Annotated in this window: 54 protein-coding genes and 1 tRNA gene (1 of these 55 only partly in view); 27 read left to right on the top strand and 28 right to left on the bottom strand. The window is 62.6% G+C overall.

What is annotated here, in order from left to right; translation table 11 throughout:
• Window positions 1–285 precede the first annotated feature (285 nt).
• Entirely contained in the window at window positions 286–1,539 is a 1,254-nt protein-coding gene (locus AC2FMN_RS11070; RefSeq protein ID WP_496688188.1) for a DNA polymerase IV, read from the top strand.
• On the opposite strand, the gene AC2FMN_RS11065 is transcribed toward AC2FMN_RS11070, so the two are convergent.
• Window positions 1,540–2,400 (bottom strand): N-formylglutamate amidohydrolase, encoded by an 861-nt coding sequence (locus AC2FMN_RS11065; protein ID WP_496684297.1) that lies wholly within the window; start codon window positions 2,398–2,400, stop codon window positions 1,540–1,542.
• A 148-nt stretch (window positions 2,401–2,548) separates the two neighbouring features.
• On the opposite strand from AC2FMN_RS11065, the gene AC2FMN_RS11060 reads away from it, so the two are divergent.
• Window positions 2,549–2,623, top strand: a tRNA-Val gene (locus AC2FMN_RS11060).
• An 81-nt stretch (window positions 2,624–2,704) separates the two neighbouring features.
• Entirely contained in the window at window positions 2,705–2,830 is a 126-nt protein-coding gene (ykgO, locus tag AC2FMN_RS11055) for a type B 50S ribosomal protein L36 (RefSeq protein ID WP_005648635.1), read from the top strand.
• Window positions 2,831–2,848: 18 nt separating this feature from the next.
• On the opposite strand, the gene AC2FMN_RS11050 is transcribed toward ykgO, so the two are convergent.
• On the bottom strand, window positions 2,849–3,115 hold the full coding sequence (locus AC2FMN_RS11050; RefSeq protein WP_496688186.1) for a hypothetical protein: 267 nt from the start codon (window positions 3,113–3,115) through the stop codon (window positions 2,849–2,851).
• Between the two features lie 434 nt (window positions 3,116–3,549).
• On the opposite strand from AC2FMN_RS11050, the gene AC2FMN_RS11045 reads away from it, so the two are divergent.
• The 3 genes from AC2FMN_RS11045 (at window position 3,550) to AC2FMN_RS11035 (ending at window position 5,741) form a co-directional block, all read left to right on the top strand.
• Window positions 3,550–4,563: a Fe(3+) ABC transporter substrate-binding protein gene (locus AC2FMN_RS11045; protein WP_496688184.1), complete on the top strand. Its 1,014-nt coding sequence runs from the start codon at window positions 3,550–3,552 to the stop codon at window positions 4,561–4,563.
• 108 nt (window positions 4,564–4,671) lie between these two features.
• Window positions 4,672–5,226 carry a helix-turn-helix domain-containing protein gene (locus AC2FMN_RS11040; RefSeq protein ID WP_496688182.1) on the top strand — a complete coding sequence of 185 codons (555 nt, stop codon included), beginning with the start codon at window positions 4,672–4,674 and terminating at the stop codon, window positions 5,224–5,226.
• Window positions 5,223–5,741: a GNAT family N-acetyltransferase gene (locus AC2FMN_RS11035; RefSeq protein WP_496688180.1), complete on the top strand. Its 519-nt coding sequence runs from the start codon at window positions 5,223–5,225 to the stop codon at window positions 5,739–5,741. Before AC2FMN_RS11040 ends, AC2FMN_RS11035 begins: the two co-directional genes overlap by 4 nt.
• Here AC2FMN_RS11035 and AC2FMN_RS11030 read toward each other — a convergent pair.
• From AC2FMN_RS11030 to AC2FMN_RS11015, 4 genes are all read right to left on the bottom strand, one after another.
• Entirely contained in the window at window positions 5,738–6,376 is a 639-nt protein-coding gene (locus AC2FMN_RS11030) for an AAA family ATPase (protein ID WP_496688178.1), read from the bottom strand. The genes AC2FMN_RS11035 and AC2FMN_RS11030 overlap by 4 nt on opposite strands.
• Complete coding sequence (locus AC2FMN_RS11025; RefSeq protein WP_496681957.1) at window positions 6,373–7,149, bottom strand: ATP-binding cassette domain-containing protein; 777 nt, start codon at window positions 7,147–7,149, stop codon at window positions 6,373–6,375. The genes AC2FMN_RS11030 and AC2FMN_RS11025 overlap by 4 nt, the downstream gene beginning before the upstream one ends.
• A complete protein-coding gene (locus AC2FMN_RS11020; protein ID WP_496681955.1) occupies window positions 7,149–8,222 on the bottom strand; it encodes an ABC transporter permease in 1,074 nt (357 codons plus the stop codon). The genes AC2FMN_RS11025 and AC2FMN_RS11020 overlap by 1 nt, the downstream gene beginning before the upstream one ends.
• A gap of 114 nt (window positions 8,223–8,336) precedes the next feature.
• Window positions 8,337–9,305, bottom strand: a complete 969-nt coding sequence (locus tag AC2FMN_RS11015; protein ID WP_496681953.1) for a sugar ABC transporter substrate-binding protein — start codon at window positions 9,303–9,305, stop codon at window positions 8,337–8,339.
• Between the two features lie 305 nt (window positions 9,306–9,610).
• Between AC2FMN_RS11015 and AC2FMN_RS11010 the strand changes: the two genes are divergently transcribed.
• On the top strand, window positions 9,611–10,735 hold the full coding sequence (locus AC2FMN_RS11010; protein WP_496688194.1) for an ROK family transcriptional regulator: 1,125 nt from the start codon (window positions 9,611–9,613) through the stop codon (window positions 10,733–10,735).
• A gap of 51 nt (window positions 10,736–10,786) precedes the next feature.
• Here the strand turns inward: AC2FMN_RS11010 and AC2FMN_RS11005 are convergent, their stop codons facing one another.
• Window positions 10,787–11,263, bottom strand: coding sequence for a GNAT family N-acetyltransferase (locus AC2FMN_RS11005; protein ID WP_496681951.1), 477 nt, complete (start codon window positions 11,261–11,263; stop codon window positions 10,787–10,789).
• A complete protein-coding gene (locus tag AC2FMN_RS11000; RefSeq protein WP_149777332.1) occupies window positions 11,264–11,575 on the bottom strand; it encodes an ETC complex I subunit in 312 nt (103 codons plus the stop codon). It lies immediately after the preceding gene.
• Between the two features lie 160 nt (window positions 11,576–11,735).
• Between AC2FMN_RS11000 and uvrB the strand changes: the two genes are divergently transcribed.
• Window positions 11,736–13,922, top strand: coding sequence for an excinuclease ABC subunit UvrB (gene uvrB, locus AC2FMN_RS10995; protein ID WP_496688176.1), 2,187 nt, complete (start codon window positions 11,736–11,738; stop codon window positions 13,920–13,922).
• Window positions 13,923–13,955: 33 nt separating this feature from the next.
• Here the strand turns inward: uvrB and AC2FMN_RS10990 are convergent, their stop codons facing one another.
• Window positions 13,956–14,573 (bottom strand): hypothetical protein, encoded by a 618-nt coding sequence (locus AC2FMN_RS10990; RefSeq protein WP_496688175.1) that lies wholly within the window; start codon window positions 14,571–14,573, stop codon window positions 13,956–13,958.
• A gap of 222 nt (window positions 14,574–14,795) precedes the next feature.
• Between AC2FMN_RS10990 and AC2FMN_RS10985 the strand changes: the two genes are divergently transcribed.
• Window positions 14,796–15,503, top strand: coding sequence for an ORF6N domain-containing protein (locus tag AC2FMN_RS10985; protein ID WP_496681943.1), 708 nt, complete (start codon window positions 14,796–14,798; stop codon window positions 15,501–15,503).
• Here AC2FMN_RS10985 and AC2FMN_RS10980 read toward each other — a convergent pair.
• The 5 genes from AC2FMN_RS10980 to AC2FMN_RS10960 form a co-directional block, all read right to left on the bottom strand.
• On the bottom strand, window positions 15,500–15,853 hold the full coding sequence (locus AC2FMN_RS10980; RefSeq protein WP_496688173.1) for an MmcQ/YjbR family DNA-binding protein: 354 nt from the start codon (window positions 15,851–15,853) through the stop codon (window positions 15,500–15,502). The genes AC2FMN_RS10985 and AC2FMN_RS10980 overlap by 4 nt on opposite strands.
• Before the next feature lie 64 nt (window positions 15,854–15,917).
• The gene (locus AC2FMN_RS10975) at window positions 15,918–16,145 is read right to left on the bottom strand and encodes a hypothetical protein (RefSeq protein WP_496681939.1); all 228 of its coding nucleotides are present in this window, start codon (window positions 16,143–16,145) and stop codon (window positions 15,918–15,920) included.
• A gap of 177 nt (window positions 16,146–16,322) precedes the next feature.
• Window positions 16,323–16,778: an excalibur calcium-binding domain-containing protein gene (locus AC2FMN_RS10970; RefSeq protein ID WP_496681937.1), complete on the bottom strand. Its 456-nt coding sequence runs from the start codon at window positions 16,776–16,778 to the stop codon at window positions 16,323–16,325.
• Window positions 16,779–16,841: 63 nt separating this feature from the next.
• Window positions 16,842–17,249, bottom strand: coding sequence for a universal stress protein (locus AC2FMN_RS10965; RefSeq protein ID WP_496688171.1), 408 nt, complete (start codon window positions 17,247–17,249; stop codon window positions 16,842–16,844).
• 72 nt (window positions 17,250–17,321) lie between these two features.
• The gene (locus tag AC2FMN_RS10960) at window positions 17,322–17,642 is read right to left on the bottom strand and encodes an antibiotic biosynthesis monooxygenase family protein (protein ID WP_149777133.1); all 321 of its coding nucleotides are present in this window, start codon (window positions 17,640–17,642) and stop codon (window positions 17,322–17,324) included.
• 152 nt (window positions 17,643–17,794) lie between these two features.
• On the opposite strand from AC2FMN_RS10960, the gene AC2FMN_RS10955 reads away from it, so the two are divergent.
• Window positions 17,795–18,460, top strand: coding sequence for a hypothetical protein (locus AC2FMN_RS10955; RefSeq protein WP_496681930.1), 666 nt, complete (start codon window positions 17,795–17,797; stop codon window positions 18,458–18,460).
• 43 nt (window positions 18,461–18,503) lie between these two features.
• Here AC2FMN_RS10955 and AC2FMN_RS10950 read toward each other — a convergent pair whose 3' ends face one another.
• The 3 genes from AC2FMN_RS10950 to AC2FMN_RS10940 all read right to left on the bottom strand — a co-directional run bounded on the left by AC2FMN_RS10950 (window position 18,504) and on the right by AC2FMN_RS10940 (window position 22,954).
• On the bottom strand, window positions 18,504–20,789 hold the full coding sequence (locus AC2FMN_RS10950; protein ID WP_496688169.1) for a glycosyl hydrolase family 28-related protein: 2,286 nt from the start codon (window positions 20,787–20,789) through the stop codon (window positions 18,504–18,506).
• Window positions 20,790–20,928: 139 nt separating this feature from the next.
• Complete coding sequence (locus AC2FMN_RS10945) at window positions 20,929–21,330, bottom strand: DUF4864 domain-containing protein (protein WP_496688168.1); 402 nt, start codon at window positions 21,328–21,330, stop codon at window positions 20,929–20,931.
• 49 nt (window positions 21,331–21,379) lie between these two features.
• Window positions 21,380–22,954, bottom strand: coding sequence for a lysine--tRNA ligase (locus tag AC2FMN_RS10940; RefSeq protein ID WP_496688166.1), 1,575 nt, complete (start codon window positions 22,952–22,954; stop codon window positions 21,380–21,382).
• Between the two features lie 258 nt (window positions 22,955–23,212).
• Between AC2FMN_RS10940 and AC2FMN_RS10935 the strand changes: the two genes are divergently transcribed.
• Complete coding sequence (locus AC2FMN_RS10935) at window positions 23,213–23,635, top strand: tellurite resistance TerB family protein (RefSeq protein ID WP_040633393.1); 423 nt, start codon at window positions 23,213–23,215, stop codon at window positions 23,633–23,635.
• A gap of 11 nt (window positions 23,636–23,646) precedes the next feature.
• On the opposite strand, the gene dacB is transcribed toward AC2FMN_RS10935, so the two are convergent.
• Both dacB and AC2FMN_RS10925 read right to left on the bottom strand, forming a co-directional pair.
• Window positions 23,647–25,125 carry a D-alanyl-D-alanine carboxypeptidase/D-alanyl-D-alanine endopeptidase gene (gene dacB / locus AC2FMN_RS10930; protein WP_496688165.1) on the bottom strand — a complete coding sequence of 493 codons (1,479 nt, stop codon included), beginning with the start codon at window positions 25,123–25,125 and terminating at the stop codon, window positions 23,647–23,649.
• Between the two features lie 81 nt (window positions 25,126–25,206).
• Complete coding sequence (locus tag AC2FMN_RS10925) at window positions 25,207–25,812, bottom strand: nicotinate-nucleotide adenylyltransferase (protein WP_496688163.1); 606 nt, start codon at window positions 25,810–25,812, stop codon at window positions 25,207–25,209.
• A gap of 150 nt (window positions 25,813–25,962) precedes the next feature.
• Between AC2FMN_RS10925 and ettA the strand changes: the two genes are divergently transcribed.
• The 4 genes from ettA to AC2FMN_RS10905 all read left to right on the top strand — a co-directional run bounded on the left by ettA (window position 25,963) and on the right by AC2FMN_RS10905 (window position 29,984).
• Window positions 25,963–27,630 (top strand): energy-dependent translational throttle protein EttA, encoded by a 1,668-nt coding sequence (gene ettA, locus AC2FMN_RS10920; protein WP_496688161.1) that lies wholly within the window; start codon window positions 25,963–25,965, stop codon window positions 27,628–27,630.
• Between the two features lie 95 nt (window positions 27,631–27,725).
• On the top strand, window positions 27,726–28,547 hold the full coding sequence (locus AC2FMN_RS10915) for a sulfotransferase family 2 domain-containing protein (RefSeq protein WP_496688160.1): 822 nt from the start codon (window positions 27,726–27,728) through the stop codon (window positions 28,545–28,547).
• Window positions 28,548–28,701: 154 nt separating this feature from the next.
• Entirely contained in the window at window positions 28,702–29,586 is an 885-nt protein-coding gene (locus AC2FMN_RS10910) for a sulfotransferase domain-containing protein (protein WP_496688158.1), read from the top strand.
• A gap of 191 nt (window positions 29,587–29,777) precedes the next feature.
• Window positions 29,778–29,984: a cold-shock protein gene (locus AC2FMN_RS10905; protein WP_149777124.1), complete on the top strand. Its 207-nt coding sequence runs from the start codon at window positions 29,778–29,780 to the stop codon at window positions 29,982–29,984.
• Window positions 29,985–30,013: 29 nt separating this feature from the next.
• Here AC2FMN_RS10905 and trxC read toward each other — a convergent pair whose 3' ends face one another.
• Both trxC and AC2FMN_RS10895 read right to left on the bottom strand, forming a co-directional pair.
• Entirely contained in the window at window positions 30,014–30,439 is a 426-nt protein-coding gene (trxC, locus tag AC2FMN_RS10900) for a thioredoxin TrxC (RefSeq protein ID WP_496688156.1), read from the bottom strand.
• 156 nt (window positions 30,440–30,595) lie between these two features.
• The gene (locus AC2FMN_RS10895) at window positions 30,596–31,246 is read right to left on the bottom strand and encodes an arylesterase (protein ID WP_496688155.1); all 651 of its coding nucleotides are present in this window, start codon (window positions 31,244–31,246) and stop codon (window positions 30,596–30,598) included.
• A 41-nt stretch (window positions 31,247–31,287) separates the two neighbouring features.
• On the opposite strand from AC2FMN_RS10895, the gene AC2FMN_RS10890 reads away from it, so the two are divergent.
• Both AC2FMN_RS10890 and AC2FMN_RS10885 read left to right on the top strand, forming a co-directional pair.
• Entirely contained in the window at window positions 31,288–31,983 is a 696-nt protein-coding gene (locus tag AC2FMN_RS10890) for an ABC transporter ATP-binding protein (RefSeq protein ID WP_496688153.1), read from the top strand.
• On the top strand, window positions 31,980–34,508 hold the full coding sequence (locus tag AC2FMN_RS10885; RefSeq protein ID WP_496688151.1) for an ABC transporter permease: 2,529 nt from the start codon (window positions 31,980–31,982) through the stop codon (window positions 34,506–34,508). The genes AC2FMN_RS10890 and AC2FMN_RS10885 overlap by 4 nt, the downstream gene beginning before the upstream one ends.
• Before the next feature lie 3 nt (window positions 34,509–34,511).
• On the opposite strand, the gene AC2FMN_RS10880 is transcribed toward AC2FMN_RS10885, so the two are convergent.
• On the bottom strand, window positions 34,512–34,958 hold the full coding sequence (locus AC2FMN_RS10880; RefSeq protein ID WP_496688149.1) for an RrF2 family transcriptional regulator: 447 nt from the start codon (window positions 34,956–34,958) through the stop codon (window positions 34,512–34,514).
• Between the two features lie 96 nt (window positions 34,959–35,054).
• On the opposite strand from AC2FMN_RS10880, the gene AC2FMN_RS10875 reads away from it, so the two are divergent.
• The gene (locus tag AC2FMN_RS10875) at window positions 35,055–35,624 is read left to right on the top strand and encodes a gamma-glutamylcyclotransferase family protein (RefSeq protein WP_496688147.1); all 570 of its coding nucleotides are present in this window, start codon (window positions 35,055–35,057) and stop codon (window positions 35,622–35,624) included.
• Window positions 35,625–35,693: 69 nt separating this feature from the next.
• Here the strand turns inward: AC2FMN_RS10875 and gltX are convergent, their stop codons facing one another.
• Complete coding sequence (gene gltX, locus AC2FMN_RS10870; protein WP_496688145.1) at window positions 35,694–37,019, bottom strand: glutamate--tRNA ligase; 1,326 nt, start codon at window positions 37,017–37,019, stop codon at window positions 35,694–35,696.
• A gap of 140 nt (window positions 37,020–37,159) precedes the next feature.
• On the opposite strand from gltX, the gene AC2FMN_RS10865 reads away from it, so the two are divergent.
• Window positions 37,160–38,092 (top strand): MBL fold metallo-hydrolase, encoded by a 933-nt coding sequence (locus AC2FMN_RS10865; protein WP_496688144.1) that lies wholly within the window; start codon window positions 37,160–37,162, stop codon window positions 38,090–38,092.
• 128 nt (window positions 38,093–38,220) lie between these two features.
• On the opposite strand, the gene AC2FMN_RS10860 is transcribed toward AC2FMN_RS10865, so the two are convergent.
• Together AC2FMN_RS10860 and AC2FMN_RS10855 are read right to left on the bottom strand one after the other, a co-directional pair.
• Window positions 38,221–38,502: a hypothetical protein gene (locus AC2FMN_RS10860; RefSeq protein WP_496688142.1), complete on the bottom strand. Its 282-nt coding sequence runs from the start codon at window positions 38,500–38,502 to the stop codon at window positions 38,221–38,223.
• Between the two features lie 255 nt (window positions 38,503–38,757).
• A complete protein-coding gene (locus AC2FMN_RS10855; RefSeq protein ID WP_496688140.1) occupies window positions 38,758–40,416 on the bottom strand; it encodes an NAD+ synthase in 1,659 nt (552 codons plus the stop codon).
• A gap of 155 nt (window positions 40,417–40,571) precedes the next feature.
• Here AC2FMN_RS10855 and AC2FMN_RS10850 point away from each other — a divergent pair, with 155 nt between their 5' ends.
• The gene (locus AC2FMN_RS10850; protein ID WP_496688138.1) at window positions 40,572–42,041 is read left to right on the top strand and encodes a 2-isopropylmalate synthase; all 1,470 of its coding nucleotides are present in this window, start codon (window positions 40,572–40,574) and stop codon (window positions 42,039–42,041) included.
• Window positions 42,042–42,045: 4 nt separating this feature from the next.
• Here AC2FMN_RS10850 and AC2FMN_RS10845 read toward each other — a convergent pair whose 3' ends face one another.
• Complete coding sequence (locus tag AC2FMN_RS10845) at window positions 42,046–42,711, bottom strand: SDR family NAD(P)-dependent oxidoreductase (protein ID WP_260064203.1); 666 nt, start codon at window positions 42,709–42,711, stop codon at window positions 42,046–42,048.
• 287 nt (window positions 42,712–42,998) lie between these two features.
• Here AC2FMN_RS10845 and AC2FMN_RS10840 point away from each other — a divergent pair, with 287 nt between their 5' ends.
• Window positions 42,999–44,570 (top strand): 2-isopropylmalate synthase, encoded by a 1,572-nt coding sequence (locus AC2FMN_RS10840; protein ID WP_260064196.1) that lies wholly within the window; start codon window positions 42,999–43,001, stop codon window positions 44,568–44,570.
• Between the two features lie 169 nt (window positions 44,571–44,739).
• Here AC2FMN_RS10840 and AC2FMN_RS10835 read toward each other — a convergent pair whose 3' ends face one another.
• Complete coding sequence (locus tag AC2FMN_RS10835; protein WP_496681888.1) at window positions 44,740–45,525, bottom strand: 23S rRNA (adenine(2030)-N(6))-methyltransferase RlmJ; 786 nt, start codon at window positions 45,523–45,525, stop codon at window positions 44,740–44,742.
• Between the two features lie 156 nt (window positions 45,526–45,681).
• On the opposite strand from AC2FMN_RS10835, the gene AC2FMN_RS10830 reads away from it, so the two are divergent.
• The 6 genes from AC2FMN_RS10830 (at window position 45,682) to AC2FMN_RS10805 (ending at window position 52,245) form a co-directional block, all read left to right on the top strand.
• Window positions 45,682–46,728, top strand: coding sequence for a rod shape-determining protein (locus AC2FMN_RS10830; RefSeq protein ID WP_093963423.1), 1,047 nt, complete (start codon window positions 45,682–45,684; stop codon window positions 46,726–46,728).
• 61 nt (window positions 46,729–46,789) lie between these two features.
• Complete coding sequence (gene mreC, locus AC2FMN_RS10825) at window positions 46,790–47,695, top strand: rod shape-determining protein MreC (protein ID WP_496688136.1); 906 nt, start codon at window positions 46,790–46,792, stop codon at window positions 47,693–47,695.
• Window positions 47,688–48,224 (top strand): rod shape-determining protein MreD, encoded by a 537-nt coding sequence (locus tag AC2FMN_RS10820; RefSeq protein ID WP_496688134.1) that lies wholly within the window; start codon window positions 47,688–47,690, stop codon window positions 48,222–48,224. Before mreC ends, AC2FMN_RS10820 begins: the two co-directional genes overlap by 8 nt.
• Window positions 48,221–50,167 (top strand): penicillin-binding protein 2, encoded by a 1,947-nt coding sequence (gene mrdA / locus AC2FMN_RS10815; protein WP_496688133.1) that lies wholly within the window; start codon window positions 48,221–48,223, stop codon window positions 50,165–50,167. The genes AC2FMN_RS10820 and mrdA overlap by 4 nt, the downstream gene beginning before the upstream one ends.
• On the top strand, window positions 50,164–51,303 hold the full coding sequence (gene rodA, locus AC2FMN_RS10810; RefSeq protein WP_496681881.1) for a rod shape-determining protein RodA: 1,140 nt from the start codon (window positions 50,164–50,166) through the stop codon (window positions 51,301–51,303). The genes mrdA and rodA overlap by 4 nt, the downstream gene beginning before the upstream one ends.
• Before the next feature lie 15 nt (window positions 51,304–51,318).
• Window positions 51,319–52,245: a 2-hydroxyacid dehydrogenase gene (locus tag AC2FMN_RS10805; protein ID WP_496688132.1), complete on the top strand. Its 927-nt coding sequence runs from the start codon at window positions 51,319–51,321 to the stop codon at window positions 52,243–52,245.
• An 88-nt stretch (window positions 52,246–52,333) separates the two neighbouring features.
• On the opposite strand, the gene AC2FMN_RS10800 is transcribed toward AC2FMN_RS10805, so the two are convergent.
• Window positions 52,334–53,019: the 3' portion of a M3 family metallopeptidase gene (locus AC2FMN_RS10800; RefSeq protein WP_496688130.1), read on the bottom strand. 1,330 nt of this gene lie beyond the right edge of the window; only the last 686 of its 2,016 coding nucleotides appear in the window; its start codon lies beyond the right edge, outside the window; it ends in the stop codon at window positions 52,334–52,336.

Raw genomic sequence — 53,019 nt, 5'->3', positions numbered from 1 at the left:
CTCGTTCCGCGCCGAATTGTCCCTGTGCCCGAAAACACACATGCGAAACCTCGGTTTTGCCCGGAGCGTCAAAACCCTGTCAAAATAGGCATTTTCGCGCGATTCTGGGCCAGAGACACTCCCCGACGGACTGCGACTTCCTGAGGTCCGTTACCTCCCCCCGCGCATCGGCGGGGGGTCTTCTTTCTCCTTCCGGAACTCTTCGGCCAACCGCTTTGATCTGGCGCGCGGGCTACGATAGGGTACAGCTTCTGGTTCATCGTCATGCTGCGCATGGAGAATGTGATGCCCGGTCTCTGCCGCGATTGCCTGACCCGTCTGGGTGACGAACGGCGCTGCCCAAACTGCGGCAGCCCGCGGGTTCTGCGCCATCCGGAACTTTTCGACCTGACCATTGCGCATATGGACTGCGACGCCTTCTATGCCTCGGTCGAAAAGCGTGACAACCCCGGGCTGGCGGACAAGCCGGTGATCATCGGCGGCGGGCGGCGCGGGGTGGTGTCCACCGCCTGCTACGTGGCGCGCATCCGCGGCGTGCGCTCGGCCATGCCGATGTTCCAGGCGCTGAAGCTGTGCCCCGACGCGGTGGTGATCAAGCCGCGCATGTCGGTCTATGCCGAGGTCTCGCGCCAGATCCGCGCGATGATGGACGAGCTGACCCCGGACGTGGAGCCGCTGTCGCTGGACGAGGCCTTCATGGACCTGTCGGGCACCCAGCGCCTGCACGGCGCGCCGCCCGCGGTGATGCTGGCGCGGCTGGTCAGGCGGATGAAGCACGAACTGGGCCTGACCGGCTCGATCGGGCTGTCGCACAACAAGTTCCTGGCCAAGGTGGCATCCGATCTGGACAAGCCGCGCGGCTTCTCGGTGATCGGCAAGGCCGAGACGGCGGATTTCCTACATGACAAGCCGGTAAGGTTGATCTGGGGCATCGGCCCGGCCGCTCAGGACTCGCTGGAGCGGGCCGGCATCCGCACCTTCTCGGACCTGCTGCGTTGGGATCAAGAGGCGCTGACAGCACGGTTCGGCGCGATGGGCCATCGCCTGTGGCATCTGGCGCACGGACAGGACAAGCGCCGGGTCTCGGCGCACACGCCGATGAAATCCATCAGCAACGAGACCACATTCTTCGAGGACACCTCCGACCCTGACATTCTGGACGGGCATCTGTGGCGGATGGCGGAAAAGGTGGCCGACCGCGCCAAGGCCAAGGCTCTGGCCGGGCGGGTGGTGACGCTCAAGCTGAAACGGGCCAACCACAAGATCCTGACGCGGCGCGTGTCGTTGCGCGACGCAACCCAGATTGCCGACCGGATCTATCGCACCGCGCGCGGCCTGTTCGATCAGGTCGGCGATCAGGGGCCGTACCGCCTGTTGGGTTGCGGCTTGTCAGATCTGTGTCCGGCGGAACAGGCCGATGCCTTGGGCGACCTGCTGGATCCCGGCGCCGCCCAGCGCAGCAAGGCCGAACGCGCTGCGGACGAGATCCGCCGCAAGTTCGGCAGCGATGCAATCGTGAAAGGGCGTGCGCTGCGCTAGCTATTCCGCGGCCAGACGCTCGGGCTGTGCCCCGATCCGGGCGATATCGGCGATCACTCGCGCCAGAACCGCGCGGAACGAGTCAAAGTCGGCGTTGGGTTCGATCGTAGATTCATCCATGTAGAGCGCGCGGTCGATCTCGATCTGTATGGCGTGCTGATTTCGCGCCGGACGGCCGTAGGTCTGCGTCACGTAGGCCCCCGCAAACGGCGTGTTGCGGACCACGGTCAGCCCGGCCGAGACAAAGGCCGCTTCGATCTGATCCACGATCACCCCCGAAGCCGACGCACCGAACCGGTCACCCAGTACAATCTCCGGGCGGCGCCCATGCGCGGTTCCGGCCAGGGCCACCGCCTCGTGCGGCATCGAGTGGCAGTCGACCAGAATCGCCTGCCCGAAGGAGCCGATCGATTCAGCCAGCAGTGATTTCAGCCGGGCGTGATAGGGCCGCCAATAGGTGTCGATGCGCAGACGGGCCTCATCCATGGTCAGCTTGCCGCTGTATATCGCGCGGCCATTTGCCACCACCCGGGGAATCACTCCCAACCCCGAGGCAACGCGCGGATTGTGCCCCGACCGGCGGGCACCCATGATCAAGGCCGGGTCAAGCTCGTCTGCGCTGCGGTTCAGATCCAGAAAGGCCCGTGGCATCTGCGCGGCGATCAGCGGCGCGCCGTGATCCGGGGCCGATGCAAAAAGCTGATCAACGAAGGCATCCTCGGACGAACGAATCACGTCGCGGTTCAGAATCGACCGCTCAAGGAAAGGCTGGGTATAGTTCCGGCCGCTGTGGGGCGAGGAAAACACCACGCACGAGCTGCGTTTCGCGGGCATTTCCAAAGCATATGCGGTGCTGTGCATGTCCACTCCCTCTTTCCGAACAACATAGACCGGAAAATTGTTCGACCAAACCCCTTGAACCCCTGCGCGACTCCTTTTATAGAGCGCTCCACCGGCGCGGGGTTCCGCGCCCCATTTCGTTCTGGGGCGGATCTCGCAAAGGGAAAGTGGGCGGTTAGCTCAGCGGTAGAGCACTTCGTTGACATCGAAGGGGTCACAAGTTCGATCCTTGTACCGCCCACCATCTGTTTCACTGTTTCGGGTCTGACCCGGGGCACCCGCTAACCCAGGCGCTGGCCCGCGCCGCAGGAACTGGAGATAGGCCATGAAGGTCAAGAACTCGCTCCGCTCGCTCAAGAACCGGCACCGCGACTGCCGGGTCGTGCGTCGCAAAGGCCGCGTCTACGTCATCAACAAGACGCAGCGCAAGTTCAAAGCCCGCCAGGGCTGAGGACGGCGAAACACCGTTTCAAGAAACCGCGCCTTTGGGCGCGGTTTTTTTTTGTGCTCGATCTTCCCCGCGGCCCCGCCCGAGCCCCTTCCGCACGAGCCATGTGATGCAACAGACCGCCATCGCGTAGGGGGCTGAAGCGAACAACGCGAATCCTGCCTCTATCGGCCAGCTGATGCCCAACCGTTCGAGTGAAAAGACCATGCGCTCCGCCCGCTCCCGCAAATGTGGAACAACGCTGCGCATCCGCTCATCGGTCGTGAAACCGTCAAGATCCACGCTCATTGCAAGCAGTGCAAGATCAAGTGCGAAGTCGCGCCACCACGAAAAAGGATGGTCAGACCAACGACGAGCAACAAGCCCCGGGTGAACCCGGTCGGAAAAAAGCGAGCAATCTGACGCAATGCCAGACCGGCCCCGCGACAAGCCCGAAAAGCAACAGCAGCGTCACGGCTTCCAGCAACACTTCGACTATTTCGAGAGCCCTTCCGCCATTTGCGCCGAACCGACCTGACGCCGGCGCTTGCCGCTGTCCGGCGGAGCGGCTCTACCAATTGGCTCCAACATGGTTAACGAACTGGTTAACCCCCACGAGCGCCGCGGCATTTTTGACCAAGTAATTTTGTCAGATTTCCTTGCATCTCGTCCGAAATCGTTTAATTGAGCAAATCAGTCGGGAAATACCCGCTCCTGAGATTCGACAACTGGGACCAACACAGATGAAAACCAAGCGCTTTATCGCCGCCGCCCTGTCGGCCCTGATCGCCGGATCGGCCGCCGCCGAAGGCGAGCTGAACCTGTACTCCTCGCGTCACTACGATACCGACGAGCGCCTCTACACCGATTTCGAAGAGGCCACCGGCATCAAGATCAACCGCATCGAAGGCAAGGCCGACGAGCTGATCGCACGGATGGAAGCCGAGGGCGCGAACTCGCCCGCCGACATCCTGCTGACCGTGGACACCTCGCGCCTGGCGCGGGCCAAGAACGCGGGCCTGCTGCAGGCGGTCAACAGCGACGTGCTGGAAGAGCGCATCCCCGCCAACCTACAGGACGAGGACAACCAGTGGTTCGGCTTCTCGCAGCGCGCGCGCATCATCTTCTACGACAAGAATGACGTGACCAACCCGCCGGCAACCTACCTGGACCTGGCGAATCCCGAATACAAAGGGCTGGTCTGCATCCGCTCGTCGACCAACACCTACAACCAGACGCTGCTGGCCTCGATCATCACCCATCACGGCGCCGAGAAGGCCAAGGAATGGGCCGCGGGCGTGGTCGCCAACATGGCGCGTGACCCGCAGGGCGGCGACACCGACCAGCTGCGCGGCATCGTCTCGGGTGAATGCGAGATCGCCGTGTCGAACTCCTACTACTTTGCACGCGCCCTGCGCAAAGACGTCAAGGGCCTGTCGGACAGCGTCGACATGATCGGCATCCAGTTCCCGTCGCAGGACGCGGAAGGCGCGCATATGAACCTGTCGGGCGCCGGTGTCGCGGCACATGCTCCGAACAAGGACGCCGCCATCAAGTTCCTGGAGTATCTCGCCAGCGATAAAGCGCAGGTTTATTTCTCGAACGGCAATGACGAATACCCTGCCGTTCCCGGCGCGCCGCTGGCCGAGAACGTGGCTGCTCTGGGTGAGTTCAAGGCCGACGACGTGAACCTGTCTGAAGTCGCCAAGAACATCCCCGAGGCCCAGAAGATCTTCAATGAGGTTGGCTGGAAGTAAGCCGCCATCATATCGAGCAGCTCAAGGGGCGCGGCAAACGCGCCCCTTTTTATTTTATTTATTTCTGTTACTTTTCTCATTATCGAAAATGTTTCCCGGATATGACCAATGCTTGACTGCTTGTCCAGCCGCCTCGCCCGCCACCTGAGCGACCTGCGCCGCAGTCGGGGCTGGTCGCTTGAACAACTCGCCCAGACCAGCGGGGTCAGCCGAGCCACTCTGTCTCGCATGGAGAAGGCCGAGGTCAGTCCGACAGCCGAGAATCTTGGCCGGTTGTGCGCAGCCTACGGACTGCCGATGTCGCGCCTGTTGATGATGATCGAGGACAGCTTCGACCCCAAGGTTCCTTACGATCGGCAGATCGAGTGGCGCGACCCCGAAACCGGGTTCACGCGCCGATCAGTGTCGCCGCCCTCGGCGGGGCTGACAGGCGAGGTCCTGGAATGTCACCTGCCGCCCGGCACCACGATCGCCTATGACGCGCCGCCACGATCCGGGCAGGAACACCACTTGGTCGTACTGGATGGCGCGCTGACCCTGACGGTCGATGGCACGCCCCACGCGCTGAACGCGGGCGACTGCCTGCGCTATCACCTGTCCGGCGCAACCCGTTTTGAAACCGAGGCGTCCCGCGGCGCCCGCTACATTCTGGTGCTGATATGATTACACGTCTGACCGAAACAACTTTTGACCAGGCGGTGGACGATCTGGCGGATATCCTGCACGGCTGCGTGCATACCGGCGCCAGCATCGGGTTCATTTTGCCGTTTTCCCGTGACGCCGCGCGCGCCTATTGGCAGGAGCGCGTGCGCCCCGGGCTGTCAGCCGGAGAGCTGGATCTTTTCGTAGCCCATGATGATGGACGCATCCAAGGGACGGTTCAGCTGATTCCGGCTGCGATGCCCAACCAACCGCACCGCGCCGATGTGGCCAAGCTGCTGGTGCATCCCGACGCACGGCGGCGCGGGCTGGGCCGCGCCTTGATGGGTGCCCTGCTAGAGCGCGCCACCGAACTTGGCCGAACCCTGTTGGTGCTGGACACGCGCAGCACCGACCCCTCGCGTATCCTGTACCAAAGCCTGGGGTTTAAAACTGCCGGAGAGATTCCCGGCTATTGCCGCAACCCGTTCGAGCCCGTGTTCGAACCAACCACCTACATGTACAAGGCGCTTGGCTAACGCAGCACTAGGTCGGCCGAGCCCGAGTTCTGCACCACGCGCCGGGCGTTGGGAATGTCATTGGCGAAGGCTCGGCGCTCGGCTTCGTCGCGAGGCAGGCCCAGCCCGATCCAACGGTCCAGCAAGCGCGCCTCCAGCGTGGGCAATGGCACGTCCAAAAACACGGTCAACGCCCACAGGTCGCGCAGATCGCGCCACCCCGGTTCGTCCAGCAGGAGATAATTTCCCTCTACGATCACCACCTTCTGGTCGCGGGTTACGAACGAACAGGCGGCGATGGACTTGTCGAGCACACGGTCGAACTCGGGCACGGCGACCTCGTCTTCGGCCTGGAGGCGGCGCAACGAGGCATGAAAGCCCGGCAGGTCGAATGTCTCGGGCGCACCCTTGCGCGGCAGCAGATCGCGCGCCGTCAGAATCTGGTTGTCATAGTGGAAACCATCCATCGACAGCAGACCGGTCGGAATGCCGCGCACCTGCAGCGCCTGTTGTGCAAGCGCGGCCACCGTGGATTTCCCCGCGCCCGGCGGCCCGGCCACGGCGACAAGCTGGCGCGTTTCACGGCCCGCCAGCCCGGCTGCGGCGTCGGCGATCCGCTCGGCCAGCGCCTGCGGCGATGACCCTGCAGCCGTCATGCCGCGCGATCCTGTTCCGGCGGCTCTTTGGCGCCCGTCATGAACGCCACGGCATCGGACATGGTGTAATCATTGGGGTCGATCACGCAGAGCCGCTTGCCCAACCGATGCACATGGATGCGGTCGGCCACTTCGAACACATGGGGCATGTTGTGGCTGATCAGAATGATCGGAATACCACGCGATTTCACGTCTTGGATCAGCTCCAAAACCCTCCGGCTTTCCTTGACACCAAGCGCCGCGGTGGGTTCGTCGAGGATGATGACTTTGGATCCGAACGCCGCCGCCCGGGCCACGGCAACGCCCTGACGCTGTCCACCCGACAAGGTCTCGACCGCCTGGTTGATGTTCTGGATCGTCATCAGCCCCAGTTCGTTCAGCTTGTCGCGGGCGAACTTCTCCATCGCAGGGCGGTCGAGCATCCGGAATACCGAGCCCAAAGGACCCTTGCGCCGGATCTCGCGCCCCATGAACATGTTGTCGGTGATCGACAGGGCGGGCGACATGGCCAACGTCTGATAGACCGTTTCGATCCCGGCTTCGCGTGCGTCGATGGGCGAGTGGAAATCGACCTTGCGCCCTTCCAGCCAGATCTCGCCCTCATCCGGGGCGACGGCACCGGAAACCGCCTTGATCAAGGTCGATTTACCTGCACCGTTGTCGCCGATCACGGCCAGGATTTCGCCCGGCATCAGGTCGAAATCGCAATGATCCAGCGCCGTGACCCTGCCATAGCGTTTGACCAAGTTGCGCCCTTTGAGAATGGGTTCCATCACGCTGCTACCTTTCTGATCCACTGGTCCACGGCCACGGCGGCGATGATCAGCATACCGATAAGAAGGAAGGTCCACTGCGCATCCGCACCCAACAACCGCAGGCCGAGGGTGAACACGCCCACGATCAGCGCCCCGAACAACGAGCCCAGGATCGACCCGCGCCCCCCGAACAAAGAAATGCCTCCGATCACGACGGCGGTGATGCTTTCGATGTTGGCCAACTGCCCCGAAGTGGGCGAGACCGAGCCTATGCGCCCGATCAGCGCCCAGCCGGCAAAGGCGCAAATCAGCCCCGAAAGCATGTAAACCGACATCAGCGTTCGATGCACGTTCACGCCCGACAGCTCGGCGGCCTCGGGGTCGTCGCCCACGGCATAGACATGGCGGCCCCACGCGGTATGCCGCAGCGCATAGGCCAGCACCAGGATCAGCACCAGCATGAAGATCACTCCGACCGTGAACACCGCCCCGCCGACATTGATTTTGGCGCCGAACAGCTGAAGGATCGGGGCGTTGGCCTCGATTTCCTGCGACCGGATGGTTTCATTCTGTGAATACAGGAAGTTGGCGGCCAGTACGATCTGCCACATGCCCAGCGTCACGATGAAGGGCGGCAGCTTGACCCGGCTGACCAGGAATCCATTCACCGCGCCGATTGCGGTCCCGATGGCCAGACCGCACAGGATCGCCACCGTAGGCGGCAGCCCGTAGCGGAAAGTGAACTGGCCCATCACAACCGACGACATGACCATGATCGCGCCCACGCTCAGGTCGATCCCGGCTGTCAGGATCACGAGACTCTGGGCGGCGGCCACGATGCCGACGATCTGCACCTGCTGCAGGATCAGGGTCAGGGCAAAGGGCGAAAAGAACTTGGCGCCCAGCAAGACGCCGAAAATCAGGATCGCCGCCACCAAAACGATCAGCGGCACCAGCGACGGGTTCACATGTAGAAAGTGTTGGACCGTCCCCATGAACCCGCGGTGGTGATCTTCGAATTCGGCAACCTGTTCCGGGCTGCCTTTGGCTGCGGCTTCGAAATCGTCGGACTGTCTCGATGTGTCGGACATCAATGAGGTTCCCCCATGCGTCAAGCTCCCGTCTTGGGGCGACTCTAGCAAAATTTCGGGTGAGGTCGTGGTTCAATTCAGGGGCCGCAGCGCGCGGCCCCTGAAGGGATCAGATCAGCCCCAGCAGAGGTCCATGCCCTCTTTGACCGAGATCGACTCGACGCCAGCGGCTGGCTTGTCCGTCACCAGCGCAACACCGGTGTCATAGAAATCTTTGCCGGGCGTGTTCTCGGGCTTCACGCCCTCGTCGGCCCATTTCTTGACCGCCTCGACGCCAAGCGACGCCATCAGCAGCGGGTATTGCTGCGAGGTAGCGCCGATCACACCGTCGGCCACGTTCTGCACACCGGGGCAGCCGCCGTCGACCGAAACGATCAGCACATCGTTTTCGCGGCCGATGGCCTTGAGCGCCTCATACGCACCGGCGGCAGCCGGTTCGTTGATCGTGTAGACCACATTGACCATCGGATCCTTGGCCAGAAGGTTCTCCATGGCCTTGCGGCCGCCCTCTTCGTTCCCGGCGGTGACGTCATGGCCCACGATGCGCGGGTCGGTCTCGTCGCCCCATTTGTTCGGGTCGCCCAGGTCAATGCCGAACCCCTGCAGGAAGCCTTGGTCGCGCAGCACCCCGACCGAGGGCTGGCTGACTGCCAGGTCCAGCATGGCGATCTTGGCGTTCTGGGCTTCGTCCCCCAGTGTGGCCGCGGCCCATTTGCCGATCAGCTCGCCGGCCAGAAAGTTGTCGGTGGCAAAGGTTGCATCGGCCGCGTCGATCGGCTCCAGCGGTGTATCCAGCGCGATGACCAGCACACCCGCGTCGCGCGCCTGCTGGACGGCCGGGACGATCGACGAGGTATCGGATGCGGTCAAGAGGATACCCTTGGCGCCATCCAGAATGCAGGTCTCGATCGCCTGCACCTGCGTTTCATGGTCGCCGTCGATCTTGCCGGCAAACGCCTTGAGCGTCATGCCCAGCTCTTCGGCCTTGGCGGTGGCCCCCTCTTTCATCTTCACGAAGAAGGGGTTGGTGTCGGTTTTGGTGATCAGACAGACCGTGTCCTGCGCGGCAGCCGCGCTCGCCATGGCTGTCAAGGCCAACGCGGTCGCGCCAGCAAATGCTGAAATTTTCAAAGCTTTTCCTCCCGTTATCTCCGACGCCCGCAGACGTCTTGGGCAAGCGGGCGAAATTCGATCCGCTCCCATGAACAAAACCATCAGGCAATTCCCGATTCCTGTCAATAATTAAATCACTCTTAATTATTATTGACACCCCACGGCCCACACCACATTCTTGCAGGAACAAGGAGCACCCCGTGACCGAGAAACCCGCAATCGAGACCGGCCCCTCGCACCGCCCGTCAAACGTGCGCGGGACCAACCAAAGCGGCATGCGCGCGCGCAATGAAAAACTGGTTTTGTCGCTGGTCCGGCGCCATCAGGCGCTGGCCAAGTCAGAATTGGCGCGCATGGCCGGCCTGTCGGCGCAGACCGTCTCGGTCATCATGCGGCAGTTGGAAAGCGACGGGCTGCTGTTGCGCGGCGAGCCGCAACGAGGCAAGGTCGGACAGCCTTCGGTGCCGATGCGATTGAACCCGGACGGTGCCTATTTCCTGGGCCTAAAGGTCGGGCGCCGCAGCTCGGAGATGGTGCTGACCGATTTCCTGGGGCGGGTTCGCGACCGGTCCCGAACCACTTATGACTACCCCACCCCGCAGCAGACGCTCGATTTCGCAGTCCGGTCCCTGACGCACATGACAGAGGCGCTGTCCGAACCCGCACGCGCGCGAGTGGCAGGCTTGGGCATCGCCATGCCCTTTTACCTGTGGGACTGGGCACAGATCCTGCAGGTCCCGCAGGAAAAGATGGACCCATGGCGCATGGCCGACCTGCGGGCCAGCCTTTCGGACATCTGCGATGTTCCGGTCTATGCCCAAAATGATGCGACGGCCGCCTGCGGCGCGGAACTGGTATTCGGCCCAACCGAAGGACCGCGGGATTTCCTTTATTTCTATGTCGGCTATTTCGTCGGCGGCGGCGTTGTGTTGAACGGGTCCATCTTTGCCGGCCGGGGAAACGCCGGCGCGTTGGGGCCGATGCCGGTCTCCGTCGGGTCGGGGCCGGTACAACCCCTGATCGAGGTGGCCAGCCTGTATGTCCTCGAACGCGCGTTGGCGGCCTCTGGTTGCGACGCATCGGGCCTGTGGCATTCGCCCGAGCACTGGACCATTCCCGCCGACCTGCTCGAGCGGTGGCTGAATCAAGCGGCACACGGTCTGGCCCATGCCATCCTGTCCAGTTGTAGCTTGATCGATTTCGAGTGCGTCAAGATCGACGGCTGGATGCCGAATGCGGTCAAGTCCCGGCTGATTACGTTGGTTCGGGACCGCCTGTCCCGGCTGAACCTGACCGGGCTGGAAGCACCGTCGATTTCGGCCGGTTCGGTCGGACCGGACGCCCGCGCGTTGGGCGCCGCCAGCCTGCCATTGTCGGACCGATATCTGGTCGAGACGTGAAGCGGCCCTTGAACATGGGCTGTCGAATGTGTCGTCGGGTCACCCGGCCGATCAGGACCGGGGCACAAGATCCAAACGCATGAATGCGCTGTTGGGATCGTGATGATATCCAAAGATTGGGCCGCAATAGCCGTAGCCCAACGCCTCGTACAGTTTGCGAGCAGCGTCATAGTCCGGAAGATGCGCCGCGCCGGTTTCCAGAACAAGCGCTGCAAAGCCTTCTGACCGGGCGATTTCAGCCAGATGCTCCATCATCCGGCGGGCCAGCCCCCGGCCCCGCGCCTGCGGCAGCACATGCACCGATTTGACCTCGGCCGTGCCATCGGGCAGCGCCTTGAGCGCCCCGCAGCCCAGCACCTGATCGTCCTCAAGGATCGCCCAGAACCGGATGTCCGGCGCGGTCAATGCATCAGGTTGCAGCGTATGATTGCTCTCTGCAGGGCCGGCCCACCGGCTGTGCGCGACATGGGCCTCTACCACCGGACGCAATGCATCCGATGTCGGATCGGCCGGACAAATCCGGATCATTCAGTGGGTCCAGGGGCCGCGCCGGTCGGTGGCAAAGTTTTCGCCATATCCGCGCGGGCGGATATTGGGTTTGCGCTTGTGGGGCTCGACGACCTGCGCGTCGATGCCGTGTTCCCGCGCATAGTGCAGCGCCTCTTCCTTGGTGTCGAACCGCAGGCGCACCTGGGTCTGGGTGTCGCTGGAAGATGTCCAGCCCATCAGCGGATCGACCTCGCGCGCCGAGGCCGGGGCGTATTCCAGAACCCATTTGCGGGTCTTGGCCATTCCCGACGTCATTGCGTTTCGGGCAGGCTGGTAAATCCGTGCGCGCATGTCGCCTCTCCATACTCGGGTTGTCGCGCCCGTTTATGCGTCAGAGCGCGGGCGGCGACAAGATTGCAATTGCCGCAGGGCGATGCAAATGACCCGCCCGGCGGGGGTTGCATGCGGACAAAATAAGAACAAATGTAAGGGGCCGAAGCGGAGCCTGCCCATGCCCTATGCTCATTCCGACAAGACCCAGCTGACTGCCGACGACGTGCGCACCCGCCTGAAGCTTGAGGGCGGCAAGCGTTTCGTGATGCACACCGAATTCGCCCCTGCAGGCGACCAACCCACCGCGATCAGGGAACTGGCGCAGGGCATTCTGGACGGCGAGCGCAACCAGGTGCTGCTGGGCGCCACCGGCACCGGCAAGACCTTCACCATGGCCAAGGTGATCGAGGAAACCCAGCGCCCCGCCATCATCCTCGCCCCCAACAAGACGCTGGCGGCGCAGCTCTATGGCGAGTTCAAGGGCTTCTTCCCGGACAATGCGGTCGAATATTTCGTCTCGTACTACGACTACTACCAGCCCGAAGCCTATGTGCCGCGCAGCGATACCTATATCGAAAAGGAATCGCAGATCAACGAACAGATCGACCGGATGCGCCACTCGGCCACCCGGGCGCTGCTGGAACGCGACGACGTGATCATCGTGGCCTCGGTCTCGTGCATCTATGGCATAGGCTCGGTCGAGACCTACGGGGCGATGACGCAGGATCTGAAGGTCGGGAACGAATACGACCAGCGGCAGGTGATGGCCGATCTGGTGGCCCAGCAATACCGTCGCAACGATCAGGCCTTCCAGCGCGGCAGCTTCCGGGTGCGGGGCGATTCCCTGGAAATCTGGCCCGCCCACCTCGAGGACCGGGCGTGGAAACTCTCGTTCTTCGGCGAAGAACTGGAACAGATCACCGAGTTCGACCCCCTGACCGGCGAGCGCACCGACACGATGGAGCAGATCCGCGTCTATGCCAACTCGCACTACGTCACGCCAAAACCGACGATGCAGCAGGCGATCCTTGGCATCAAAAAGGAGCTGCGCCAGCGCCTCGACCAACTGGTGGGCGAGGGCAAACTGCTGGAAGCACAGCGGCTGGAACAACGCACCAATTTCGACCTCGAGATGCTCGAGGCGACCGGCGTCTGCAACGGGATCGAGAACTATTCCCGCTACCTCACCGGCCGCGCGCCGGGTGAACCGCCGCCGACCCTGTTCGAATTCATCCCCGACAACGCCATCGTCTTTGCCGATGAATCCCACGTCAGCGTACCGCAGATCGGCGGCATGTATCGCGGCGACTACCGGCGCAAGTTCACGCTGGCGGAACACGGGTTCCGCCTGCCCTCCTGCATGGACAACCGTCCCCTCAAGTTCGAGGAATGGGACGCCATGCGCCCGCAGTCCATCTTCGTCAGCGCCACCCCCGCGGCGTGGGAGCTGGAGCAGACCGGTGGCGTTTTCACCGAACAGGTGATCCGCCCAACGGGCCTCTTGGATCCCGAGGTCGAAATCCGCCCCGTCGAAATGCAGGTCGACGACCTTCTGGACGAGGTGCGCAAGGTCTCGGCCAAAGGCTATCGCACGCTGGTCACCACGCTGACCAAACGCATGGCCGAAGACCTGACCGAATACATGCACGAACAGGGCATCAAGGTCCGCTACATGCATTCCGACATCGACACGATCGAGCGGATCGAGATCCTGCGCGACCTGCGGCTGGGCGCATTCGACGTGCTGGTGGGCATCAACCTGCTGCGCGAGGGGCTGGACATTCCCGAATGCGGTCTGGTCGCGATTCTGGACGCGGATAAGGAAGGCTTCCTGCGCTCGGAAACCTCGCTGATCCAGACCATCGGCCGCGCCGCCCGCAACGCCGAGGGCCGCGTGATCATGTATGCCGACCGCATCACCGGCAGCATGGAGCGCGCGCTGGAGGAAACCAACCGTCGCCGCGCCAAGCAGATCGCCTATAACGAGGAACACGGCATCACGCCCGAGACGGTGAAGAAGAATGTCGAGGACGTTCTGGCCGGTCTCTATGCTGGCGACGTGGACATGAACCGCGTCACCGCCACCATCGACAAGCCGATGCACGGCGCCAACCTCGAGGCCCATCTGGACGGGTTGCGCGAGCAGATGCGCAAGGCGGCCGAGAACCTGGAATTCGAAGAAGCCGCCCGCATCCGCGACGAGATCAAGCGGCTGGAAGCGGTCGACCTGGCCGTCGCCGACGACCCCATGGCGCGGCAGTGGGCGGTCGAGAAGGCCTCGGAAGACGCGGTGCGGTCGCAGGGGCGGTCAACGGCCGGACGGCCGGGGCAGCGGGGCGGAAATGTGAAGCGGAGGAAGCGGTAACTTGGGTGTTAAGCCTCCGCCTCCGTTCAGTAACTACAACACAACACGCTGTATTCCGTATGTCTGCCGCTTCAGTTCATCGCGAAACACATCAAGGCGGCACATTCTGACCGCCTTTTTCACGTAGGTAACGTCAGAGTTTGCTCGGTGAGCAAGTGTCAGCGCGTCAAGCTTCGGGTCGAGCAACGCAAGCCCACACTGAAAGAAAACGGCCCCCAAGTTAGCTTCATATTCTTCTTTCGTCGGCGGAATGTTGGCATTACCGCTGGGTGTTGAATAAAGCTTAAAGTTTTTCACCACTGCCCCTCGGGCATGATGATCCAGCGCCAAATGGGCAAATTCATGTGCCAACATGAAGTTGGACAACTTGCACCCAGAGTCTGCGTTTTCTAGTAGCTTTTCATCTACTACGAGCGCAGCGCTGTCCCCAAATGCCACTACACCGGCTTTGCGCTTGTAGTCCTCTTCGTTCTCGGTTCGGTACGTTTTGATCTTCACTTCGCCGTTGCCATCGTCGTCCGCGAGCCAGTTCCAAAACTCGGTCATCCGAAAGAACTCGGCGTCTTCGCAGTATAGACGTCGGTATGCGATCATTTCACGGAAGAGGCTAACGGCCTCTCGTGTGGTCAAGGACTGCTTTTTTACCTTCATCAATTGCCCACCTGCTTTAAATCGCACGCCACAGAATCACTGGCCTGTACTACCTAAGATACACCACATATCGGCCTAACAACAACCTGTGGATAAGAAACCTGATAAACTACAATATGTTGTGGGGCAGGATGGGCTCTTCTGGCGAGCCATTCCACCCTTGCCACCCACCTTCCCCTCCTCCACGTTTGAAATCACAAATTGTGATTCCAAACGAGTGCCATGACGAACGCCAAAAACCTGCCCTCCACGCATGAGGTCCAAAGCGCCATTCACCGGGTGCGTGGTACCCGCGTGGTGCTGGCCGAGGATCTGGCCCGGTTCTACGGAAAATCCGTCAGCGCCTTCAATCAGGCCGTCGCGCGCAACAAGGACCTGTTCGAGGGCTACCGCTTTCAGCTGACCGACGCCGAGGTGGCGGATTTGATATCACGGAATGTGATTTCAAAGCCCAAAGGCCGCGGCGGGCGGCGGGTCAATCCGTGGGTCTATACCGATTACGGCGTGGCCATCGCCTCGACCCTGTTCAAGGATCCGCGCGCGATCAAGATCACCCGCATGATCACCGAGGCCTTCGTCGACGGCGCCAACGCCCTCGCTGAAACCCCGCGCAGCGCGCCCGAGATCCTGCCGCCAGAAGGCACTCCCGCCCCGCTGCTGCCCAATGGCGAGCAGTTGCGGGCGCTGGCCGAAAACATCCTCGATTCCGGGCAGCAGAGCCTGGTCGATTACATCGCCAACCCCACCACCAAGCGCCAGCAGGCGGTGGCGGTGATCATGAAGACCCTTGCCGAAACTGCAGGCGAAGAGGTGCGCACCCAGCACGAGCGTCTGCGCCTGCGCATCGCCGAACGGTTGGCTGCGGGCGACTATGCCGATGACGATGACCGCAAGCGGCTGATCGAGCTGCTGCAGGCGATGAAGGGCTAAAGCCCCAACTCGGCCCGCATCTTTTTCGTCAGCTTGGCCACGACCATCTCGTAGGACGTCACGATGCGGTCGCGCAGGGACGGGTCGCTCATCCCGCGTTCGTCGTAAACCTGCAGCCATTTCATGCCGCGCGAGGCCAGGTAGGGCGCGGGCCGGATGCCGGGCTGATCCTGCAGTACTTCGTAGGTCAGATCGGTGGCCTTGAAGGTAAATGCATCCTTGCCGTCGTTCCAGCCGCAGATCGCGAACACCTTGCCGCCCACCTTCCACACATCCGCATTGCCCCAATGCACGACGTGGCTCGTGGCCTTGAGAGTGGCGCAGAAGGCGTTGAATTCGTCTCGGGTCATGGGGCGCAGTGTCACCGACCCGCTCAACACTGGAAAGCAGGTAGCGTTGGCCATGCCAAAGGGATCAGCCCTTGTCCCAGTGCGCCACCACATCAAAACCGGCCGGCGAGGGCGGTCCTTCCATGAATTCGGCGAAATGGCCCCACAGCTCGGCCACCTTCGGCGCATTCGCGTTCGAGGTTTCCTCGCTCTCGACCACCGAAATCACATATCCGCTGCCGTCTTCGTTCATCACGTTGGTAAAGCAATGCATGCCGGGCATGCCCATTATTTCGGCCTTCAATTCATTCATTTTTGCCGTGGCCGCCTCACGCGTTCCAGGCTTCATCTTGAATTGGGTTATTCTTGCAAACATGGTGTTTCTCCCTGTCTGTGGGCGAAATTGCCGCTTGCAGCTTAGCATACACGGGCAATTTTCCGTACAGACACAGGCAGAACGATCTCTGCATGCGGACGAGACAACCGCAGGTCAATCCACTTGGGGACGAACGAATTTGGCAGCGCCAATCTTACGTTGAGTTTGGCTGTTGGACCGGTCGGGCCTCGGCGCGACCGATTGAACTGGCGCCGGCGCGTTGAACCGATCTGTCGCGCCGGTTTCGCAGGCGATCCCGTTGCCATCGGGGTCGTTGCGCTCGTGATACCCCAATTGCCCCTTGCGCATCGGGCCAAGCCCGACCGAACGCGCCGCCTCGCAGCCCGCCAGCGCCCAAAGGTGCATCATCGCACCGGTGCGGTCATACTCGGACGTGCGCAGGTAGATACCCAAGGCGATGCCCGCAACGGTCACCGGCAGGGTCAGCACCATGAACAGGATGCGCCACGGTGAAAGCGCCCGCCGCCGCGTGGCGTCCGCCCTGCGTTGCCGCCGCAAGGCACGTCTGTCGGTAGCCGAGCCTTGGGCGGCCTTCGTTTCATCGATCATGCGCCGTTTCTGAACCAACACTGTGGCAATGCCGTGGCGCCGACACCGAACCGGCCCACGGCGTCAACGCACCACATGCACCGCGCATTTGGCGTGGCGCACCACATGGGTCGCCGTCGACCCCAGCAGCAGATCCTGCATGCCGGGCCGGTGCGAGGCCAGAATGATCAGGTCAGGCTTGTTGGACTCGGCCCAGTCAAGGATCGTACGGCCTGAATGACCCTCAACCACGACGCCCTTGGCGTTTGGCAGCTTTGCGGCCAGGGTGTTGAGCTCGTCCTGGATCGCCTTGCGCGCCTCGGTCAGATATTCTGCCGGCATATAGGAAATCGCATAGTCGGGAATGTGCTCGACCACATGCAACAGCGTCACCTTCGCATCCGGTGTCGCCAGGATCTTCGCCAGTTTCAGCGGCGCCGAGGTGTCACGCTCGACATCGAAGGAAATCGGGACAAGAATATTGTGATACATGGCTCGCGCCTCCTTGAGTTTCGCCGGCAGAATGAAATGCCCGGCGGAAACGGACCTTGATCCAGGTCACGGTCAGTCGAAAGTTTCGGCAACGTCGTACATCACCGGCTCGAAACTTTTGCACAGTTCGTTGATCCGACGGTTGCGCTCTCGCATCTCAGGTGTCCGCAGCATGGCCAGAAAGTCCTCGCGCCGCCGCCACTGGGAATAGTTCGCGATCCGCGTCTGGGCGTCGTTGACATGCAAGCCCGCGGCAATGAACCCGGGCTGCTTGGAAATGAAGTTCGCATAGGCGTCCGTCAGCGCTTCGAGCAGGTCCTGGCATGTGCCCGGCGTCATCTCGAACGTGGTGATAACGGTCTGAACATTCGCATCTTTTGAAATCCTGGGCATCTTGCTCCTCCTGTTTTGAGATCAAGATTATCACAGCTTTTCGTAAGGTCTCGGTTTTCCTGCATTGGCGGGAACGCCCCGGTTCAAGTGGTATTCAGAAAAATGAAAGCAAAGCTAACACTCTGTTAACCAAGATTGACGAATTTGCCTTCATGACCCGTTTGATCGCGCTTCTGCTCTCTTGCCTTCTTGCGTCCGGCCCGGCGCTGGCCGGTGCCTGGCTGCGCGAACAGAACAACGCGTTCACGGCCCTGTCCGTGACCGGGTTCCGCGAAGAGGATGGCGCGACCGCCTACAAGACGTCGCTGTACGCCGAATGGGGGCTGCGGCCGAACCTGACCATAGGGTTGGACGCCGAGGAACACCGCGATCTCTACGGCCATGCGCTGGTGTTCGCGCGGGTTCCCGTGGCGGATCTCGAAGAGGCGGGGCGTTTTGCCGCCGAATTCGGCATCGGCGCCCATCATCGGCAGCTTCAGGCCTGGGCGATGTACAAGGCGACATTGTCGTGGGGAAAAGGGTTCAAGACCCGGGTCGGCGGAGGGTGGATGGCGGTGGACGCGTCTTTTGAATACCGAACCCACGAGGCGGTGATCCGAAAGCTGGACTTTACCGCAGGCCTGTCCTCGCCGCGGCGCATCGACCCGCTGTTGCAGGTCGAAACCTCTTATGTGTCCGGGCGCCCGTTCTATTGGAGCGCCCGGCCATCCATCATGTATCGCCCGAAAGACGGCCCAAACACCTGGCTCGTGGGGCTCGAGAAGAACTCGTTCAAAGAGTCGGTCGGCCTCAAGCTATCCCTGTGGCGCGATTTCTGATCGCAGGCGACCGGCAGCGCTGAGACTGCCGGTCAACGGACGATCACCTCTCGACGCGCATGACCACAGTGACCTGACCACTCAGGCTTTCTGGCCACCGCAACCGCACCCGATCCTCTGCGCCACCCTGTTGCAATTGCACGTAAGGGGCCGCATAGCGAACCGCGCCCAGCGATGACTTGAGCGCCGCAACGGCCACGACACTGTCGCAACCGCGGGCCTGCCCGCCAAAGGGCAAGGCGCCACCGGAATCGACCAACCAGGCTTGTGCGGCCGAGTTCTGTTCGTGGCGCACCCGCAGAGGGTTGGCGGTTTTAATGGTCACGTTGTGATAGGTATTGTTGGCGAAGGTGACGTTGACAAAGCGGTCTGGGTCCAGCCCGGCAAAGCTGGTGTCGACGCGATCCACCCGATCGATCTTCCCATTGGCGGTACGGAACTTGTTGCCCGTAACCGTCAGCCCGTTCAGGAAGTGGCCGCTCCCATAAGGCCGGATCACGATATAGCTGAACCAGGCCGCGACATCGCTGCTGTAGAAGATGTTGTCCGTGATGCTCATGGCGCTGAACGAAAAGCCCGAGGCATAGTCCGGCGCGGCATCTCGTTCGTTGGTCCATTCGACAAAGCAGTTGTCAATGTAATTCTCGGCAATGGCCGAGCTGTTGTACGTGCCGATCATGACCAACCCGGCGTTCCGCACCCCGTTCGGAACGCTGTCCCCCTGAAAGAAGTGGTTGCCTAGAACAAGGTTGTTGTCGCCGCCCAGCACCGCAAAGTGATGGAACCGCACCGCCCGGTTGTGGCGCAACTTGACGTCATTGGCGTTGGCATTCAGCGCGATCGAACTGCGCTCCGGCACATCAAGGGCCTCCTCGCTGGACAGAAACTGACACCCGTCGATCAGCATCCCCTGGCAGCCCACCCCGATCGAGGTGATGCCGCGATCCTTGGGCCGGCTGACGAAACAGTTCTTCAATACGAAGGTGTTGCCACCCGGTGCCAAGCGAATGCCGCTGGACCGGCCGTTGCACTGGAATTCGATGTCTTCCATGCCGAATTTCTGCAACGCGCTGAAGCCGCTGAAGTCCAGCAGATACTTGAAATCCACGAAAGTGTAGGTCTGTGTTCCGGCGGCGTCATGGATCGGAGCGTTCAACGTGATCTCGTCCGCGCCTTCGTTTTTGGACCGCACATAGATTTCGCGTCCGACGCCGCTTCCCTGGACTAGGGCGCCGACCGGAATGTTGGCAACGTTTGCCACGTTGGTCAGCCTGTATGGATCCGCCGGATCATAGGTCGCGGTCGAGGTGAACGTCTGGGTATCCCACGCAGTGCTGTCCTTGACGTCGAACTGCCCGTTTCGGATCACGCGGCGGGTGGAATAGCTGGAGCGGTTTGGCACGGCGGCCTGCATGTCGATGGGGGCCGAGACCGAAATCTTGCGGCCGCACAGATCCAACGACTCATGATCGACGTTGTTCAACAGCGCCTGAAACGCCTTCTTGAAGGCAAGTGTTTCGTCGCCAAACGCTGTGACATAGGTCGACAGGTCGAAATTCTTGGTCAGCAGCAGCATCCGGTCATCGGGCATAATGACCGTACCTTCGAAATCGACCTCCGAGTCCAGCCCCACGTCCTGCCCAAGGTAATAGACGCCCTCGGGCACATAGACCCGGCGGCCGTTGGCGGCTTGATCGGCGGCCTCGAAAGCCGCGGAATCATCGGTGACCCCGTCGCCCACGGCACCGAAATCGCGCACGTCCACCAGGCTGATCATGTCGCGCAGAAACACGCCGGTCACGTCGGTGATCTCGATGTCATCGACGCGCACCACGGCCCCGTTGGCGCCTTCGATATCCAGCCCGAAATGCCCATAAATGGCCGACATGCCCCACGGCATGTCAACGCCGGAGCGCTGGCCGGTGCCGACGATGGCCGTGATCTCGTGAACCAAGCCATAGGCCGTCAGTTGCGTGGCAGGCCCCTGTTCAACCAGTCCCGGAACATGCATGTCGCCGGCACCGCCGGCCCAACCGGCAATCCGTACTTGCGGCAGCGGACCGCTGACCGCCTTGACCCGTGCCTTGATCTGCAAATAGCACCCTGGCAACAGCGGTGTCTGTCCCATATAGCGCAGCTGCTGGATTGTATTGACCTTCAAGATCTCCAGGCACCCGCCGAAATCTGCATCCGCCGGCACGAACGCCCCCGAACCCGATCCATCGTATGTGGGCGTACCGGGCGTCCCGTCGCCGCTTGACCATACATCCAGACCATTCGCGAATTGCGGCGGCATGAACACGATGCCGTCGGTGATTGCCTTGTTCATTGAATACCCTTTCCCAATCGCGCCACGCTCCAACGCAGCACAGACCCATTCCCCGGCCCGGATGTTTCCGGACACGCGGGCTTGAGATATCGGAAAGGATTTAACCGCCGCTCACGGCACCGTGACGGTGGGTGTTGCGTCAGGCCGCGGGGTCGGCGTTGCCCAGAAGGAGAACGCCATTGATTTTCCAGCCGCTCTCCCGCTGCACCATCTGATAGTCCAGGATATGCGCCCGACCGTCACCATCGACCACCATAACCTTTTGCCACCACTGGCCGTCGATCTGACGCAGGTCGAGAAACCTGACATCGGCCGGTCGCCAAACCATCGGATAGCCGTTGCGCACCATGGCACCGAAGTTTTCGGGCGTACGAAACAGGGTCTGGATTCCGGGGCTTGCATAAGTGAAGGCGGTAACGAAGTCATCCGCCTGGAACGCCCGCATCTGGGCGCGGATATTCGCCTCGATCTCGGCGTTCTGGGCCAGGGCACCGGTTGCCATACCGGCGATCAGAGAAACGGCAATCAACAAACGACGCATGGGGCCACCTCCTGTGTCAGAGCGTAGCCCCGGGCGCGTTCGGGTCAAATCAGGCCAATTCTCCGGCCAGGGCCTTATCGATCAGGGCGATGGTTTCCGGCACGCCATAAAGCGCGATGAACCCGCCGAAGCGCGGCCCCTGGCTGGCGCCCAGCAGCACCTCGTACAGCGCTGTGAACCAGGCGCGCATCGGATCGAACCGTTCGCGGCCGATCGCATAGACCACCGATTGCAACGCTTCGTCTTCGACCGGGCCGTCATAGGTCTCCAACGCCGCCTTCAGCGCCTCCAGCGCCTCGCGCTCCTGCTCGGTCGGCAGGCGGAACGTGCGGGTCGGCTTGACGAAATCGTTGTAGTAACGCACCGCGAATCCGGCCGCCTGGTCCAGGTCGGGATGGGTCTCGGGTGTGGCCTCGGGCGCATAGCGGCGGATGAAGCCCCACAGCGTCTCCTTGTCCTCGGCCCCGGACACCGAGGCCAGGTTCAGCAGCATGGCAAAAGGCACGATAAGGGTAGATTCAGGCACCTCGCCGCCGTGGATATGCCAGACGGGGTTGTTCAACTGCGCCTTCAGCTCCTGCCCCGGATAGGCCCGCAGTTGCTGATGATATTCGTCCACCGCCTTGGGGATCACGTCGAAATACAGCCGCTTTGCCGTCTTGGGCTTCTGGTACATGAAGTACGACAGGCTCTCGGGCGCGGCATAGGTCAGCCACTCCTCCATCGACAACCCGTTGCCCTTCGATTTCGAAATCTTCTGACCGTGCTCGTCGTTGAACAGCTCATAGCTCAGCGACTCGGGCGGCTGCTTGCCCAGCGCCCGGCAGATCTTGGAGGATTGCGTGACCGAGTCGATCAGGTCCTTGCCCGACATCTCATAATCCACGCCCAGAGCGGCCCAGCGCAGCGCCCAATCGGGCTTCCACTGCATCTTGACGTGACCACCGGTGACCGGGATCTCGACCCGCTCGCCATCGGGTTCTTCGTAGACGATGGTGCCCTTGGCGACATTGCGCTCCAGCGTCGGCACCTGCAACACATGGCCCGTCTTGGGCGAGATCGGCAGGAACGGCGAATAGGTCTCGCGCCGCTCGGGGCCGAGCGTCGGCAGCATGATCTCCATGATCTTGTCGAACCGCTCCAGCGCCACCAGCAGCATCTCGTCAAAGCGACCGCTGGTGTAATACTCGGTGGCCGAGGCGAACTCGTAGTCGAACCCGAAACTGTCGAGGAATTCGCACAGCCGCGCGTTGTTGTGCTGGGCAAAGCCCTCATGCGTGCCGAACGGATCGCGCACCTTGGTCAGCGGCAGGTTCAGGTCCTGCTTCAGCTCTTCCTGCATCGGCACGTTGCCGGGCACCTTGCGGAACCCGTCCATGTCGTCGGAAAAACAGATCAGCTTGGTGGGGATGTCGCTCAGCTGCTCGAAGGCGTGACGCACCATCGAGGTCCGCGCCACCTCGCCGAAGGTCCCGATATGCGGCAGGCCCGAGGGGCCATAGCCGGTCTGGAACAGCACATATCCCTTTTCCGGCGGAGCCTTCTGATAGCGTTTGAGCACCCGGCGCGCCTCTTCGAAAGGCCAGGCCTTGGACGACATCGCGGCTTCACGCAGTTCAGACATTTGATCGGGTCTCCATCGGGACAAACAGCGCCGGCCACCCCATGCAACCGGACCACCCCTCCTATTGTGCCGGTGCAGCATAAGTCAATAAAGCGCGCCCCCTCCTGCCCGACAAAACTGCTGTTTTTCGCAGCAACCTCGCACCCGCCAGGTCCTGCCGCACACCAGGGTCGTTCGGCGCGTTCGCAAGAAGCGGTTGAACCCTGCTGCGCGCGCTCCTATCGTGCCGCGGCAGACAGCCCAATTCAGGACGAACCCATGACCCAAGCCGTTGCCCACCCCATGTCGCCCCAGGACTGCCTCGTGGCAATCATGGTGGCCGTCTCCGCATCTGACGAGAACATCCGCACGGCCGAACTGGTCAAGATCGAGGCTGCGGTGAACATGCTGCCGGTTTTTGCCGAATATGACATCGACCGCATGCGGCGCGTCTCGCAGATCGTGTTCGACCTTTTCGAGCAGGAAGACGGCCTGGATGCGCTGTTCGGTTTGATCCGAGACAACCTGCCGGAGCGGCTGCATGAAACGGCCTATGCGCTGGCCTGCGACGTGGCTGCCGCAGATGGTGCGCTAGCCGAAACCGAGCTGCGCCTGCTGGAAGAAATTCGCTATGAATTGAGCATCGACCGCCTGCATGCCGCCGCGATCGAACGCGGCGCCCGGGCCCGGCACACGGTCTGACGCGGTTCGGCTCAGCTTCCGTACAGCGCACCCCAGCGTTCGATCAGCGCCTTCTGCAGCCTGCGAGACCGACGGTTCCAGCTGCGCGCGCCGTCGGGGCGTTCCCGGGCTTGACGCGGGATAGTCGCACGGTGCGCCATGTCGGCGGTGAAGATCGCAAAAGCCAGATCGGTTCCGCCGGCCGTGGTCAGAAACCCGCCAAGACCGGACACGAAGTTCAACGTCCCGGTCTTGGCATCGACCCGGACCGGGTTTCCGACCACACGCCTCCCCTTGGCGTCCGTCAACGTGAACGGCTTGAGCAACGGCCGCAGCAGCCCATCCTGCCGGGCGGCGACCAGCGCCTTGACCAGATCCGAAGGCGCCATACGAGACGCTTCACCCAGACCCGAATGATCCACCATCGCAATCCGTCTGGTCCCGTATTTTGCGGCGGCCCAGCGGTTCATTTCGGCGGCGGATGCCGCCAATGAACCCGGGTACACCCCGCGCGCCCTTGTCGCAGCCATCCCCACCATCTCGGCCGTCAGGTTCGTGGAATATTTGAGCATGCCCTTCAGGATGCTGTCCAACGCATCGCTCTGATGCACAACCAGCACCTGTCCCCGTGGGGCCTGCCGCGTGACCTGCACCCGGCCCAGAACGATCCCGTTCACCCGGGCCAGCGTTCGGAAAACGTCGCCGGCATAAAGCGCCGGCTTGCGCACCGGCAACCACCGCGCGCCGCCCTTGCCCAACGCGCCCTTGGCCACTGTCCACCGGTCCTGCCGGGCGCTGCGTTGATAGGTGTAAATCGGCAGACTGCGCGGCTCGACCCGAATCCGCGCCATGTCCACGGACGGGGTGTAGTTGGCGCTGCGCGCATCCATCGACACGTCGTACCCCGAAGTTCCCAGTTTCCACTCGAAATGCACGCGGTTGAAGTTCAGCGAGATACCGCTGACCGACGGACTGTAACCCACATGGTCCGGCTGACCCGGGTCAATGCTGAACACATAGGGCAAGGCCCCGTCATACACCTTGAAGGCGCCGCGCACCTCGGTCACCCCGGCCTTGCGCAGACTGGCGGCCATACCTGCCAGCGCATCGGTATCCAACAGCGGATCACCGCCGCCCGCCAGAATCAGATCGCCCTTCAGGATACCGTTATCGATGGGTCCATCCGCAATCAGCGCCGTCTCGAACCGATGGTCTGGTCCGAGCACATCCAGCGCGTAAAGCGCCGTCAGCGCCTTGGCGACGCTGGCTGGCGGCAACCCCTGATCGCCCCCGAAAGCCTCAAGTTCTGCGCCTGTTTCGACATCGGCTACGGCAAAGACCACCTCGCCTTTAAGGCCCGCCGCCGCAACGATCCTCTCGGCCGCGGAGAGCTCGGCACCCCGAGCAATCGGCCGCAACGACACCGCTGGCGCGCCGGCCGCGCCGACTGTGGGGATCAAACTGGCCCCCAATCCCCCCAAAAATACACGGCGCGAAAAACGATCAGGCATGGGTCAATTAAAATCCCAGAGATCAGAGCAGACAACTGCTCAAATCCAATATGCGCCAACAGGGGCCATTCCGGCAACACTTCAACCTGTCCATTCGCCGCTGGAACGAATCTGGGTCGAACTGACGTCAATCATCGGCACGTTCACGAAACACCAAGCTGGAGAGTCGGCACGACCCAGCAGGTGCCGTGCAGTCCCGTCGATGCGATACCGCGCATAGATCCGCGCCGCGGGCGACATCCGCGCCGAGATCCTGTCTCCGGGCCGGGCAACAACACCGACCGAAACGTTGTCCATGATCCAGCGCCAGTCCTTCCAAAGGTGGAACTGCGCGAGGTTGTCGGCGCCCATCAGCCAGACGAACCGGACGCCGGGATACAGGCGGCGCAGGGCGGCCAGCGTATCGGCCGTAGCCCGCGTGCCGATGCGCGCCTCGATATCCGTGACCGCGACGCGGGGATGACGCAAGATCGCGCGCGCCGCCTCCATGCGGCGCATCAATGGCGCGGGACCGCGCTCCTTCAGCGGGTTGCCCGGCGATATCAACCACCAAACACGGTCCAGCCCGAAGGCCTTCATCGCCTCCAACGTCGCGTGGACATGCCCCGCATGCGGCGGATCGAATGACCCGCCGAACAAGCCAACGACCTGCCCGGGCCGCGCGAATGGGATGGCGCTTCGAAACATCCTCCGTGGATGTTCAGAACCGGGCGGACTTGTCAATCCAAGGCCGCCACCGGACGGCGAGCGAATGCACGGAACGCATCAGCTTGCCCCGCTTGCCATGCTTGGCTATCAAGCGGGTCAACCCGAATTCCCCGATCCAGAGGACGTGACATGGCCGCCTATCAATATGTCTACCACATGCAGGGTGTCTCGAAGACCTATCCCGGTGGCAAGAAGTGTTTTGAGAACATCCACCTGAGCTTTCTGCCCGGCGTGAAGATCGGTGTCGTCGGCGTCAACGGCGCCGGTAAATCGACCCTGCTCAAGATCATGGCCGGCCTCGACAAGGACTTCACTGGCGAGGCGTGGGCCGCCGAAGGCGCCAAAGTGGGTTATCTGCCGCAGGAGCCGCAGCTGGACCCGAACCTGACCGTCCGTGAAAACGTCATGCTGGGCGTGGCTGAGAAAAAGGCCAAGGTCGACCGCTTCAACGAGATCGCGATAGAAATCGCCGAGAACTACTCGGACGAGTTGATGGAAGAGATGACCGCCCTGCAGGACGCGATCGACGCGGAAAACCTGTGGGATCTGGACAGCCAGATCGACGTGTCGATGGAGGCGCTGCGCTGCCCGCCCGACGATGCCGATGTCACAACCCTTTCGGGCGGCGAGAAACGCCGCGTGGCGCTGTGCAAGCTGCTGCTCGAAGCACCCGACATGCTGCTGCTCGACGAACCCACCAACCACCTGGATGCCGAGACCATCGCCTGGCTGCAGCAACACCTGATCGACTACAAGGGCACCATCCTGATCGTCACCCACGACCGGTACTTCCTGGATGACATCACCGGCTGGATTCTGGAACTCGACCGTGGACGCGGCATCCCGTACGAGGGCAACTATTCCTCGTGGCTGGAACAGAAGGCCAAGCGGCTGGAGCAGGAAGCCCGCGAGGACAAGTCCAAGCAGAAGACCCTACAGCGCGAACTGGAATGGATGCGTCAAGGTCAAAAGGCCCGCCAGGCCAAATCCAAGGCCCGCATCAACGCCTACAACGAACTGGCCCAGCAATCCGAACGCGAAAAGCTGTCGCGCGCCCAGATCGTCATTCCCAACGGCCCGCGCCTGGGCAGCAAGGTGATCGAGGTCAACGGGTTGTCCAAGCACATGGGCGACAAGCAACTGATCGAGGATCTCTCGTTCAGCCTGCCGCCGGGCGGCATCGTCGGCGTCATCGGCCCCAACGGCGCCGGTAAATCGACCCTGTTCAAGATGCTCACCGGCCAGGAAAAACCTGACGCGGGCACCATCGAATACGGCGACACGGTACAACTGTCCTATGTCGATCAATCGCGCGACGACCTCAACGACAACGACACCGTGTGGGAGGCGATCACCGGCGGCGCCGAGATCATCCAGCTGGGCGACGCGCAGGTCAATTCCCGCGCCTATTGCTCGTCATTCAACTTCAAGGGCGGCGACCAGCAGAAAAAGGTCTCGCTGCTGTCAGGGGGCGAGCGCAACCGCGTCCACATGGCCCGCCTGCTGAAAGAGGGCGGCAACGTCTTGCTGCTGGACGAACCGACCAACGATCTTGACGTCGAAACCCTGCGCGCGCTGGAAGACGCGCTGGTCGATTTCGCCGGCTGCGCGGTCGTGATCTCACACGATCGTTTCTTCCTCGACCGGATCTGTACGCATATCCTGGCCTTCGAAGGTGACGCCCATGTCGAATGGTTCGAGGGCAACTTTGCCGACTACGAGGAAGACAAGAAACGCCGTCTGGGGCCGGATGCGCTGGAGCCCAAACGGCTGAAGCACAAGAAGTTCGCGCGATGAGACAGTTGGAATGAGAATACGTTTGCGGATATGTCCGCCCCGTGATCGTGACAGGGTCAATACAGGCTGCTTCGCAGTATCGAAAGGCTAAAGTGATGATTAGAGCATCCAAGCGACGCATCCAGCATTGCCGTTCGCTACTTCAGGAGAGGCTCGCCTTGCTGGAATCTAAACTTTCGCGGTCTTTCGAGCGCAAAAAGAACGCGATCAATCGCCAACTGAACTATCACCGTGGACGGCGCGAAGTTCGGCAAACGGGTTTTTGGTTCGTGGACATCCCGCGCACATCATCTTCGTCCATTCGAGCGCAACTTGGTGAAAGGTTTGGTATTGGTCATGGAAAGCTGAATATCCCCGAAAAAGACAAAGCGACCGAACAGATTTTTGAAGACCACCTGACCGCCGTTGAAATGCGCGACCTCCTTGGCGTTGAACTCTGGGAGAAGATCTTCACTTTCACGGTCGTGCGCAATCCGTGGGAGCGGATTCTGTCTCTGTACATGTACATGCGAAAAAACACGTCAGCTGTGGACGATTTGACATTTGAGCAGTTCGTGAAAAGCATCCATCAGGAACGTCTGTCCCCGGGCTCAACGATATTTACGTACCGTCCACTGACGCGAACGTGCCTGGAATTCATTTCTGATGAAAAAGGCAAAATCATCGTCGACAAGATCGTTCGATTTGAAAACCGACAGGAAGAATTGCCGAAAATCGGACAACAAATCGGCTGCCCGGAACTCGGCTCTCTGAAAATCAACAGCGCGCGTCCGCAGAAATCAAGGTACCAAGACTCTTACACTGACGAACTTCGTGATTTGGTCGCTGAGATCTATGCGCAGGACATTGACTATTTTGGCTATTCGTTCGACGAGCCGACGGATAACCAAGACTCAAGCAGCGCGGATAGCGGTTAGGTAGGTTTCGGCTCTGCTACAGAAGGCAGTAGCGTCGAAAAAATGCCGCAAATACCTTTTCGCTCGCCGACAGTCGGATAAACTGAACAAATAGCCGCCATTACGCAAGACAACTGGCTTTTCCCATTGCTGCCAGGCCCAGACGAGGTTGAAATTGAAGAAACTGTTCGAAAAACTGCATCGTTCCGTTGATGAAGATCCGACACCCATCGAGCCGCCGATGCAGGAACAAGAGCTTTTCCTAGCCGCCAAGGAGCGGGTCTTGGAGGCGAACAACCGACCAAAGACACATAAGTCTTTTCTATTCTTCACCACGCATAAGTGTGCTTCGACCTTCGTCACCGCCCTGTTGGAAGAGCTTGCAGATCAAAGCGACTATGAAACCTTCAACTACGCCAGTGCGTATTGGGAACTAGGCGATGAGGTTGACTCAGTGGGCCTTGTGATCCGCAAGTTCCTTCCGCAGAACTACGATATGCTCTTCCGGCAATACGGCGAAATCTACGGCCCGCTCCGGTTTCCTGTGGACTTTCCCGGCCGGGAGAACTTCAAGCACATTTTCTTCTTTCGTGATCCGCGCGACGTGCTTGTTTCTTCCTTTTATTCATGGGCGTATACTCATCCGGAACCCCTGAACACCAAGGCTCGCGAGAAATTCGTGGAAGAGCGCGCCAAGGTGTCCGAGGAAGGAATCGACGCATATGTGCTCAGAAGGGCAAGCGAGTGGATCCTGCCGTGGTTCACGGAGTATCGAGAACTCGCCGAGACGGTTCCGGATGCCTTGTTCTTGACATACGACGAGTTCTCGCAACACACGGATGTCTTCCTGCGCAAGGTCACCGACTATCTTGAGATCGACCTGAGCGAGGAAAGCATTGAAAAACTGTCGAATTTTGCAAGCCCCATCCAGAAAGGCGCGCCAAAGCTGGAACACAAACGTTCGGGCAAAAGCGGGCAGTGGAAAAATGAGCTCAAGCCGGAAACCGCCGACGAACTGAATCGGATTCTTGCACCGATTCTGGACTATTGGCGGTTTTGATCCCGACATGTTCGCCCCGGTCGTGGTGACAATCGCCCTTGTCACCTGACCCGGGCAGTGCCATATACAACGAGCTTACGTTTTTCTACTTCGACCTACTGTCTCCGTTTTCGGCGTTCAGTCTATCGATACAGACAACGACGCCAGGCTGCCGCACTTCCGCGGGCAGCACCAAAACAGGAGACTACGGAATGCCTGCAGGCACCGTGAAATGGTTCAACACCACCAAAGGCTACGGCTTCATCGCACCCGAAACAGGCGGCAAGGACGTGTTCGTGCACATCTCGTCCGTCGAGCGTTCGGGCCTGACCGGCCTGGCCGACAACCAGAAAGTGACGTACGAGCTGCGTTCGGGCCGTGACGGCCGCGAAAGCGCCGACAATATCGAACTGGTGTAAGACCCTAAGGGTGGGCGCTCAAGCCCACCCTATCCCTTTACCCAAGCCACGATCTGCCCGCCCCGCATCGCGCCGGACTGCCGCTTGGTCTCTTTCCCCCGCTGAAACTCCACCATCGTCGGGATACCCCGGATCCGATACCGCGCACCGGCGGATTGGTGTTTCTGAGTGTCCAGCTTGACCAACCGGGCCTGCCCGGCCAGCGTGTCGGCCGCTTTCGAGAACTCGGGTGCCATCATGCGGCAGGGTCCGCACCACGGCGCCCAGAAATCGACCACCAACGGCAGGTCGTCATGTTTTGCCGCCTTCTCCAATATGGCCGGGTCCACTTCGACCGCCTTGCGCGGAACCAACGCAGCGCCACAGGTCCCGCATTTAGGACCAGCCGCCAGTTTTTCTGCGGGTACGCGGTTGAGTTGACCGCATTCCAGACAGGTCAATGTCTTGTCAGCCATTCCGGCCCTCCATATTCAACTTCTCGAATGCATATAGGCAGGATGGCCGACCGTGCAATGGCCGCACCAAACACGTTCCATCCGTATTTCACGACCAAGCAGCACAAGGCAATCAGTACTGAAACGTCGGTGCATCAGAAAGCCCGCGCGAACTTTCTAGCGATCCTCTTTGACGGCTTCGACCAGCTCCAGAACCCTCGGACCAAGGTTTTCCACGATCAACGCCACCCCTCGAGAGTTGGGATGAATGCCATCGGGCTGCATGTATGCCCGGGCCGCGCCCGGGTCGCCCCCAGCCGACAGCCCGGCAAAAAAACTGGGAGCAAAGATGGTGCCGTATTGTTGGGCCAGCTCCGGATAGATGGCGTCGAACGCGTCTTTGTAGTCCGCCCCGTAATTGCCCGGCGCCTGCATGCCGATCAGCAGAACCGGAACGCCCGCGGCCTGGGCCGTCTGCAGAATGCCCTCGAGATTGGTGCGCGACACTTGCGGCTCGATCCCTCGCAACAGGTCGTTGCCGCCCAGCGCGACGATCATGGCGTCGACATCCGGCGTCAGAGTCCAGTCGACCCGCGCCGCGCCGCCCGCCGTGGTATCGCCCGAGACCCCGGCATTGATCACCCGCGCCTCAACGCCGCGTTCCCGCAACCAGCGGGTCAACTGCGGTACGAACCCGTCCTGCTCGATCAGCCCATAACCCTGCGTCAGCGAATCCCCCAGCGCCGCGATGACGACCTGCTCGGCTGTGGCCGCAAAGCCGCAAACGGCAAATGCGCCCGCCGTCAGCACCTTGCGCAAATTCCGCATCGCTCCATATCCCATCTAAATCGCTCCAGCCGGATTGCCCGATGACTACACCCGTTCTGACCCTTGAAAATGCCGCTTTGACGCTGAATGGCAATGCCGGACCCATCGAAATCCTGCACGACATCTCCCTTTCGGTAGGCCGGGGCGAGTCTCTGGGCCTGATCGGCCCGTCCGGATCGGGCAAGTCGTCTCTGCTAATGCTGATGGGGGGGCTCGAACGGGCCTCGGCGGGCCGAGTTACGGCGCTGGGGCACGACCTGACCACGATGGACGAAGACGCGCTGGCCCGCTTCCGCCGTGATGCAATGGGTGTCGTCTTTCAGAATTTCCACCTGATCCCGACCATGACCGCTTTGGAAAACGTCGCCACACCGTTGGAACTGGCCGGCCACCGCGATGCCTTTGTCCGGGCCGAGGCCGAGCTGGACGCGGTGGGCCTGTCGCACCGGCGCGATCACTACCCTGCGCAGTTGTCCGGGGGCGAGCAGCAGCGGGTCGCCCTGGCCCGCGCATCGGCGCCGCGCCCGCGGATTCTACTGGCGGACGAGCCCACCGGCAACCTAGACGAAGCCAACGGCGCCGCGATCGTCGATCTGCTGTTCGGCCTGCGCGACCGCCACGGCGCGACGCTGATCCTTGTCACCCACAGCCGAAGTCTGGCCGCCAGATGCGACCGGGTCGTGCACCTGCGCGACGGCCGCATCAACGAAGATACCGCGCAAGAGGCCGCGGAATGAGCCTGAGTCAGGCCGCGCGGCTGGCCCGGCGCGAATTGCGCGGCGGGCTGAACGGATTCCGGGTATTCTTGGCGTGTCTGACCCTGGGCGTGGCGGCGATTGCCGCGGTGGGGTCCGTCCGCCAAGCCATTCAAATCGGCCTGACGCAAGAGGGCGCGGCCCTTTTAGGGGGCGACGCGCAGATCGAGCTGACCTATCGCTTTGCCGATGATGCCGAGCGCGCATGGATGGAACGCACCGCGGCGGAGGTGTCCGAGGTAGTCGATTTCCGCTCGATGGCCGTGACCCGAAACGGGCCCGACCGCCTGCGCGGACTGACGCAGGTCAAGGCGGTAGACGACACCTATCCCCTGATCGGCACGGTTGTCCTGAATCCCGATATCCCGCTCTCCCGCGCGCTCGATGGTGAAGGCACCCGTCCCGGTGCTGTGATGGATCCGGTTCTGATCGAACGGCTAGGTCTGGCTATCGGCGACCGTTTTGCGCTGGGAACCCAGGAATTCATCCTGACCGCCGCCTTGATCCACGAACCCGATGCCGCTGGCGACGGGTTCACGCTGGGCCCGCGGACCCTTGTCCGCACGCGGGATCTGCGCGCCTCTGGCCTACTGCAACCCGGCACGCTGTTTTCCACCAAGTACCGGCTCGACCTGCCGCCCCAAGCGGATCTGGCCGCGGTATCGGCGCAAGCGGCGCAGGTCCTGGACGGGTCCGGTATGCGCTGGACAGATGCGCGCAACGGGGCGCCGGGCATTGCTGAATTCGTGGCGCGTCTGGGCGCGTTCCTCGTACTGGTCGGCCTGTCCGGGCTGGCAGTGGGTGGTATCGGCGTCTCGGCCGCGGTGCGCGCCTATCTTGCCCGCAAGATCGAAACCATCGCCACGCTGCGGATCCTAGGCGCCGACCGGGCCACGATCTTTCAGACCTACCTGATCCAGATTGGCGTTCTGTCGGTCTTCGGAATCGCCGCCGGCGCCTTGCTGGGCGGTTTGGCACCGGTTCTGCTGGCCCCGGTGATCGAGAGCCACCTTCCCGTTCCTGCGGTATTCGCGCTCTATCCCATGCCCCTGTTCGAGGCCGCGCTTTATGGCCTGCTGACCGCGCTTGTATTCACGCTCTGGCCGCTTGCCCGCACCGAAGACGTCCGTGCCGCTACCCTGTTCCGCGATGCGCTGTCCGCGGCCCGGTTCCTGCCGCGCCCGGCATTCCTGCTGGCCACGGCCATGGCCCTTACTGCACTGATCGCCACCGCTGCAGTGTTCAGCGGATCCACGCGGCTGACGCTCTGGACGGCTGCAGGGTTCCTTGGCGCCCTGACGCTGCTGGCCCTTTCGGCCTTCGCCATCCAGCGGGTTGCACACTGGTCTGCCCGGCGGGCCCGAGGCCGCCCGGCCTTGCACTGGGCACTGGCCGCCATTTCCGACCCGCGCGAAGGGGCGGCCCCGGTCGTTCTGTCGCTGGGGCTGGGCCTGTCGGTTCTGGCAGCCGTCGGCCAAATCGACGGAACCCTGCGCAACGCGATCTCGGGCAACCTGCCCGACGTGGCGCCCTCGTATTTCTTCGTGGACATCCAGAAGGACCAGATGTCCGGGTTTCTGGACCGGCTGGAAAACGATCCCGGCGTTACGCGGTTGGAAAGCGCGCCGATGCTGCGCGGCATCATCACCCGGATCAACGGCCGTCCCGCGCACGAGGTGGCCGGAGACCATTGGGTTCTGGAAGGCGACCGCGGCGTGACCTATTCGGAACGTCCACCGCGGAATGCACGCATCACGGCAGGCGACTGGTGGGCGCCGGACTATTCCGGCCCGCCGCAGATCAGCTTTGCCACCGAAGAAGCCGAAGAGATGGGCCTGAAACTGGGCGACACCCTGACCGTCAATATCCTGGGCCGAGACATCACGGCCACGATCACCTCGCTGCGCGAGGTGGACTTCTCGACCGCCGGCATGGGCTTTGTCATGTCGATGAACCCGGCCGCACTGGCCGGCGCGCCGCACAGCTTCATCGCCACCGTTTATGCCGAGGAACGGGCCGAGGCCGCCATCCTGCGCGATTTGGCCGATCAATTCCCCAACATCACCGCAATCCGCGTGCGCGACGCGATCGACCGCGTCTCGGGCCTGTTGGCGGGGCTGGCGTCGGCCACATCCTATGGGGCGGGCGTGTCGCTGCTGACCGGGTTTCTGGTGCTGATCGGGGCGGCGGCCGCCGGTGAACCCGCCCGGCGCTACGAGGCCGCGATCCTCAAGACCATCGGCGCGGACCGCCGAAAGATCCTACTCAGCTTTGCGCTGCGCTCGGCCTTGCTGGGCTTGGCGGCAGGCAGCATCGCGCTGGCTGCAGGCGTACTGGGCGGGTGGGCCGTGGCGACCTACATTTTCGATACCCGGTACACGATCATCTGGCCCGCGGCCCTGGGGATCGTGGCGGGGGGGTTGATCGTCACACTGCTGGCGGGCCTTGCCTTCGCACTGCGCCCGCTGTCCGCCAGCCCGGCGCGCATCCTGCGCGCCAGTGACTGATAATCACCGAGCGCAAGTCACGGGCTGCAGAATCTTCAACAACGGATCGTTGTCACAGACCAACGCATCCAGCGTGATTTCGTCCAACGAAGCAAAAAACACCTCGGCCGCATCCTGCAGGGCCAGGCGCAACCGGCAGGCATCGGTCAACGGGCAGGTGTTGTCGGCATCCGCAAAACATTCGGCGATCGGCAAGTCGCCCTCGACATGGCGAAAGACCGACCCGATCCGGATCTGATCGGCCGAGCGGCCCAGTTCCATCCCGCCGTTCCGGCCACGCTGCGTGCTCAGATACCCCAGCTGGCTGAGCTGGTTGATCACCTGCGCCAGGTGGTTTTCCGAGATGTTGCACACCTCGGCAATTTCCGACTTGGTCACCAGCCGGTCAGGATGGGCGGCGCAATACATCAGCAGCCGCACCGCGATATTCGTTCGTTTGGTGATCCGCATGAGATCCTCCCCCCGAAAAACAAGATGCAGCCTTATTGCACGCACCGCAAAAAAACGGTTTGACATACATCAATCGAAACTTCGGACAGCGCGTAAATGACTGACCCGTATTTCTTTGGCTATGGCAGCCTCGTGAATCTGGCCACACATGACTTCCCCGACCCGCATCCGGCCCGTCTGCGCGGCTGGCGGCGCGCCTGGTGCCACACCGACCTGCGCCCGGTGGCCTTCCTGACAGCGGTCCCCGACGCAAAGTCCGAGATCGACGGGATGATCGCCCATGTTCCCAAGAACGACTGGGCCGCGCTGGATGAACGCGAATGGGCCTATGACCGGGTCGCGGCCACCGAGCAGGTCAGCCATCCCCTGCCGCGCGAGATCGAGATCGCGGTCTATGCCGTCCCGCTACAGCGGCAGAATGATCCCAACCGGAATCATCCGATCCTGCTCAGCTATGTCGACGTGGTCGTGCAGGGCTATCTGCGCGCCTTCGGTGAAACGGGTGTCCGGGATTTCTTTGACACGACGGATGGCTGGAACGCCCCAATCCTGAACGACCGGGCAGAGCCGCGCTATCCGCGTCACCAGCAACTGCGCCCGGAAGAAACCGACCTGGTGGATGCCCACCTGAATCGCATCGCTGCGCAGATCGTTCAGGCCGCATGACAAAGGCGGGTCCAGTTCGCGCCCGCCTTGTCGTTTGTTCGAGTTCACTCACGCCTGCACGGCACGGGCCTATGAGCGCGCGCGGATGACCTGCAGCAGCGGCAGCAGGGCCGCCATCTCGGGGCCACGCTCCATGCCGGTCAGCGCCTTGCGCAGGGGCATGAACAGGCCCTTGCCCTTGCGGCCGGTCGCCTCTTTCACAACCGCCGTCCACTTGCCCCAGGTCTCGCCGTCAAACGGCCCCTCGGGCAGCAGTTCCATCGCCTGCGCAACGAATTCGCGGTCCTCCTCGTCGATAAGCGGCTCGGCCCCGTCGCGGCACAGCTCCCACCAGCCCTTCAGGTCGTTCAGCGTGGTGATGTTCTCGCGCGCCATCATCCAGAACGGTTCGGCCAGTTCATCGGGCACACCGGCCGCGGCAACCGCGTCGGCAACCTTCTCGAGCGGCAGCGTCTGCAGATACCGGGCCGTCAGCGGGAACAGGTCCTGCACGTCGAACTTGGTCGGCGCCGACCCGAACCGGGTCACGTCGAAACCTTCGATCAGCTCAGCCATGTCGCTGCGCAGTTCCACCGGATCTGACGACCCCAGACGAGCCATCAGGCTCAACAGCGCCATCGGCTCGACACCCTGCTCGCGCAGATCGCGCAGCGCCAGAGTCCCCAACCGTTTGGACAGCGCCTCACCTTGCGGGCCGGTCAAAAGCGAATGGTGCGCAAAGTTCGGAACGGCTCCGCCTAGGGCCTTGATGATCTGGATCTGGGTCGCGGTGTTGGTGACATGATCGGCGCCGCGCACCACGTCCGTCACGCCCATCTCGGTGTCATCCACCACCGAAGCCAGCGTGTACAGAACCTGCCCGTCGCCGCGGATCAGCACCGGATCCGACGCCGAGGCAGCGTCGATCGACACGTCACCCAGGATGCCGTCTTTCCATTCGATGCGCTCGTGATCCAGCTTGAACCGCCACACGCCGTTGCCGCGCTCGGCCCGCAGCGCCTCTTTCTCGGCCTCCGACAGGTTCAGGGCGGCCCGGTCATAAACCGGCGGCTTGCCCATGTTCAGCTGCTTCTTGCGCTTGAGGTCCAGCTCGGTCGGGGTCTCGAAGGCCTCGTAGAACCGACCGATCTCGCGCAGCTTGTCGGCGGCCTCGGCATAGCGGTCCAGCCGGTCCGACTGCCGCTCGACCCGGTCCCAGTGCAGGCCCAGCCACTCGAGGTCCTGCTTGATCGCATCGACATATTCCTCCTTTGACCGCTCGGGGTCGGTGTCGTCGATGCGCAGGATGAACGTGCCGCCGGCCTTGCGGGCGATAAGATAGTTCATCAGCGCGGTGCGCAGGTTGCCCACATGAATGTAACCGGTGGGCGACGGGGCGAAGCGGGTCGTTGTCATGGATGTCTCCTGTTGGCGCGGCTCTTGTCATATGGGCGCGTTTTTGTCCAGCGATTGCTGGGTGGCCGACGCCGCCCAGGGTTGCCGGGACGCGCGGCCACCCTAGTTCATCACGCGTGATCACACAGGGAGACAGTTCAATGACACCGAAATTCACCCGCCGCGCCGCTTTGGGTGCCGCAGCCGCGCTGCCTCTTGCCGCCTCGGTCAAACCAGCCCTGGCCGCCGGACCGGGGGCCATGGCCAATTCGGCCGCCGCCCGCAGCTTCATGCTGGGAGATCTCACCGTGACGACCCTGCTTGACGGCAGCCTGCCACGGGACGGCGCCAAGGAAATCTTTGGGGGAGGCGCCTCGGACGAGGAATTCGCCCGAGTGTCGGCGGAAAACTTCATCCCTGCCGACAAGGCCCAGTTCTTCTTTACGCCCACGCTTGTGAACACCGGCAGCGAAATGATCCTGTTCGACACGGGCCTGGGCCAAGGCGGCATTCAAAAGGCCTTGGCCGATGCCGGCGTTTCGCCCGATGACATCGACGTGGTGGTTCTGACCCACATGCACCCCGACCACATCGGCGGGATGACCACGAATGACGCTCCGACCTTTGCTAACGCGCGTTATGTCACGGCCGCGACAGAATATGACTTCTGGTCGGCGCAAGAGACCGGCAACCGCGTCGGTGACATGGTGGCAGCCAAGGTCACTCCGATGGCGGACAAGATGACCTTCGTGGAAGATGGCGCCGAGGTCGCGCCGGGCATCACCGCAATGGCCGCATTCGGCCACACGCCCGGGCATATGGTGTATCACCTGGAAAGCAACGGTCAGCGGTTGATCCTGACTGCGGATCTGGCCAACCACTATGTCTGGTCCTTCGCCCATCCCGAATGGGAGGTTCGGTTCGACATGGACAAGTCTGCGGCGACCGCGGCGCGGCGCAAGGTTCTGGGCATGCTGGCCGCCGACAAGATACCGATGATCGGGTATCACATGCCGTTCCCGGCCGCAGGCTTCGTCGAACAGCGCGGTGAAGGCTTCCGCTTCGTGCCCGTCAGCTATCAGATGATGGGGTAAACGACGGCGCACCATTGGACTGCCCGCGCTTAGCGCGGGCTTTTCATGGCTGGAAGTTCGACAAACAACAGTTGCTGGGTGCCGCTCTGCAGCTCTCAACGCTCGGTCTCGACGCACCCCGCCCGGGCTCAGGCCGCGCCTGCCAGTTCCGCCAGTTTCTGCCGGAAGGTGCCCACCAGGCTCGGCGCGGACTGCCCATCGTCGGGTTCCTCGTCGGCACGCAGATCAGGAAATTCCGGGCGCTTGATCGCTGCGGCCGGTGTTCGGCGTCGTTCCTCTTGCAGAATATCCGCGATCGCGGCATCCACGTCCGCCACATCCAAATCTTGCGGCGGCGACTCCATCTCCTTGTACTGCCAAGGAGCATGCAGCGGCTTGTCATAATCGTTAAACATCTCAACACCAACCAACTAACGTTTGGCACCCCACCACGGATGCTTTACCAGCGGCCCTGTCTTTCAAGATGCACGCGGCCGAAACGGCCAATCAAGGCAGGACCTGTACCAAATTATGTCGAAAAGATGTCATCGCAGCAAGGATCTGCGGGGCCAAAGCCTCTATCCGGCCAACAAAACACACAATGATGGATATTCAGATGACATTGTTTCTTTTCGCAAAACAAAACTGTGCATTTTGCCGCCCAAGACTCATCCCGGGCGTGCGGCTCACCCGCGGTCCCGCCAGCGGTTCACGATCGGATAGCGCCGGTCCAACCAGAAGGCCCGTTTGGTTAGTCGGGTGCCCGGCGCCGACTGGAATCTCTTGTATTCGCTGATGTAGATCAGATGCTCGACCCTGCGGGCATCGGCCTCGTCGAACCCGGCGGCGACGCAATCGGCGATCGAACCGTCCCGATCCACGAGAATCTCAAGAATGCCATCCAGCACCGGATAGTCAGGCAGGCTGTCGCTGTCCTTCTGATCCTCGCGCAGCTCGGCACTGGGCGGCTTGTCGATGACCGAGGGGCGGATGACCTCGCCCCCCGGCCCTTTCATCCAGTCGCGGTGATTGGCATTGCGCCAGCGGCAGGTTTCGAACACCCGGGTCTTGTACAGATCCTTGATCGGGTTGTAGCCGCCATTCATGTCGCCATAGATCGTGGCATAGCCCACGGCGACCTCGGATTTGTTGCCGGTGGTCAGCAGCATCTCGCCGAACTTGTTCGAGATCGCCATCAGCAGCAGACCGCGCAGACGGGACTGGATGTTCTCCTCGGCAATGTCGGCCGGTCGACCCGCGAACAGCGGCGCCAAGGTCTCGGTCACGGCGGCGCGGGATTGGCTGATCGGAACATAATCGTACTGCACGCCCAGCGCCTTGGCGACCGCCTCGGCGTCCTCGAGCGACGCGGCACTGGTATATTCCGACGGCAGCATCACGCAGCGCACGTTTTCAGCCCCCAGCGCATCGACGGCGATTGTGGCCACCAACGCAGAATCGACCCCGCCCGACAGGCCCAGCAACGCCTTGGAAAACCCGGTCTTGGCCATGTAGTCGCGCAGCGCCTGCACCATAGCGCGATAGTCCTGCTCCCACGTGTCGGGCTGTTCCGCGACCGCGCCCGGCGCGATGGTCCAGCCCTGTTCGCCGCGCTGAAGATCGACATGTGTCACCGCCTCGTCGAAAACCGGCATGCGGAAGGCCAGCGCCCCGCCGGGATTCAGGCCAAAGCTGCCCCCGTCAAACACCTGGTCGTCCTGCCCACCGACCATGTTCAGATAGATCACAGGCAACCCTGTCTCGACCACGCGCGCGACCATCTGGTTCAGGCGCACATCGTATTTGTCGCGGAAATATGGGGACCCGTTGGGGATCAGCAGGAACTCGGCGCCGGTCTCGGCCAGCGTCTCGGCCACGTCCTCGTGCCAACCATCCTCGCAGATCGGGCTGCCAATCCGGGTGTTGCCCACGGCATAGGGCCCGCCCAGCGGCCCGGCATCGAACAGGCGCACTTCGTCGAAAACCGTTTCATTGGGCAGGTGATGCTTGAATACCTTGCTGACGATCCGCCCCTGGTTGAGGATCAGATAGGCGTTGTAGAGCTTGCCGTCCTCGACCCAGGGCCCGCCGATGGCCATGGCCGGCCCGTTCGCGCAGTCTGTGGCCAGTTGCCGCAACGCGTCCATGGCGGCGGCGTGAAAGGCAGGCTTCTGCACCAAGTCCTGCGTGTTGTAGCCGGTGACGAACATCTCGGGCAGTGCGACCAGATCGGCGCCCGCCGCACAGCCCTGCTCCCACGCGGCCCGGGCCTTGGCTACGTTGCCCGCGATGTCGCCCACCGTTGGGTTCAGCTGTGCCAGCGTGATGCGGAAATGGTCGGCCATGTTTGCCCTCTTGCCCTCGTCACCTGCCAAGGCATTTAGCAGATCGGGCCGCAAGTGAAAGGCCATAGCGGCAAAACCCGTTGCCCGACCGGATGCTGTGTCATAGTTTTGCACGAGCGAACCCAACAGATGACAACCGGGCAGGCGGGACCCAGATGAAGCTTCTCAGGAATTCGATTGCCATCGCCGCGATGGGTGTGGCCGGCCAGTCTCTGGCGCAGCAGGGCCAGGTCATCGTTGCCGATGACGACGTGGGCGGTGTCTACGAGGGCACCTTCGAAAACGGTCTGCGCCACGGCACAGGCACCTACCGGCTGCCGGACGGGTTCGAGTATACCGGCGAATGGGTCGAAGGCGAGATCCAGGGCAAAGGGATCGCGCGCTACGCCAACGGCTCGGTCTACGAGGGCGACTTCGTCAAGGGCCGGCCCCACGGCAAGGGCAAGATCACCTTCGCCGATGGCGGCACCTACGAAGGCGAATGGGTGGACGGCGCGATCAACGGCACCGGTGTCGTGACCTATGCCAACGGCATACGTTACGAGGGCGGGTTCAAAAACGCGCAACATCATGGCAAGGGCGTGATGACCGACCCCGGAGGCTATGTCTATGACGGCGACTGGGTCAATGGCGTGCGCCAGGGCAAGGCCAAGATCACCTATGCCGATGGCGCCGTTTACGAGGGCGACATCAAGGCCGGGCAGCGCGACGGTCAGGGCACGCTGACGATGCCCGACGGGATGAACTATGCAGGTGAATGGTCCGAGGACCGGATCAACGGAACCGGACGCCTGACCCAGCCTAACGGAGACGTTTACGAAGGCCCGCTGGTCGACGGCCGGCGTCAGGGCGCGGGCAAGGTGACCTATGCCAATGGTGACATCTACGAAGGCGAATTCGACGATGACCGGCGCGACGGCAAGGGCACCTACACGGGCACCGACGGATATGTCTATTCGGGCGAATGGAAGGACGGCCAGATTCACGGGCTGGGCGAGGCGACCTATCCCGACGGGTCGGTCTATGTCGGCGATTTCAAAGCAGATCTGGCCGACGGGCAAGGGCGCATCACCTATCCCGACGGCTCCTCATACGAAGGCGACTGGGTTGCCGGGGTAATCGAAGGCCGGGGTACCGCCACCTATGCCAACGGCACGATCTATAAAGGCCAGTTCAAAAACGCCCGCACTCACGGAAAGGGTGTTCTGACCCGCGCCGACGGGTCCAGCTATGACGGAGACTGGGTGGACGGCGTGCGCCAGGGCAAGGGCAAGGCGACCTATGCCGACGGCACTGTCTATACCGGCGATTTCCTGAACGGCCAGCGCCACGGCCAGGGCGAGGTGGTGATGCCCAACGGCTTCAAATATTCGGGCGCGTGGTCCGAGGGCAAGATCACCGGATTTGGCGTTGCGACCTACCCCAACGGCGACGTGTACGAAGGCAATTTCGTCAATGGCAAGCGTCAGGGCAGCGGCACGATGCGCTATGCCAACGGGGAAGAAGAAACAGGCACCTGGGAAAACGGCGCGCTGACCGAATCCGGCGCCGAACAGCCGACCGAGGCTGAACCGCAAGCGCCCGAAGCCGAAACGGACCCGGATGCCGCCCCGTCGGACGGGTAGAACGTCACCAGGGCACCGGCTTTCCGGCCCAGTCGAAGAACTGCCCTGTCTGCTCGGGACGTAGACCATCGACAACCTGCATCAGGTTGCTCGCCGCCTCGTCCGGCGGGACCGCAGGGTGCCGGCCCAGGTATTTCTGCGTGAACGGGGTCTTGACCGTTCCGGGGTGCAGGGCGACGCAGATCGCATCCTTGTGGGTTCGGGCCAGTTCGATTGCGGCCGTATGCACGATCTGGTTCACCGCTGCCTTGGCCGAGCGATAACTGACCCAACCGCCCAGACGATTATCCCCGATCGAGCCCACACGTGCCGACAGTACCGCGAACACCGACCGACCGTTGCGCGGCAACAGGCGATGCGCGTGTTTCAGCACCAGAGCCGGTCCCACCGCGTTCAGGGCGAATTGATCCATCATGGCCTTGGCCGAAACCGCCCGAATAGTCTTTTCCGGTTCCGCCCCGTCGATCTCGAGCGCACCGGATGCCACCAGAACAAGGTCGAACGGCCCTTCGACACGGCCCAGCATCTCGTCGGCCAGTTCCGGCTGCATCAAATCCAGCCCGTTTTCCGACCGCGACAGACCGACGACATGAACCGACCGCGACAGAAGCTCATTGCAGACGGCCCGGCCGATCCCGCCGCTTGCACCTATGACCAAAGCATTTCTCATCGGTCTCCAGCTAGCGGAGTTGCCTGCGCAATCAATCCCCGTTTCCGATCCTTTCGCGAAATCGGACGGCCGCGCATTTTCCTTCTTTTCATTCCCGGTTCGGGGTGTATAACCTCGAACCCATGATCAACCGCGCAGATATCCCCTCGTTCGACGCCACCGCCCGTGGCGCGTCCCTGCGTGGCCTACTGATCCTAATCCGCCTCTGAGCGTGCCATCCGGCGCGCCCGCTCAGAGGAGGACGCCTGCGCGCCAATGGCTTTAGGACAGACAAGAAAGTGACCCCCATGACCAACGTGACCGACCAAGACCGCGTCTTGATCTTTGACACCACTTTGCGCGACGGCGAGCAAAGCCCCGGCGCAACCATGACCCATGACGAAAAGCTGGAAATCGCCGAGCTGCTGGACGACATGGGCGTCGACATCATCGAGGCCGGCTTTCCAATCGCTTCCGAGGGGGATTTCAAGGCCGTGTCGGAAATCGCGCAGCGCGCCAAGAACGCCCGCATCTGCGGCCTGGCCCGTGCGAATTTCGCCGATATCGACCGCTGCTGGGAGGCGGTGAAACACGCCGAGAAGAACCGGATCCACACCTTCATCGGCACCTCACCACTGCACCGGGCCATTCCGAACCTGACTCAGGACGAGATGGCCGAAAAGATCCACGAGACCGTCAGCCATGCCCGCAACCTGTGCGAAGACGTGCAATGGTCGCCGATGGATGCGACCCGGACCGAATGGGACTATCTGTGCCGCGTGATCGAGATTGCGATCAAGGCCGGCGCGACCACGATCAACATTCCCGATACGGTGGGCTATACTGCTCCGGCGGAGTCGGCCGATCTGATCCGCAGGTTGATCGAAACCGTTCCGGGCGCCGACGAGGTGATCTTTGCCACCCATTGCCACAACGATCTGGGCATGGCTACCGCAAACGCCCTGGCCGCGGTTGCCGGCGGCGCACGGCAGATCGAATGCACGATCAACGGCCTGGGCGAACGCGCGGGCAATACCGCGCTGGAAGAGGTCGTGATGGCCCTGCGTACCCGCAATGACATCATGCCGTGGAAAACGGGCATCGACACCACCAAGATCATGCATATCTCGCGTCGGGTGGCGACGGTTTCGGGCTTTCCGGTGCAGTTCAACAAAGCGATCGTCGGCAAGAACGCCTTTGCGCATGAAAGCGGCATCCATCAGGATGGCATGCTGAAGAACCGCGAGAATTTCGAGATCATGCGCCCCGAAGATATAGGCCTCTCGGGCACCTCGCTTCCGCTGGGCAAGCATTCGGGCCGGGCCGCGCTGCGCGACAAGCTGGAGACACTCGGCTACGAGGTCGGGGACAACCAGCTCAAGGACATCTTCGTGCGGTTCAAGGAACTGGCCGACCGCAAGAAAGAGGTGTTCGACGACGACCTGATCGCGCTGATGAGCGCTGATGACGCGACCAACGACCACCTGCAGCTGGTCTCGATGAAAGTCACCTGCGGCACCGGCGGTCAGGCCGAAGCCACGGTCGAACTGGAGGTCGACGGCAAGGATGTCATCGCCACCGAGCACGGGGACGGGCCGGTCGACGCCACCTTCAAGGCGATCCGAGTGATCTACCCGAACAAGGCGCATCTGCAGCTGTACCAAGTGCATGCCGTGACCGAAGGCACCGACGCACAGGCAACCGTTTCCGTCCGCCTGGAGGAAGACGGCATGATCGCCACGGGCCAATCCGCGAACACGGATACCGTGGTGGCGTCGGCCAAGGCCTATATCAGCGCGCTGAACCGCTTGATCATGCGCCGCGAAAAGGCCGGCCCGGGCGCGGATGCACGCGAGATCAGCTACAAGGATCTGACCTGATCAGAAATGGCAGGCAGGGCTCCCGCGCCCGCGGCAGCCCGGCTTCGCCGCGCAGCCTGACGGCCTTGGGCCTGGCACCGCTCCCAAGGCGCGGTGCCGGGCCCAACACGTTTGGCGGCATCTTTGATGCTGTCAGACGGGGCGGGAGACCATCGCCCCTGAAGCGCCGTCAGATCTTTGCGAACAGGTCGGAAAGACGCGCCGCCTCGTCTTCGATCCCGAAGGGTGCATTGACCACGAACATGCCCGAACCGATCATCCGGTGCCCCTTCCGCGCAGGCGGAAACCGAACTTCGTGCACGAACGTTTTGGGAAGATCCAGGCTCTTCAGTGCCGACACCATCGAAACGTGCCGATCGTCCGTCAGGATCGGGTACCACAGGGCAATGAGGCCCACGTTCCACTTGCGGTGCAACTTGGCGATCAGCCCAGGCAGGCGGCCATAATCCGCCTTAACCTCGTAGCTGGGGTCAATCAGCATCATCCCGCGCCGAGGTGTGGGCGGCAGAACCGACTGAGCCAGCTCGAACCCGTCCTGTCTGTACGTCTTGGCACCGCGCCCAGTCAGAGCCTGGTTCAGCGCCGCGTATTCCTGCGGGTGAAGCTCGGCGAAATGCAGACTGTCCTGCGGACGCAGCAGGCTTGCCGCAATCAGCGGCGATCCGGGATAGGCCGTTTCGCCAAACTGCGCCTGAACCGAGTGCAACGCGCGTGCCAGCGGGTGATCATCGGCAAACCACCCGTTGCTCAGCGCGCGCCCGATCCCTGCCGCTGCCTCTCCGGTCTGCACGGCCTCGGGGGCATTCAGGTGATACAAGCCCCGCCCCGAATGAGTCTCGAGATAGCTGATCGGCTTGTCCTTGCGGCTCATGTAGTCCAGCATCCATGCCAACAAAGCGTGCTTTTGCACGTCCGCCAGATTTCCTGCGTGGTAAATGTGTTGATATGAGAGCATGTTGCCTTCTAAAGTCCCTGTCAGAAAGGCGGAAAGGCGCTGACTTACGCGGAATCAGCCCTTTTACCGGGCGTCTTGGCACCCTATAAGTCATCCGTCCCGGAACCGTCGAGTCGCGGGCAGTAGAAATTTCTGACAGACAGGATCAGGGGAAATATGGGGATCTTCGACAGTTTGGGCGGCCTGTTCACAGCGGATATGGCCATCGACCTCGGGACGGCCAACACGCTGGTCTATGTCAAGGGGCGCGGCGTGATCCTGTCGGAGCCCTCGGTTGTCGCCTACCATGTCAAGGACGGGGTCAAGAAGGTTCTGGCCGTGGGCGAAGATGCCAAGCTGATGCTGGGCCGTACTCCTGGCTCGATCGAGGCCATCCGCCCAATGCGCGAGGGGGTGATCGCCGATTTCGACACCGCGGAAGAGATGATCAAGCATTTCATCCGCAAGGTGCACAAGCGTTCGACCTTTTCGAAGCCCAAGATCATCGTCTGCGTGCCGCATGGCGCAACGCCGGTTGAAAAACGCGCGATCCGTCAGTCGGTTCTGTCGGCGGGCGCCCGCCGCGCGGGTCTGATCGCCGAGCCAATTGCCGCCGCCATCGGCGCCGGGATGCCGATCACCGATCCCACCGGCAACATGGTCGTGGATATCGGCGGCGGCACCACCGAGGTGGCCGTTCTGTCGCTGGGCGACATCGTCTATGCCCGATCGGTCCGCGTGGGGGGCGACCGCATGGACGAGGCGATCATCTCGTACCTGCGCCGTCAGCAGAACCTGCTGGTGGGCGAATCCACCGCCGAGCGGATCAAGACCACCATCGGCACCGCCCGGATGCCCGATGACGGGCGCGGGCAGTCGATGCACATCCGCGGGCGCGACCTTCTGAACGGTGTTCCCAAAGAAATCGAGATCAGCCAGGCTCAAGTGGCCGAGGCTCTGTCGGAACCCGTCCAGCAGATCTGCGAGGCGGTGATGACCGCACTGGAAACCACCCCACCAGATCTGGCTGCGGACATCGTGGACCGGGGCGTGATGCTGACCGGCGGCGGCGCGCTGCTGGGCGATCTGGACCTGGCCCTGCGCGAACAAACCGGATTGGCCGTGTCGATTGCCGACGAAAGCCTGAACTGCGTGGCTTTGGGCACCGGCAAGGCCCTGGAATACGAAAAACAGCTGCGCCACGCGATTGACTACGAAAGCTGAGGCGCGCACCCTCTGATCCGAGGGTCAACGATCGGGCACGAGCAGCACGGGAAGGAGTCCTGTGGCAAAAGACCGGGCACAGCGCGACGACTATACCACCCCCCTGCGCCGCTTGTTCACGGGGATCGTCGTTTTGTGCCTGCTGGGCATCTTTCTGGTCTGGCGCATCGACAGTCCCCGGGTCGAGCGGTTCCGGGCGCAGGTGGTCGATACGGTGGTGCCCTCGATGGATTGGGCCATGGTGCCGGTGACGGCCACCGTTAACCTGGTGCGGGATTTTCAAAGCTATCAGCGGCTCAGCGAACAGAACCGCGAACTGCGCAGCGAACTGCGTCGCATGCGCGCCTGGAAAGAGGCCGCGCTGCAACTGGAGCAGGAAAATGCGCGCCTATTGGACCTGAACAATGTTCGACTTGATCCGCGTCTGACTTACATCACCGGCGTCGTCATGGCCGACAGCGGGTCACCGTTCCGGCAATCGGTTTTGCTGAACGTCGGCGAGCGCGATGGCATCGTCGACGGCTGGGCCACGATGGACGGCATCGGGGTGGTGGGGCGTATCTCGGGCGTGGGGCCAGACACGGCGCGGGTGATCCTGCTGACGGACGCGTCCAGCGCGATACCCGCCACCATTCAACCGTCCGGCCAGACGGCGCTGATCCAAGGGGACAACACCCCGGCGCCCGTGGTCGAATTTCTGGAAAACCGCGAACTCGTGCGTCCTGGCGACCGCGTGGTGACCTCGGGCGATGGCGGCGTCTTTCCGGCGGGCCTGCTGATCGGCCAGATCGCGGAAGACCCCAGCGGCCGCCTGCGCGTACGCCTGTCGGCAGATTTCGAACGCTTGGAGTTCCTGCGTGTGCTGCGCTATCACGCGGCCGATCCAATCCGCGATCCGGGCGGGTTGGTCGGTCCGAAACGCCCCGAAGCGTTGCTGCTTCCCAATGACGAGGCCGCCGATGGATAGGGCCGCGTCGCGCTTGTGGATGATGCGGGGCCTCTATCTGGCCTTGGGCATGCTGGTGATGTTTTTCCACCTATTGCCATTGGACACCCGCCCCGATCGCTGGCCGTTTCCCGAATTACTGATCGCCTTGACCTTCGCATGGGTCCTACGGCGGCCTGACGACGTTCCAACCCTCAGCGTGGCGTTCGTCATGTTGATGGAAGATTTGTTGCTGCAACGCCCACCGGGCCTGCTGGCGGCGCTGGTGGTCATGGGCGCGTCCTATCTTCGGTCGGCCGGGCCGGGCATGCGCGATATGGGCTTTGTAGCGGAGTGGACATCGGTCGGGGCGGTCATTGTGGCTATTTTCCTGTCAAACCGCATCGTGCTGGGGCTGCTATCGGTCGAACAGGGGGCGTTGGCGCCGGTTCTGGTCCAGGCGGCTCTGACCGTGATGGTCTACCCGCTTGTCGTCATCTTCGGCCAGGGCGTTCTGGGCGTCCGGCGCCCGTCGGCGGTCGACCCGACGATCCGGGGGGGGCAGGCATGAAACGCCCCACCAGGGACAAAGGCCTGGCCCACAAACGCCTGACCCGGCGGGCCCTGGTACTGGGCGGCATGCAGCTTGCCTTTGCCGGGGGGCTGGCGGCGCGCATGCGGTACATGCAGGTCGAACAGGCCGATCAATACCGGCTGCTGGCCGAAGAGAACCGCATCAACATCCGGCTGATCCCGCCGACCCGAGGCCGTATTTATGACCGGAACGGACAGGTGATCGCGCAGAATTCGCCCTCGTACCGGATCGTCATCGTGCGCGAGGACGCCGGCGACGTCGACAAGGTGATCGCTGATCTGGCGCGGCTGATCCCGTTGAAGGAAGAAGAGATCGAGCGCGCCAAGACCGAAATGCGGCGCACGGCCCCGTTCCTGCCCGTCACCTTGGCCGACCAGGTGACGTGGGAGGACATCTCGAAAGTGGCGATCAATGCCCCGGCCCTTCCTGGCGTCACGCCCGAGGTCGGCCTGACCCGCCAATATCCCCGCTACGAGGATTTCGCCCATGTGGTCGGCTATGTCGGACCTGTCAGCGACTACGACCTGAGCAAGATGGAAGACCCCGAGCCGGTGTTGATGATCCCGCGCTTTCAGATCGGCAAGGTCGGGCTTGAGGCCAAGAAGGAAGACCTGCTGCGCGGCAAGGCGGGCGCCAAGCGGGTCGAGGTCAATGCAACCGGCCGGGTCATGCGCGAACTTGACCGCCGCGAGGGCCAGCCCGGCGCTGACCTGCAATTGACCATCGACGCCGACCTGCAGGAATACGCGCAGGCCCGGCTGGCCGGCGAAAGCGCCGCCGTGGTCGTGATCGATTGTGAGACGGGCGATCTGCGGGCAATCAGCTCTACACCCAGCTTCGACCCCAACCTGTTCGTGCGTGGGATCTCGGTGGCGGATTACCAGGCCCTGACTCAGAACAACCATCGCCCGCTGGCCAACAAGACGGTTCAGGGCACTTATCCGCCCGGGTCGACCTTCAAGATGATCACCGCGCTGGCCGCGCTGGAGGCCGGCGTCGTGGGCCCGGGCAACACCGTCTATTGTCCCGGCTACCTGAAGGTGGGCAGCCGGCGATTCCACTGCTGGAAACGCGGCGGGCATGGGACCGTCGACCTTGAAACCTCGCTGAAGCGCAGCTGTGATGTCTACTACTATGACGTGGCCCTGCGCGTTGGGATAGACAGAATCTCGGACATGGCGCGCAAGTTCGGTCTGGGCATCAAACACGACCTACCGATGTCGGCCGTGGCCGCGGGTCTTGCCCCGAACCAGGAATGGAAACGGCGCGTCCACGGCCAGGAATGGCTGATCGGCGACACGGCCAACGCCTCGATCGGGCAGGGCTACATGCTGGCATCGCCCTTGCAGCTGGCCGTCATGTCGGCCCGGATCGCCACAGGGCGCGCGGTCACGCCGCGTCTGATCCGCAGCGTCAACGGGGTCGAACAGCCCACGGGCGAGGGCGCGCCGCTGGACGTGAACCCCCGCAACCTTGAACAGGTCCGCAAGGCGATGTTTACGGTCTCGAACGACCGTCGCGGGACGGCCTATCGCAGCCGCATCATCGCCGACGAGTTCCGGATGGCGGGCAAGACTGGCACCAGCCAGGTGCGCAACATCACCAAGGCCGAGCGCGCCGCTGGCGTGATCCGCAACGAGGACCTGCCGTGGGAGCGCCGCGACCATGCCCTGTTCGTCAGCTTCGCGCCCTATGACAATCCGAAATTTGCGGTGGCGGTGGTCGTCGAGCACGGCGGCGGCGGTTCCAAGGCGGCGGCGCCGGTCGCCCGCGACGTGATGCTGCAGGCGCTGTACGGTGGCACGCCCCCGCTCGAGGCCTATCCGGTGGCCGACCGAGAGCGTATCAAGGAACAGCAAAAACGCCTGGAAGGCGATCGGCGTCCCAAGGCGCGGCCCGAGAAGAAGGATCGCGCATGAGCTATTTAGAATATGCCGTAAAGACCACGCCGACCGGGCTGCGCAAGTTTCTGTACATGAACTGGCCCCTGACCCTGTTGCTGATCAGCGTCGCCAGCGCCGGCTTTCTGATGCTGTATTCGGTCGCCGGAGGGTCGTGGCGCCCTTGGGCGGAACCGCAAATGGAGCGTTTCGGCCTCGGCCTTGCGGTCATGTTCATCGTGGCGCTGATCCCGATCTGGTTCTGGCGCAGCATGTCCTTGCTGGCTTATCTCGGCTCTCTAGGCCTGTTGGTGCTGGTCGAGCTGTTCGGCACGGTTGGCATGGGCGCCCAGCGCTGGATCGACTTGGGGTTCATGCGGCTGCAGCCCTCCGAACTGACCAAGGTCACGCTGGTGATGGTGTTGGCTGCCTACTACGACTGGCTGCCTTCGGAAAAGACGTCGCGACCGCTCTGGGTGCTTCTGCCTCTTCTCCTGATCCTGATCCCGACCGCGCTGGTGTTGAAACAGCCGGACCTGGGAACCGCGATCCTGCTGCTGGCGGCCGGGGGTGGGCTGATGTTTCTGGCAGGCGTGCATTGGGCCTATTTCGCCGCCGTCATCGCGGCGGGGGTGGGCCTGATCACTGCCGTGTTCAAAAGTCGCGGTACCGACTGGCAGTTGCTGAAAGACTATCAGTTCCGCCGCATCGACACCTTTCTCGACCCCTCAAGCGACCCTCTGGGCGCCGGATATCACATCACCCAGTCGAAAATCGCGCTGGGGTCCGGCGGCTGGAACGGACGTGGGTTCATGCAGGGCACGCAGTCGCGCCTGAACTTCCTGCCCGAAAAGCACACCGACTTCATCTTCACGACCCTGGCCGAAGAATTCGGCTTCGTCGGGGGCATCACGCTGCTGACGCTCTACGGGCTGATTCTTGTCTTCTGCCTTGTCACCGCCCTGTCCGCCAAAGACCGGTATTCGTCCCTGGTGACCTTGGGCATCTCGCTGAACTTCTTTCTGTTCTTTGCGGTCAACATGTCGATGGTCATGGGTCTGGCCCCGGTGGTGGGGGTGCCGCTGCCGATGGTCAGCTATGGCGGCTCGGCCATGCTGGTGCTGATGGTCGCCTTCGGCATCGTCCAGAGCGCCCACATCCACCGCCCCCGCTGACCCGAAAGGCTTGCGATGTCGATCAATGTCCTGTTCTCTGCCCGCCCTGCCCTGTGGCCGGTCTATGAACCGCTCTTGACCAAGGGCCTGTCGGGGCTGGACGCCACCATCGCCACCGATCTTCCGCCGGAACAGGTGGACTATGTCGTCTATGCCCCCAATGGCGGTCTGCTGGATTTCACCCCGTTCAAGCGGTTGAAGGCGGTGCTCAGCCTCTGGGCGGGGGTCGAGAAGATCGCCGGAAACGAAACCCTGACCGTTCCGCTGGCCCGGATGGTCGATCACGGCCTGACTCAGGGTATGACCGAATGGGTGGTGGGCCACGTCCTGCGCTACCATCTGGGCATGGACCGGCACATCACGGTGCAAGACGGTGTCTGGGCCCCGGACCCTCCGCCTTTGGCGTCCCAGCGAACGGTCTGCGTGCTGGGGCTGGGGGCGCTGGGGCAGGCGGCGGCCGTGGCGCTGTCCAGACTCGGGTTCAACGTCATCGGTTGGAGCCGCACCGCCAAGACCATCCCCGGAGTCAGCGGCATGCATGGGCCTGACGGCCTGCGCCGCGCGTTGCGACAGGCCGACATCGTGGTTCTGTTGCTGCCCAATACCCCGGCGACCGAAAACACCCTGAACGCCGAGACGCTGGCCCTGCTGCCCAAAGGTGCCCGGATCATCAATCCGGGGCGCGGAGCGCTGATCGACGATCAGGCCCTGCTGCAAGCGTTAGACACGGGCCAGATCGCCCATGCAACGTTGGACGTGTTCCGCACCGAACCCTTGCCGCCCCAGCATCCCTATTGGGCGCATCCGAACGTGACGGTCACGCCCCATATCGCCTCGGAAACCCGGCCCGAGACCGCAGCCCAGGTCATCTGCGAGAACATCCGACGCAACGAAGCCGGACAGTCGCTTTTGCATCTGGTCGATCGCGACCTGGGCTACTGACGGCGCCGGAACAGCCCCGCATGCCAATCTCACTTGGTCCGTCGCCCGGCCCGCAATGGGCAGCGCGCGGCGGGGCGCAACCGGTCGGTCACGCCGCGATCAAGCCCCGCCCTTTCAGCAAGGCATCAACGCCCGGCAAGCGACCGCGAAACGCCAGATACAGATCTTCGGCCTCTTTCGAGCCGCCGGTCGACAGGATGTGTTCTTCCAGCGCCCGCGCCTTTTCGGGGTCGAACGCACCGCCGACCTCTTCAAAGGCCGCAAAGGCATCCGCGTCCATGACCTCGGACCACATATAGCTGTAGTAGCCCGAGCTGTAGCCGTCCCCGGCAAAGACATGCGCGAAATGCGGGGTCGCGTGGCGCATCCCGATCGCATGCGGCATCCCGATCTCGGCCAGAACCTCGGCCTGCCGCGCCATCGGATCGGCCGGAGCCGGACCTTCGTGAAAGGCCAGATCGACCAGCGCCGAGGCCACATATTCCACCGTCTGGAAGCCCTGATCGAAATTGGCCGCACCGAGAACCTTTTCCAGCATCTCGGGCGGCATCGGCTCACCGGTTTCGGCATGGGTCGCGAACTGGGCCAGCACCTCGGGCACTTCCAGCCAATGTTCGTACAGCTGGCTCGGCAGCTCGACGAAATCCCGCGCGACGCTGGTGCCCGAGATGCTTTCATAGGTCACGTTCGACAGCATCTGATGCAGGGCGTGCCCGAATTCGTGGAACAGGGTCCGCGCGTCGTCATAGGACAACAGGGCCGGGTCACCCTTGG

It is taken from the genome of Ruegeria sp. BHSC037 (assembly GCF_059613045.1).
Note: the sequence above shows the minus strand (reverse complement) of the source record. Positions and strands in the feature narration are given on the sequence as shown.

Excerpts from the sequence above, each read along its gene's own strand:
- AC2FMN_RS11070 (WP_496688188.1), top strand. The coding sequence starts at position 286 with ATGCCCGGTCTCTGCCGCGATTGCCTGACCCGTCTGGGTGACGAACGG.
- AC2FMN_RS11065 (WP_496684297.1), bottom strand. The coding sequence starts at position 2,400 with ATGCACAGCACCGCATATGCTTTGGAAATGCCCGCGAAACGCAGCTCG.
- ykgO (WP_005648635.1), top strand. The coding sequence starts at position 2,705 with ATGAAGGTCAAGAACTCGCTCCGCTCGCTCAAGAACCGGCACCGCGAC.
- AC2FMN_RS11050 (WP_496688186.1), bottom strand. The coding sequence starts at position 3,115 with ATGAGCGTGGATCTTGACGGTTTCACGACCGATGAGCGGATGCGCAGC.
- AC2FMN_RS11045 (WP_496688184.1), top strand. The coding sequence starts at position 3,550 with ATGAAAACCAAGCGCTTTATCGCCGCCGCCCTGTCGGCCCTGATCGCC.
- AC2FMN_RS11040 (WP_496688182.1), top strand. The coding sequence starts at position 4,672 with ATGCTTGACTGCTTGTCCAGCCGCCTCGCCCGCCACCTGAGCGACCTG.
- AC2FMN_RS11035 (WP_496688180.1), top strand. The coding sequence starts at position 5,223 with ATGATTACACGTCTGACCGAAACAACTTTTGACCAGGCGGTGGACGAT.
- AC2FMN_RS11030 (WP_496688178.1), bottom strand. The coding sequence starts at position 6,376 with ATGACGGCTGCAGGGTCATCGCCGCAGGCGCTGGCCGAGCGGATCGCC.
- AC2FMN_RS11025 (WP_496681957.1), bottom strand. The coding sequence starts at position 7,149 with ATGGAACCCATTCTCAAAGGGCGCAACTTGGTCAAACGCTATGGCAGG.
- AC2FMN_RS11020 (WP_496681955.1), bottom strand. The coding sequence starts at position 8,222 with ATGTCCGACACATCGAGACAGTCCGACGATTTCGAAGCCGCAGCCAAA.
- AC2FMN_RS11015 (WP_496681953.1), bottom strand. The coding sequence starts at position 9,305 with ATGGCGAGCGCGGCTGCCGCGCAGGACACGGTCTGTCTGATCACCAAA.
- AC2FMN_RS11010 (WP_496688194.1), top strand. The coding sequence starts at position 9,611 with ATGCGCGCGCGCAATGAAAAACTGGTTTTGTCGCTGGTCCGGCGCCAT.
- AC2FMN_RS11005 (WP_496681951.1), bottom strand. The coding sequence starts at position 11,263 with ATGATCCGGATTTGTCCGGCCGATCCGACATCGGATGCATTGCGTCCG.
- AC2FMN_RS11000 (WP_149777332.1), bottom strand. The coding sequence starts at position 11,575 with ATGCGCGCACGGATTTACCAGCCTGCCCGAAACGCAATGACGTCGGGA.
- uvrB (WP_496688176.1), top strand. The coding sequence starts at position 11,736 with ATGCCCTATGCTCATTCCGACAAGACCCAGCTGACTGCCGACGACGTG.
- AC2FMN_RS10990 (WP_496688175.1), bottom strand. The coding sequence starts at position 14,573 with ATGAAGGTAAAAAAGCAGTCCTTGACCACACGAGAGGCCGTTAGCCTC.
- AC2FMN_RS10985 (WP_496681943.1), top strand. The coding sequence starts at position 14,796 with ATGACGAACGCCAAAAACCTGCCCTCCACGCATGAGGTCCAAAGCGCC.
- AC2FMN_RS10980 (WP_496688173.1), bottom strand. The coding sequence starts at position 15,853 with ATGACCCGAGACGAATTCAACGCCTTCTGCGCCACTCTCAAGGCCACG.
- AC2FMN_RS10975 (WP_496681939.1), bottom strand. The coding sequence starts at position 16,145 with ATGAATGAATTGAAGGCCGAAATAATGGGCATGCCCGGCATGCATTGC.
- AC2FMN_RS10970 (WP_496681937.1), bottom strand. The coding sequence starts at position 16,778 with ATGATCGATGAAACGAAGGCCGCCCAAGGCTCGGCTACCGACAGACGT.
- AC2FMN_RS10965 (WP_496688171.1), bottom strand. The coding sequence starts at position 17,249 with ATGTATCACAATATTCTTGTCCCGATTTCCTTCGATGTCGAGCGTGAC.
- AC2FMN_RS10960 (WP_149777133.1), bottom strand. The coding sequence starts at position 17,642 with ATGCCCAGGATTTCAAAAGATGCGAATGTTCAGACCGTTATCACCACG.
- AC2FMN_RS10955 (WP_496681930.1), top strand. The coding sequence starts at position 17,795 with ATGACCCGTTTGATCGCGCTTCTGCTCTCTTGCCTTCTTGCGTCCGGC.
- AC2FMN_RS10950 (WP_496688169.1), bottom strand. The coding sequence starts at position 20,789 with ATGAACAAGGCAATCACCGACGGCATCGTGTTCATGCCGCCGCAATTC.
- AC2FMN_RS10945 (WP_496688168.1), bottom strand. The coding sequence starts at position 21,330 with ATGCGTCGTTTGTTGATTGCCGTTTCTCTGATCGCCGGTATGGCAACC.
- AC2FMN_RS10940 (WP_496688166.1), bottom strand. The coding sequence starts at position 22,954 with ATGTCTGAACTGCGTGAAGCCGCGATGTCGTCCAAGGCCTGGCCTTTC.
- AC2FMN_RS10935 (WP_040633393.1), top strand. The coding sequence starts at position 23,213 with ATGACCCAAGCCGTTGCCCACCCCATGTCGCCCCAGGACTGCCTCGTG.
- dacB (WP_496688165.1), bottom strand. The coding sequence starts at position 25,125 with ATGCCTGATCGTTTTTCGCGCCGTGTATTTTTGGGGGGATTGGGGGCC.
- AC2FMN_RS10925 (WP_496688163.1), bottom strand. The coding sequence starts at position 25,812 with ATGTTTCGAAGCGCCATCCCATTCGCGCGGCCCGGGCAGGTCGTTGGC.
- ettA (WP_496688161.1), top strand. The coding sequence starts at position 25,963 with ATGGCCGCCTATCAATATGTCTACCACATGCAGGGTGTCTCGAAGACC.
- AC2FMN_RS10915 (WP_496688160.1), top strand. The coding sequence starts at position 27,726 with ATGATTAGAGCATCCAAGCGACGCATCCAGCATTGCCGTTCGCTACTT.
- AC2FMN_RS10905 (WP_149777124.1), top strand. The coding sequence starts at position 29,778 with ATGCCTGCAGGCACCGTGAAATGGTTCAACACCACCAAAGGCTACGGC.
- trxC (WP_496688156.1), bottom strand. The coding sequence starts at position 30,439 with ATGGCTGACAAGACATTGACCTGTCTGGAATGCGGTCAACTCAACCGC.
- AC2FMN_RS10895 (WP_496688155.1), bottom strand. The coding sequence starts at position 31,246 with ATGCGGAATTTGCGCAAGGTGCTGACGGCGGGCGCATTTGCCGTTTGC.
- AC2FMN_RS10890 (WP_496688153.1), top strand. The coding sequence starts at position 31,288 with ATGACTACACCCGTTCTGACCCTTGAAAATGCCGCTTTGACGCTGAAT.
- AC2FMN_RS10885 (WP_496688151.1), top strand. The coding sequence starts at position 31,980 with ATGAGCCTGAGTCAGGCCGCGCGGCTGGCCCGGCGCGAATTGCGCGGC.
- AC2FMN_RS10880 (WP_496688149.1), bottom strand. The coding sequence starts at position 34,958 with ATGCGGATCACCAAACGAACGAATATCGCGGTGCGGCTGCTGATGTAT.
- AC2FMN_RS10875 (WP_496688147.1), top strand. The coding sequence starts at position 35,055 with ATGACTGACCCGTATTTCTTTGGCTATGGCAGCCTCGTGAATCTGGCC.
- gltX (WP_496688145.1), bottom strand. The coding sequence starts at position 37,019 with ATGACAACGACCCGCTTCGCCCCGTCGCCCACCGGTTACATTCATGTG.
- AC2FMN_RS10865 (WP_496688144.1), top strand. The coding sequence starts at position 37,160 with ATGACACCGAAATTCACCCGCCGCGCCGCTTTGGGTGCCGCAGCCGCG.
- AC2FMN_RS10855 (WP_496688140.1), bottom strand. The coding sequence starts at position 40,416 with ATGGCCGACCATTTCCGCATCACGCTGGCACAGCTGAACCCAACGGTG.
- AC2FMN_RS10850 (WP_496688138.1), top strand. The coding sequence starts at position 40,572 with ATGAAGCTTCTCAGGAATTCGATTGCCATCGCCGCGATGGGTGTGGCC.
- AC2FMN_RS10845 (WP_260064203.1), bottom strand. The coding sequence starts at position 42,711 with ATGAGAAATGCTTTGGTCATAGGTGCAAGCGGCGGGATCGGCCGGGCC.
- AC2FMN_RS10840 (WP_260064196.1), top strand. The coding sequence starts at position 42,999 with ATGACCAACGTGACCGACCAAGACCGCGTCTTGATCTTTGACACCACT.
- AC2FMN_RS10835 (WP_496681888.1), bottom strand. The coding sequence starts at position 45,525 with ATGCTCTCATATCAACACATTTACCACGCAGGAAATCTGGCGGACGTG.
- AC2FMN_RS10830 (WP_093963423.1), top strand. The coding sequence starts at position 45,682 with ATGGGGATCTTCGACAGTTTGGGCGGCCTGTTCACAGCGGATATGGCC.
- AC2FMN_RS10820 (WP_496688134.1), top strand. The coding sequence starts at position 47,688 with ATGGATAGGGCCGCGTCGCGCTTGTGGATGATGCGGGGCCTCTATCTG.
- mrdA (WP_496688133.1), top strand. The coding sequence starts at position 48,221 with ATGAAACGCCCCACCAGGGACAAAGGCCTGGCCCACAAACGCCTGACC.
- rodA (WP_496681881.1), top strand. The coding sequence starts at position 50,164 with ATGAGCTATTTAGAATATGCCGTAAAGACCACGCCGACCGGGCTGCGC.
- AC2FMN_RS10805 (WP_496688132.1), top strand. The coding sequence starts at position 51,319 with ATGTCGATCAATGTCCTGTTCTCTGCCCGCCCTGCCCTGTGGCCGGTC.